Below are 42,776 nucleotides of genomic sequence, written 5' to 3'. Positions count from 1 at the left end.
AACCATAGCTCGCTATGGCGTACGACAGAGCGCCTTGATATGCGCAAAAATCTGCGCATTCAGTCAGGAAATAGATTTTCTTTTCAAACTAATCATTTATAGCATTGATTTAGTTTTGTTAAATTTAGATTTTTCGACACTCGTTATCCCGAGTTCAGGTTAAGTAATCACAGCTCACTTGCCGAACACCTTGGCATTCGCAACGCGGCCTTGTTTTAATTGAATTTATATTTAAGGGATATCACTGATATCCCTTTTTTATGCCCGAAATTTAGCTCAATCCATTCACCGAAAAGTCATCGCCTACAATCCAGATCCAATCCCAATCACACCAAGTCCGCAGCAACCGTGGAAAAACCGATTAAGTCCGGCCTAATTGTATCAACATTCGATTAAACCGATTAGGATAATAGTTTTTATCCGTTATCTTAATTTTATGCGAGTCGGTAATATGCTTCACATCGACAGGACGCAAGCAAATGTCCTCGTTATGAACTTAAGCAATCATCAACTCAATGGAAGCATAAAATGACTCAATCAATTATCAACAGCACAATCAAACCATTCAAAGCCACTGCCTATCACAATGGTGAGTTCGTTCCAGTAACGGAACAAGACCTGTTAGGTAAATGGTCAGTTGTGTTCTTCTACCCAGCAGATTTTACCTTTGTTTGCCCAACTGAATTAGGCGACATGGCTGATCACTACGAAAAACTGCAAGGCATGGGCGTTGAAGTTTACTCAGTATCAACTGACACCCACTTCACTCACAAAGCGTGGCATGACACGTCAGACACCATCAAGAAGATCAACTTCCCAATGCTGGCTGACCCAACAGGCACAATCAGCCGTAACTTCGGCGTGATGATTGAAGAAGACGGTTTAGCACTGCGTGGTACTTTCGTGATTAACCCAGAAGGCCAAATCAAGGTCAGCGAAGTTCACGATTTAGGCATCGGCCGTAGCGCTCAAGAGCTAGTTCGTAAAATTCAAGCAGCTCAATATGTTGCTACTCACGATGGCGAAGTTTGTCCAGCTAAATGGCAACCAGGTGACGACACATTAGCACCGTCTTTAGACCTAGTTGGCAAAATCTAATTTAGCCTAAAGCGTCAACCCTGCCAGTCTAGCGTCCCAAGCTGATTGGCGTTACAGCCAACACAGTTGTAGCGCCACGCAGCAAAGGATTAAGCCCGCCCCTGCAAGGGCCTAGACTGGCCCCCTTATATCTCCCTTTTACGCGATTTTGGAGTCATCACATGTTAGATGCGAATTTAAAAAATCAACTGCAAACCTATCTGCAAAACCTCAAGAGACCAGTTGAACTTGTCGTGTCTGCAGATGAGAGCAAAAAGTCTCAAGAATTAAAAAGCTTAGCGCAAGACATTGTCAGCCTATCTTCTCTGGTGAGCCTGAAAGAAACTCAGGGCGAACGCACCCCGGCGATGACAGTGATAAACCCACAACTTAATACGCAAATCAGCTTTGCGGGCCTGCCTATGGGTCACGAATTTACCTCACTTGTGTTGGCCTTACTGCATACGGGTGGACACCCAATCAAACTCAGCGATGACATTATCGAGCAGATCCGCAATCTGCCGGGCAAATATGCCTTTGAAACCTATGTCTCACTGACCTGCCAAAACTGCCCAGACGTAGTACAGGCACTGAATATGATGGCGGCGATTAACCCGAATATCACCAACGTGATGATCGACGGCGCCCTGTTCCAAGACGAAGTGGCGAGCCGTAACATTATGGCCGTGCCTTCTGTCTACTTAAATGGCGAAGTGTTTGCAGCCGGTCGTATCAGCATTGGCGAGATCCTCAATAAATTGGACACCAATGCCGCAAGCCGCAAGGCCGATGAAATTAATGAAAAAGCCCCATTCGAAGTCTTAGTGGTAGGCGGCGGCCCAGCGGGCGCAGCGGCCGCTATTTACGCAGCACGTAAAGGCCTTCGCACAGGTATTGTTGCCGACAAATTTGGCGGACAGGTTGCTGAAACCGTTGGTATCGAGAACTTTATTTCAGTCAAAGCGACCGAAGGTCCCAAGCTAGTGGCAAACCTTGAGGCCCATGTACGAGACTACGAAGTCGACATCATGGACAACCAAAAGGCAGTGTCATTATCAACAGATGGCTTGTTCGAGCTTGAACTGGCAAGCGGCGCTAAATTACGTAGCCGTACCGTATTGTTAGCCACAGGTGCCCGCTGGCGTGAAATGAACGTCCCCGGCGAGAAAGAATACCGTGGTAAAGGTGTCGCTTACTGCCCGCATTGCGATGGCCCGTTATTTAAAGGCAAACGTGTGGCGGTGATTGGCGGCGGTAACTCAGGTATCGAAGCGGCTATCGATCTTGCCAACATAGTAGAACATGTCACTGTGCTGGAATTTGATAAAACCCTGCGCGCCGACGATGTACTGCAACGTAAAGCGGCGTCTATGGGTAACATTAAAATCATTACCCAGGCCATGACCACTGAAGTGACTGGCGATGGTACTCGGGTTAATGGCCTGAACTACACAGACAGAGCAACAGGCGAGAGCCACCATGTCGCACTGGCAGGCATCTTTGTGCAAATTGGGCTAGTGCCGAATGCGGAATGGTTGAAGGGCACTATCGATTTAACCCCAAGGGGCGAGATCGTAGTCGATGAGCGCGGCCAAACCTCAGTCCCAGGTATTTTTGCCGCAGGTGATGTCACTAACTCACCGTTCAAGCAAATTATCATTGCCATGGGCAGCGGCGCGACCGCATCACTGGGTGCATTTGATTACTTGATTCGTCACAGCGATGAAGAAATCGCCGAGACGAAAACCACAGATACGAAAGCGGCCTAATCGTTAAAAATTAACCGCATAAGCTAAGAAGCCAGCGCACGCTGGCTTCTTGTTTTTAATAGGATTTATTTCGAGCCTGGTGAGTTTATCGAACGCTTTAGACTATGGTACAAACAGGCAAATCCCATGGTTGAAAGCAACAAGATTAAGCAAAGTAGCCGTACCCAAGGCACTTGCCCCTCAAGTAACCAATTCAAAAAAGCGGAGGAAACAGAAAAACTGGCAAGATAGGCATATTATAATTGTGTCATGCTAAGTACCGCTATCGACTTTTTTCGTTAATAAAATACGCCACCAGCGCATTGGCATGCCCATGACCGAGTTGGTGCTCACGCTTAAGCCAAGCCACCATTTCCATATGTTTTTTACCTTCAAGACCTTGCAAAAGCGTTAGCCAGTGGGCGATCGGCTGACCATAGGTTTTCTCGATAGAAGGGAAATAAGATGCGGGGCCTTTCACTTTTACGCTATCGGCTACTGTCGTTGGCTGAGTTTTTCCTGTCATAACAGATGTCCTTATCTTGATATTTTTAGAGTTTACTTCAATAAAATCTAGCCTAAAGGTAGGGATTCTCTAACCGAATTTGCATTAAGGTTTCAGGCGTATCGACCGCGTTGAAACCAAACTGGGCGTAGAGTCCATGGGCGTCGCGGGTGGCGAGCATTATCCGCCTAAGTCCTTGCAGTTCAGGATGTTCCATAATTGCTGCCATCATCAACTTACTTAAGCCTAAACCACGGTGCGACTCGAGTACAAACACATCGGCAAGGTAAGCAAAGGTGGCTTTATCTGTGATTAAGCGGCCAAAGGCTACTTGTTTAGCTTCATCATCAAGTACAGCAAAACACAGGCTATTGGTTAACGCTTTGCGCAGCAATGCCTTTGGCATGCCCTGCGCCCAATAACTGTTACTAATAAAACCATGAATAACCTCAAAATCCATTTCCGATTGCTCTGTGCTGACTCTGTATTCCATTTTTCGTCCCAATATTGTTATAAGCACGACTTATTAATTTAACTTAGGCTTTTTTCGCACTCATAAATAGCATAAAAGCCATCGCCAATAACACCAATTTAGCTAGCGAATACAAAGCCCCCGCGAAAGTAACGGTTGCAACTGAACTCCTTGTCGATACAGGTTTACATGGCTTCGATTTGCTCAACCATCAATTGCAACGAGAAATTGCCGCGATACTCATTCACATCGAGCTTATAGACGATACGGGCATGGTTAATCGTTGCATCGGGCCAAGTGTGCAAATCCACATTAAAAGCAATCGCATCGAGCATCACAGTGCCGCACTGGGTTTCGAGTACAAGCTTAAGATGGCGCTCGCCGACGAGGCGTTGCTGCACTATCGTAAAATAGCCATCAAACAATGGCTCTTCAAAGGCTTGCCCCCAAGGTCCCGCATTGCGCAGTAACTGGGCCATCTCAAGATTCAGTTCCGTGGGAGTGAGTTCACCATCTGACCAAAGTTCGCCGGTTAATAATTCAGGTTTAAGCAGTTCACGCACCGCATCATCATAGGCTTTGGCAAATGTCGCAAAACTGCCCGCTTTGAGTGACAAGCCCGCCGCCATCGCATGACCACCAAACTTGATAATCAATCCTGGGTGGCGCGTGTTGACCAGCTCCAGCAAGTCGCGCATATGCAAGCCTTTGATTGAACGCGCCGAGCCTTTAATTTGACCATTGCCGGCATCGGCAAAGGCGATCACGGGTCTGTGGTATTTGTCTTTAATGCGCGAGGCCAAAATACCAATGACGCCTTGGTGCCAATCTTCTTGAAATAGCGCGATACCCCAAGGTAACTCGTCTTCGTTGAGCTTTAAGTGCTCAAGGCTTTTTAAGGCTTCCTGCTGCATGCCGACTTCCAGCTCACGACGCTCTTGGTTTAACCCATCGAGCTCGGCCGCCATACGCCGCGCGTACATCATGTCTTCACAGAGTAAGGTTTCGACCCCAAGCGCCATTTCATCGAGCCGGCCTGCGGCATTAAGCCTTGGGCCCACGGCAAAACCAAAATCAGATGCAACAATACGCGCCGGATTTCGCTTCGCCACTTCAAGCAGTGCGGTAATCCCCACACGGCAGCGGCCCGCTCGCACGCGCTGTAAACCCGCTTCGACTAAAATGCGGTTATTGGCATCCAGCGATACCACATCGGCAACGGTGCCAAGGGCAACGATATCGAGCAGCGTGCCGAGATTAGGCTCAGCAATACCGCGCGTTTGATACCAGTTTCGCGTTCGCAGTTCAGCCCTTAATGCTGTCATCAAATAAAAGGCGACACCAACACCGGCAATCGATTTACTCGCGAATGGGCAATCGGGTTGGTTCGGATTCACTATCGCATCGGCAGCGGGCAACTCGTGTCCGGGTAAATGATGGTCAGTAATCACCACTTGCATACCAAAGGCTTTGGCCGCAGCAACGCCATCAATCGATGAAATACCGTTATCGACAGTGATCAGCATTTCAGCCTGTTTAGACGCCGCAACCGCAACAATTTCAGGGCTTAAGCCGTAACCGTAATCGAAGCGATTGGGGATCAAATAGTCCACTTTAACTGCGCCCATCATCCGTAGCGCCAACATACAGACGCTAGTTGAGGTCGCACCATCGGCATCAAAATCACCGACGATCAGAATCGACTTATTCGCCAGCATGGCATCGGCAATTAGCGCCGCAGCTTCGGGTAAGCCTTTCATGGTTTCAGGTCTTAATAGACCCTTAAGGACAAGTTCGCATTCGTGGGTGAGCGCACCGCGGCGAGCGTAAAGCTGCTTCAATAGCGGCGAAAGATGAGCAGGTAAATGGCTATCATCAACGGTTGGGCGACGGACAATCTTATGGATCAAGGGACTCAAACTCTCATGAAATCGTGGCGATAAGATAACAAAAAGGTGAGCCTTAAGCTCACCTTTCGTGGGATAAATTTTACTATTTTGACTGTTACTGACGCGCTTCTAAGGTGCGTAATAAGTCCGCAGGGGGTTGATAACCTGGGATCATATTGCCATCTTCTAACACGATTGCAGGCGTACCATTCACACCAAAGGTGGTGCCTAAAGCATATTGCTCGGCAATTTTAGCATCGCATGTTGCTGCGGCAACTTTGCTGCCCGCTTTAGCGTCTGTCATGGCTTTTAATGGATCTTTAGCACACCAGATAGCTTGCATTTCGTCGGCGTTGGCTGAAGGCACGCCCGCACGTGGGAAGGCTAAGTAACGCACGGTAATGCCAAGCTTGTTATAATCGGCCATTTGGCTGTGCAATTTACGGCAATAACCACAGCTGACGTCGGTAAATACAGTGACCACGTGTTTTTCATTTTTGGCTTTGTAAACCAACATATGGTCTTCAAGCGGCTTCATCATTTCTAAACGTGGGCCAGCTAATGCCGCTTCCGTTAAGTTTTTCATGCCTTTATCTAGGTCATACAAACTGCCGTGGAACAGTTTTGAACCATCACGACTAATATAGAGCACGCCGCGGTTGGTCATGGCTTGATATAAACCCTCAATCGGCGAATCCTGCATAGAAATGACTTCAACATCCAACATCTCAGTCAGTTTTTGCTTAATAGCAGCGGTATCTGGCGAGGTCGCTGTTGCGGCGTGAGCAAGAGGAGCGACAACAAGGGCAAAAATTAAAGATAATGCTCGGGTTAACTTCATGGGACATCCTATAAATTGGGTCTCGACGAGGAGATTTTGGGGTCGTTCAAACGCGATATACTTAATAGACCCCGTATGGTGGCAAAAAGTTACAGACAAGCCGCGCGGAAAGCAAATTTATGCTGTAACTAAATCCTTTTTCAGCCTCTTGGATGATGCTCTTGATGCAATTCCTGCAACCTTGCCCGCGCCACATGGGTATAAATCTGCGTGGTCGACAGGTCGCTATGGCCTAACAGCAATTGCACCACCCGCAGATCGGCACCGTGATTGAGCAAATGGGTAGCAAAAGCATGGCGCAATGTGTGCGGTGATAATGCGGTTTCAATCCCAGCACGCAGGGCATACAGCTTAATCCGATGCCAAAAGGTTTGCCGCGTCATCATCTGCCCGCGTTTTGACGGAAACACCACATCGGATTGTTTATTGCCAAGCAACTCTTGGCGCGCAAACTTCATGTAGCTCTCGACCTCGGTAATCGCTAATTCACCCAGTGGCACGAGACGCTCTTTGCCGCCCTTACCCACAATGCGTACTAAGCCTTGGCGCAGGCTCATCTGCTCCATCGTTAGGCCAACGAGCTCACTCACCCTCAAACCTGTCGCATACAACAGCTCTAGCATGGCTTTGTCGCGACATTCGACGGCATCTTCCACATTGGGCTCAGACAACAAGCGATCGACCTGTGATTCACTCAATGAATCGGGTAAATGGCGGGTTAATTTAGGCGACTCAACTAGGGCCATAGGATCGGCTAAAATCTGCTTGGTCTGCACTAAATAGGTATAGAAACGCCGTAAACTGCTGAGCAGCCGAGCGCTACTGGTGCGCGCAAAATCCTGCTCAACTCTAAAGGCTAAATACGCTCTGACATCCGCCTGAGAAACCGCGAGCAGCGTTACCCCTTGCTGAGCTTGATAACGATCAAAATGGCGTAAATCGGTGCGATAGGCCGATAAGGTGTTGTCACTCAGTCCCTTGCTCGACCAAAGATCATCAAGAAAAACATCAATGAGCGGATCGGGCTGGTATGTCTTAGACACAAAAACTCCATAAAAAAACGGCGTCATCAAATGATACGCCGTTGATATTAACTTAACTACATTTAAGCCTACATCAGCTTAACTGAGTCCCGCGTAAAAACGCGAGTACAAGGCTTAAGCAGCAGCCGTTTGATCACTGCCACGACCGAACACTAAACACAGTACTATGGTTGCAATCGTTGGCAGTAACCAAGCCATGCCTTCTTCATAGAGTGGCAGCTTAGATAACACGGGCGACATCACATCCACGACATGGATAAAGCCCTGCGCTAAGCCATTCACCGCTTGACCATCTGCACCAGTCAAACTGCTCGCCGCCACTTTAAGGCCATCGAAGATGCCGAAAAACAGTGCCACGCTCAATACTGCACGGTGTGCAAACTGCGGATTAGCAAAATAAGCGGTCAAGAAAGTGATGACCACTAAGGCGATTGCCACAGGATAAATTGTCATCAACACAGGAATACTGATGGCGATAAGCTGCGTAAGGCCCACGTTAGCAATCACAGCACAAATCACGCTTAAGAAGATCACTAGGAAACGGTAAGACAGTTTAGGCATCAGCTCATTGAAGAACTCAGAACATGCACTTACAAGGCCTACCGCTGTGGTTAAACAAGCTAAAGTCACAACCGATGACAGTAAGACAGAGCCTAAATCACCAAATTCACGGGTCACATAGTTCGTTAAAATCTCGCCGCCATTTTTAGCACCGATAGCGATATCGCCTGCGGTCGCACCTAAAAAGAACAGCGACACATACACAAAGGCTAAACCAGCGGCAGCAATAAAGGCGGCGCGGATCAGATATTTAGTTTGAGCACTGGGTTGATCAATCCCCTTTTTGCGCAGGATATCGATAATCAGCATACCAAACATCAAGGACGCTAACGTATCCATAGTGTTGTAGCCTTCCAAAATACCTTTGGTCAGCGGATGGTTTTGATAATCGCCTACGGCTTGGCCCACTTCGGATGCGGGTAAAAACATCACAGATGCAGCCAATCCAACTAACAAGATCAATAAAATAGGCGTTAATACTTTACCTACGCTATCGAGCAGCTTGCCAGGGAAAAGCGCCAATAACATAGTGACAGTGAAGAAACACATGGTGTATAGCAGTTGCGACAGGTTCAGTTCTAAACTGCCCAGTAAAAATGTGGCCGTGGTGTCATCGATAAAGGGCTTAGCGCCAATCTCGTAAGCCACTAAACCAGTACGCGGCGCAGCAAACGCAGGGCCGATAATGATATAAATCGCGATAGCCAATGTCGTTGCTGCAAATACTGGCAGCATAGCCATAACCTTACCTTGAGCCTTAGCGACAGCAATCAGTCCAACTAAAGGTAAACCTACGGCGGTAATCAAAAAACCCAACATGGCGAGGGGCATATTACCGCCCGCTAACATTCCCGCGAACGGTGGAAAAATTAGGTTACCTGCCCCTAAAAAGAATGCGAAGGTCATAAAACCTAAGCCCAATGTATCTGCGATACTCATCTGATTGTCTTGCACTGGAAGCCCCATCTTGTCTTATTGTTTTTTTACAAACTTAAGTGATTATGTGTCGATTAGCCATAGCTAAAACAAAGCCCATCCGGAGTGCAAATCTTTGTTTACACAATTCCGTGGTAAATATGTTCGATATCTGTCGAGTTTATAATCTATGACGAACTTTTGCGCAGCCGTGCTGACTACTAATTCACCACTAAACTCGTTTACCTATCCGTTAATCATAAAAGTGATTAAAAATGGGGGCGAAACTAATACCAGACTTAAAGCACCAATACAAGACAACAAGACCGTTAGGATAAAAAAAGCGAAATAATGCTAATTAACTGCTAAGAAAAGGTTTCTAAGGCAATAAAATAAAGCGTTAATTAAGTAAAATCTGTATTGCGCCGTAAAAAATAAAATCTTATGCCGACACAAATTCATACATCTAGCGCAACATCTTCTGTTTAAAAGCATTGGCTAAAAACAAGGGCTAGAATTAGAATACTGCCCGCCCAATATTGGGCCTAACCACCTTAGAACGGCAAAAATTAACTCTCCATGGCATTCACTTTTAAACAATTTCATATCGATGATATGAATTGCGGCATGGCCGTAGGCACAGACAGTGTCGTCCTAGGCGCGTGGGCTCAACTGACCGCAGCAAAAACAGTTTTAGATATTGGTGCTGGCAGCGGCTTACTCAGTTTAATGGCAGCGCAGCGCAGCCAAGCACACATTACCAGTGTCGAGTTAGACACCAGTGCAGCCGAGGCTTGCCAGCATAACTTCCACAATAGTCCGTGGGCGAATCGACTCACCTTAGTCAACAGCAGCATCCAAGACTTTTGCCAACATATTGAGTATCAAGAGTATTTTGATCACATCATTTGTAATCCGCCCTATTTTGAGCAAGGCACACAAGCGATACAATCTCAGCGCGCTATGGCCCGTCACACAGATAGCTTAAGTTTTACCGCGCTACTCGATGCCATAGATTTATGCCTCGCGCCCCAAGGCCAAGCCACGTTGATTTTGCCGATGCAAAGCCTGCCGCGCTTTGCTGCATGTGTTGCAGAGTCATCGACACTGGCCATCGCCAAACAAGTACCCGCCAAAAGTGTGAGTACGAAGGAGGCTAATCGGGTCTTAATTGTGGTCAGCAAAGATCGGCAAACTCCCACTGAACACGGGGAGCTGACGATTCGAAATAGTGAAGGCAAGTACACAGAGCAGATGATCGAACTCGCTCGAGATTTTTATCTCAAGCTATAGCGGGTAGTTAAGTTAAATCGCAATTCAACTCAAGTTTTAAAGAACATCCAGTTTTAAATAGCATTATGTTTAAGATAACATCACGCTAAAGCCCTGTGCCACAAGGCTTTAGCGGTCGGTCCACTTCTCTTTGATTTCAATTATTTTCGGTAAGTTTTCGGCAAATAATCTGACCAACACAGGGTCAAAATGCACGCCGCTTTGCCCGTGAATGTAGTCCATGGTTTTGTCGACTGACCACGCCTCTTTGTATGGTCGCTTACTGGTTAACGCATCAAATACATCGGCTAAGGCCACAATTCTGCCCTCTAAGGGGATTTGCTCGCCTTGCAGCCCATGGGGATAACCCGTGCCATTCCATTTCTCATGGTGCGTGAGTGCCACTGATTTAGCTAATCGCAATAACTCAGAATCCGCCTCGCCAATAATTTCAGCACCAATTTGAGGATGAGTTTTCATGATCTCAAACTCCTCATCGGTTAACTTTCCAGGCTTGAGCATTATACTGTCAGCGATACCTATTTTGCCGATATCGTGCATGGGCGCGGCATGCAACAAATCATCCGCCTGCGATTCCGTTAAGCCGTAGGCCAGCGCCAATATTCTCGAATAATGGCTCATTCTAAGCACATGGGTGCCGGTTTCATTATCTTTGTATTCCGCCGCCCTGCCTAAGCGCTGAATAACTTGCAGACGCGTTCGTTTTAATTCATCAGCTTGAACCAACGACAAATGCGTTTTAACCCTAGCTTTAACGATCGCAGCTGAAATAGGTTTGGCGATATAGTCCACACCTCCCGCAGCAAAGCCTGCAGCCTCGTCGTGTTCGTCATTGAGTGCCGTCACAAAAATCACCGGAATAGACTGGGTTTCAGTCATAGTCTTCAGTGTTTGGCATACCTCAAAACCCGTCATATTCGGCATCATAATATCGAGCAATATCAGCGATGGTTTTTCGATTTGTGCTAAGCGCAACGCCTCCTCACCATTTTTGGCAAAGATTAACTGATAGTCTTGATGCAATATTTGCTTCAACACCCGTAAATTGACCGGTTCATCATCCACTAACAATAAGGTTTGTTTCGATTCAGTTGCAGTCTGCATTACGACTCCTCATGCGTGGAGATGGATATTTTTAGTGCCGTTAGTGCTTTGTGGGCGATATCAAAATCAAAGTCATCTAAGGCGTCAACAATACTGGTTATCGCGATTTTATTCGCTTCATCACTGAGTTTTTGTAGCGCGATAAGGTCAGCCTCATCAAAGGAGTGATGTGAGATAGCCGCAATAAGCGCATCGATATGGGGCAAGAAATGCTGTGCGTAATCAGCCTTTTTCGATGGGGTATTCGAGGCAGAATGTTCGGGTAATGTGGCGCCCGCAATATAGGCCTCTATCTCGCCTAATGAGGCACAAACGTCATCAAATATCTGCGGCATCGACTCAGGTTCAGCACTTTCCAATTGGCTAAACAGCTGCATCCATTTTGACAAGCCTAAGTTGCCACTGATGCCCTTTAAGCCGTGGCTTAACTGCTTTATCTGCTGGAGATCATGTTGATTGATTGCATCTTGTAATTGCTGGTTTTTTTCAGGCCACTGGGCAATAAACTTGGTCAACTCTTTGATGTATATTGACAGGCTTCCCCACAGCTTCATGCCGCGTAGCTCATCAATCACGAGATAACGATTTGACTGGGGCAATTCCACCACCGTCGTCAGCGACTCGAGTTTAAGTACTCTGGCAATTTCACGACTCAAGTACGCAAAATCGATAGGTTTATTCGCAAAGCCATCCATCCCCGCTTGTACGGCGGCATTTTGGTCTTGTTCTAACACACTGGCCGTTAAGGCAATAATCGGCATGTGCGCCAGTTGCTCTTCGGCTTCCTGTTGACGACGTATTCTAGCGGCGGTTAATCCGTCCATAATAGGCATTTGCAGATCCATTAGGGTGACATCAATCGGGCCTTTTCGCATTCGAACCAAGGCTTGCTGACCATCCCGAGCCGTGATCACTTTATGTCCCAAGCGGGTAAACAATACTGTCAGTAAATCAATATTCTGCTGGATATCGTCAACCACTAATATGGTCAACGGAGGTAAAGCCGTGATGTCAGATTGTTGTTTAGATAAGGTTTCGCTGCTGGCTTTTAAGGGAATAGTAAAACGGAATGTACTGCCCTCACCTAACACACTTTGGACTTCAATGTGCCCGCCCATCAACTCAACCAACTGTTTACTAATGGTCGTGCCTAAACCTGTTCCGCCGTATTTGCGGCTCATGGACGCATCGGCCTGCGAGAAGGCATCGAACACATGCTGAAGTTGATCAGGGGACATACCAATCCCAGTATCCGTAATTTCAAAGGTCACTTGTTGGTCGTGTTCAGGATAAACACGGACAGTGACTGTACCTTCGGATGTGAATTTAACCGCATTGCCCACTAAGTTAATCAGCACTTGTCTGATCCTTTCTGGTGAGCCGATATAGTTACTTGCCATCGACGGCGCGATATCCACGGCTAAAAACAGATTCTGGTTTTTAGCTTGTAACCACAGCGTCGAAATAACAGTGTCGATTTCATCGGTTAATGAAAAGACGCGACTTTCCAGCTCAAGCTTCCCCTTGTCTAACTTGGCGCTATCCAACACATCATTGAGTAAATGTAATAGGGATTTGGCGGAGCGATTAATGGTCGTTAGCTGTTTTTGCTGCTCCATCGCTAGTTGGGATTCCAATAAAATATCACTGAAGCCTATGATGGCATTCATTGGCGTGCGAATTTCATGGCTCATGTTGGCTAAAAATGCCGAACGGGCAGCAGCGGCTTGCTCCGCATTATTTTTTGCCATGACTAAGTCCTGCTCCATGATTTTTCGTTCGGTAATGTCCATCACAAACCCATCAATCCAAAGCTCGCCATTGGACTCATCGTTTATGTAGTTGCCATGTTCGAATAACCAACGCACTTCACCATCTCGACGAATGATGCGATATTCCATTGAAAATGTCGGCGGCTGTGCACTGTTATAAATAGCCTCAAGATCATCTGGATGATAAAGATCAGAGAAAAACCGTTGGGGATGCGGCAGTTCAAAATCGGCAGCCAGATAACCTGTGATGTTAAATACCGCATCACTGATATAAACCATTGGCCAGCCTTGAGTATTTTTACAACGATAAGCAATGCCGGGAATATTGCTGATCAAAGATCTAAACTTGGCTTCATTATTTTTCAGCTCAAGTTCCATTTTATTGCGCTTACTGAGATCAGTGATAAAACCGACAAAATAATGCTCTTTGCCCTGCATCATATGGCCAATGCTCAATCTAACCGGCACTTGGGAGCCATCTTTATGCTGCGCTTCTACCTCTCTGCCAATGCCAATAATTTGTGCTTTGCGTGTTTCAACATATTTGGCTAAATAGCCATCGTGCTCGGAACGAATGGCATCTGGCACAATTTTCTTAACGTTAACGCCAATCAGTTCATCAGCTTGCCAACCTAAGATCACCGCCACAGCCTTGTTCACACTGACAATAATGCCTTTGCCATCAATGGTAATAATCCCATCAATCGCCGTATTCATCATGGCGCGCATTCTGTCTTCATTGGATTTTGCTAGCAGGGTGAGATCTTTATATTTGAAGATCAGGTTCACAATTAACACTAGGCTGATAATGATGACAGTAATGACGGACACGCCAATGGCGAGATAGAAAGAGATTTCTGAGGTTTGCTGAGTTAACTCCAGCCCTTCAGGCTTAACAAAACGCGCAGCCGCCATCCCCGTATAATGCATACCTGAAATCGCCAGTCCCATTACGATACTGGCCAAAAAGTTACTCGTTATCACATTGATGTTCAGCGGGATTAATTTATTAACGCCGGTTCTCACCCACAACGCAATAATAGCAAGCAACACAGCCACAACGATAGAAAGCGCAAATATTAACGGGTCGTAACGCAGTAGCGGCGCCATTTCCATCGCGGCCATACCAACGTAATGCATAGTGCCAATACCAGCGCCAACGAGGGTTCCACTGATCAACACCTGAGTGAAACGAAAGCTAGGTTTAGCTAACAGATTTAATGCCACCCATGAAGCGGCAATACTGGGTAACAAGGAAAGGGCTGTCAGCGCAAAGTTGTAACTAACGGGCGAACATAAATCAAAAGCCAGCATGCCGATAAAATGCATCGACCAAACCCCGCCCCCCAGCACAACGCTCCCAGTGAGCAACATGATCTGTTTACGGAAATGGGACTGGCTAGTGACCGCTTGCGTCGCGACCTGAAAGGTCATAAATGCTGAAAAAATCGCAATAAAAATAGACAGAGTAACCAGCGAGGGATTGTAGTAGACGTTCAGTAACAGACTGTCTTGGGACGAAATAAAAAAATGTGATAACCCATCGAATGTCATATCGTTTTCAGCCCATGCATCAGAAACATAAAATCTAATCAAAACCTGTTTACTTATGTCCCCAAGCAGGGCTAGCGCTCAGGATCCCACTTTAAATAACGCCAGCAAGTGGATGAATGTTTATGCCAAAGGTCCTAAAAAACATCACTCAATCCATCGAAATAAACCTTAACAACAGCCTATCTTCATAATATTCGCAGTATCTTATAGAAGTTTAAAAAAATGTCTGCCCCTTTATAATAGCGAAGTACGGTATAACTGCAAAACAGCGGCACGAATGAGCTGCGATAAACGCTCACAACCGCTAAATATGTGTAAAAACACCTGAGATCTCTATATTTTTAACTAAACAGGCTGTAGAGCGACATAAGTTTATCCTCGCTCAGATTAAGTTATTTAAGTTAACCGCTATAACCTTTATAATGCTTCGCTATTATCCGTCGAGACGCTGCGCATGCAATTTGAAGATTTCCAGCTTGACCCTAGCTTATTAGAGTCGCTTAATGCCATGGGGCATCATTCACCCACCACTATTCAGCAAGAAACTATCCCTTATGCCCTAGAGCAAAGAGATATTCTCGCGCGCGCCCCGACAGGAACAGGTAAAACAGCGAGCTTTTTACTGCCATCGCTGCAACATTTAATCGACTTCCCCCGCCGTTTCGCTGGGCAAGCACGTATCCTGATCCTCACGCCTACCCGTGAGTTAGCCAGCCAAATCCACCGTTATGCGTGTCACTTAGCCACAGGCCAAGGTTTAGACATAGCGATCGTGACTGGTGGTGTGCCTTACGGACCACAAGAAGAAGCCTTAGCGGGCAACGTCGATATTCTGGTCGCGACCCCTGGCCGCCTGATGGAATATTTAGACAAAGGCAATTTCAACGCCCAAGAAGTCGATATCTTAATTATCGACGAAGCCGACCGCATGCTAGACATGGGCTTCTCTTCTGTGGTGCAAGCGATTGCTATCGAAGCCCAAGGCCGCAAACAGAACATGTTGTTCTCTGCCACCTTAGAAGGCGGCGGTGTGCAACGTTTTGCCCGTGAAGTGTTAAACGACCCGATTGAAATCGATGTTGAAGCACCTCGCAGCGAAAAAGCCAAGATCCACCAATGGATCCACTTAGCCGATGATAAAGAGCATAAATTTGCCCTGTTATGTCATCTGCTGCGCCAAGAAGATGTGAAACGGACTATCGTGTTCGTAAAAACCCGCGACATCGTTTCTAGCTTAGAAGGCCAGTTACTTAAAGTCGGTATTGCCTGCGCCTTCATGCGTGGCGATATGGAACAGAAAAAACGTTTCCAAGCTTTGAGCCGCTTTACCAAAGGTGAAGTGAACGTCTTGCTGGCAACCGATGTGGCTGCACGCGGTATCGATATCGACGATATCACCCATGTGATCAACTTCGACATGCCACGCTCTGCCGATACCTACATTCACCGTATCGGTCGTACTGGCCGCGCTGGCGCAAAAGGTACTGCGATTTCGTTGGCCGAAGCCCACGACATGCGTATCGTCGGTAAAATTGAGCGTTATATCGAGCAACCGTTGAAACGCCGCGTGATCGAAGAGCTGCGTCCAAAGAACAAAGAAGCGCGGACACCGGGTAAGAAAAAAGCCAAAGTGAAAGCGAAAGAAGCAGCGAAGAAAACCAGCAAGAAAGAAGCGGCAAAGAAAGCGAGTAAAATCGCCCGCAAGAAGAAGTAACGCCAGCTTGAAATAATCCAACTAAAGCCGCTATATGCGGCTTTTTTATTACCTAAATTTAACTCAATGCAATAAATCAACTGGCGAGTAAAAGCTAACCTTAAAATATAGAGCATGAAATACGGCCCATTTAGATCTACAAGCTCACAAACGTATTCATTCTTATTTCAATATATTCCAATCACCTAAGTGAACCTTTCATCATTTACCTGCTCTAATTTTCGCCAAAGCATCGGTACCTAGTGAGCACATGTGTCAAAACATCACTTTTAGACACATTTAATTTACAAAAATAAATTTATTGGCGCGGCCGACTCTGCTACTTTAACCCCATTACGCGATTAGCATGGATGTAACAATAATATGATGAAGACTCTACTGAGGAGAACATCTCCTTTATTAATTTTGCTGCTATTTGGCTTAGGCGCAAAAATATTAATGCAAACCAAGGAAGCGCCAGAACAAAAACCTGAAGAGATGCCGATTCCTATCGTTGATGTGACGCAAGTGACTCAGCAAACGGTATCGCTAAACTTACCTTCCTACGGTGTGGTTAATCCAAAATATAAAACCCAACTGGTAACCGAAGTTCAGGGCAGAATGCTGACCATTTCCCCTAATTTTGTTGCGGGCGGCATAGTTAAGAAAGGCGAACAACTCGCGCAGATCGAGCCCTCAGATTACGAGGCTGATTTAATGCAAGCCGAAGCGACACTGGCCCAAGCCACCGCTGCACTGAACGAAGAAATTGCCCGCGGTGAAGTCGCAAAAATCGAATTCAAAGGCTACGACAAAGGCTTACCCCCAGAGTTAGGTCTGCGTATTCCACAGCTTAAAAAAGAGCAAGCCAACGTTAAATATGCGCAGGCAGCACTGGCGCGTGCCCAACGTAACCTTGAGCGCACGGTTATCCGCGCGCCGTTCGATGGCATAATCAAAGCGCGTAATGTCGATTTAGGTCAGTATGTTAGCTTAGGTACAAATCTAGGAGAACTCTACGACACTAGTGTTGCTGAAATCCGCTTACCGATTTCCAATGACGATCTAGCCTATCTAGAGTCGGTCGATAATCCCGATACTCAAGTGACGCTGAGCGCCTCTTTGGCGGGTAAAGAAAATACTTGGGAAGGCAATATTATCCGCAGCGAAGGCGTGATCGATGCTGAAAATCGCATGGTGTATTTAGTCGCTGAAATCAAAGACCCTTACCTGCGCGCCAATAAAGTTGCTGGCAGCTTACCGCTTAAATATGGCAGCTTCGTCAATGCAGTCATCAAAGGTCGCACCGTCGATGGCATAGTAAAACTACCCCGCCATGTGGTTCGTAACGATCACGTTGCCTTAGTTAACGACAAAAATATTGTTGAAATGCGCCATGTGAATATCGTTCGTAGCGATCTCGACAATGTGTATATCAAGGACAGTCTAAAAACGGGCGAGCGCGTCGCCACCACTCACTTCAACAGCATGGCAAACGGTCAACTGGTTAAAGTCTTAGGTGAAGCGGCATTGCCGACTGAGACGCCAAAAGAAGACACGCCTGAGTCGAGTCTTGCGGCCACTGGGGTGAAATAATGGACACTCAAAAAGGGATCTTAGCCTGGTTCGCCCGCAACAGTGTGGCCGCGAACCTGTTAATGTGGGCATTACTCGTCGGCGGCTTGTTTAGCACTGTCTTGATCAATAAAGAGGTTTTTCCTTCTTTTGAACTCAATTTACTGAATATTTCCGTCGCCTATCCAGGCGCGGCGCCACAGGAAATCGAAGAAGGCATCAACATCAAGATTGAAGAAGCCATCCAAGATATCAACGGTATCAAGAAGGTCACGTCAGTGGCGAGCGAAGGGGTAGGCTCGATTACGGTTGAAGTTGAAGACGGTTACGAAGTGCAAACCGTGCTCGATGAAGCCAAACTGAGATTAGATGCGATTTCGACCTTCCCAGTGAACATCGAAAAACCCAATATCTATCAGATTAAACCTGAAAATAACGTCATTTGGGTGTCTGTCTATGGCGATATGACACTGCACGATATGAAGGAGTTGGCTAAGTCGGTGCGTGACGATTTAACCCAACTGCCAGCCGTGACCCGTGCCAAGGTGACTGGGGTGCGCGATTATGAAATCGCCATCGAAGTATCAGAAGATAAACTACGCGAATACGGCCTAACATTTACACAGGTCGCGTTAGCGGTGCAAAACTCTTCCTTTGACTTACCCGGCGGTTCGATTCGCGCCCAAGATGGCGACATCCTGCTCCGCACCAAAGGCCAAGCCTACACGGGTGATGACTTTGCGAATATCGTCGTCACCACTCGCCCCGACGGTAGCCGGGTGATGTTGCCGCAAGTGGCGACTATCAAAGATGACTTTGAAGAAAGGTTGGAATACACCCGCTTTAACGGTAAACCAGCCGCGATTATCGAAGTCACCAGTGTTGATGATCAAAATGCCTTAGACATTGCCGCTCAAGTAAAACAATACGTCGAGGATCGCCGCGCGACGCTTCCTGCCAACGCGCAACTCGATACTTGGGGTGATATGACTCACTACCTCAAGGGCCGCTTAAACATGATGATGTCGAACATGTTTTACGGTGCCTTGTTGGTGTTTATCATCCTAGCTATGTTCCTCGATCTTAAGTTGGCGTTTTGGGTCATGATGGGTCTGCCGGTGTGTTTCCTCGGCACTATGCTGATCATGCCGCTCGAACCTTTCTCGATGACGATCAACATGTTGACCCTGTTCGCCTTTATCTTAGTGCTCGGGATAGTGGTGGACGATGCGATTGTCATCGGCGAAAGCGCCTACACAGAAGTCGAACGCCACGGTCACTCGGTAGAAAACGTGATCCGCGGCGCGCAAAAAGTGGCAATGCCCGCGACCTTCGGGGTATTAACCACGATTGCGGCCTTTATTCCCATGTTGATGGTTTCTGGCCCTATGGGGATTATCTGGAAATCCATCGGCATGGTGGTCATCCTCTGTTTGGCCTTCTCGCTGGTCGAATCTAAGTTCATCCTGCCGGCGCATTTAGCGCACATGAAATTTAAAAAGCCCGGTGCGCCAAGGGGATTCTTTGGTCGCCTCAAAGCCAACTTTAACGACAGAGTGCAGCACTTTATTCACCACAGTTATCGCAACTTCCTCGAGCGCTGTATCAAGCATAGATACAACGTGGTCGCGGCCTTTATCGGTGTGTTGATCCTCTCCATTGCCTTAGTTGCCAGTGGCAAAGTGCGTTGGGTATTCTTTCCAGATATTCCATCGGACTTCATTCAAGTTCAGCTTGAGATGGACGAAGGCAGCTCGGAAGAGAACACTTTGAAAGTGGTGCAGAGCATAGAAGAAGCCCTGTACAAGATGAACGACAAAATGGAGAAAGATAACGGCTATCAAGTGGTGAAGCACAGCTTTATTAATATGAGCTCCCGTACCTCTGCCTTTATTTTTGCCGAACTGACGAAAGGCGAAGACCGCGAAGTCGATGGCGTGACGATTGCTGCCGCGTGGCGTGAACAATTGCCCGAGCTTTTATCGGTCAAAAAACTCAGCTTTAACGCGAGCACTAACGATGCCGGTGGCGATATTTCCTTCAGGTTGACCTCAAGCGATCTCGATGAACTATCCGCTGCCTCTAAAGAGTTGAAGCAAAAACTCGCCAGCTACGAAGGCGTGTACGATATTGCCGACAACTTCTCCTCGGGCAGCCATGAAATTCGCCTGAAGATACGTCCAGAGGCTGAAGCCCTTGGCCTGACCCTTTCCGATTTAGCCCGCCAAGTGCGTTACGGTTTCTATGGTTATGAAGCCCAACGTATTTTGCGTAATAAAGAAGAAATCAAGGTAATGGTGCGCTATCCATTAGAGCAGCGCCGCACTGTGGGTTATCTGGAAAACATGCTGATCCGCACGCCAACGGGCACCTCGGTTCCCTTCTCGACCGTGGCACAAATTGAGAAAGGCGAATCCTATGCCTCAATTACCCGTGTTGACGGTAAGCGGGCGATCACCATCACGGCAAATGCCAACAAAAACATAGTCGAACCTTCAAAAGTGGTACAGGAAATCCAAAAAGATTACCTGCCACAATTACAGGCCAAGTATCCTAAAATCCAAACCGCGTTAGATGGCGGCAGTTTGGATGAACAGAATGCTATGGTCGGTTTGATGCAAGGTTTCTTCTTTGCGCTGTTTACCATTTATGCACTGATGGCAATCCCGCTAAAATCCTACAGTCAGCCGTTGATCATCATGTCGGTGATCCCCTTCGGGATTATCGGCGCACTGTTCGGTCACTTGATTCAGGGACTCGCGATGAGCGTGTTAAGTCTCTGCGGCATAGTGGCACTCGCGGGTGTGGTGGTAAACGACTCTTTGATTTTGGTCGACTTTGTTAACCGTGCGCGGGAACAAGGCCAATCGGTTAGACAGGCGGCAGTGGATTCGGGCTGTTATCGCTTTAGGGCGATCATCTTAACGTCACTCACGACCTTTGTCGGCTTAGTGCCTATTATTCTCGAGCGCAGTTTGCAGGCGCAAATTGTGATCCCTATGGCGACGTCCCTCGCCTTCGGTATCCTGTTCTCGACCGTAGTGACGCTGATCTTAGTGCCGCTGCTGTACATCATACTCGACGATGTTAGCCGCTCTAGCAGCCGCTTCTTCAACTGGTGGTGGCAGCCTAAAAAAAACAATGATGAGGACGTTAAGCATCCGGATTTTGAGCAAGCTGTCACGACTGACTATAAGAAAGACTATTTATAGGCCGTTAACGACTGACAGTTAGCGATAGGCAGTTAGCGATAGACAGTTAATCAATGTCTTGGACCTTAAAAAGAGAGCTTAGGCTCTCTTTTTTATTGCCAGTGCTCACTCAATTCCACATCAGCATCAAAGTCACTATGCCGTGAGTGGGTTTGAGCTTTCAAGTTGCGATCTAGCTGACAGTTATGCCATCGGGCTTTCGCTACACTGTGCTCAAGTCGTCAGTTATCGTTAGAATGAACCTATCATTATGTCTGAGCATCTGCATAAGCAACACCTTGATAACCCGCACGTTGTCACCACTGAAACCCTAGCGAACGGTCACATCACAGATGAAGTTTGCACTAATGAAACCTGTGCAACCGAAACGCTAGTCTATGATATTCGCCGCAGTCGTTACCTCAATATCACTGGTCGCTGCACTCTGCGCTGCGCTTTCTGCCCGAAACATAATGGCAGTAAACAAATCCACGAATACCAACTTGCCCTGTGCCACCAACCTAAGCCCGAGGAAATTATCCCCCTGCTTGGCGATGTTAAAGACTTTGAAGAATACGTGTTTTGCGGTTATGGCGAGCCCACTTTAAATCTTCCAACGCTACTCACTGTGGCAAAAGAGATCAAACGCAGAGGCGGACGAGTACGGATTAATACCGATGGTTTAGGCAATCTGGTCCATAGACGCAATATTCTGCCAGAGCTTGCCGACTGCGTTGATAGCTTATCGATTTCACTCAATGCGGATAATGAAGCCGCCTATATTGAACATTGCCGCCCAAAACTCGCCGGTTCCTACGCCGCCGTGCATGCCTTTATCGCCTTGGCGCCACACTATATTGAAACGGTACAAGTCTCCGCCATCGAAGGATTAGCGGGCGTCGATATTGATATTTGCCGTGAACAAGTGGAGTCCTACGGCTGTGAATTTAAGCATCGTGTATTAGGCGCTCTAGGCTAAACACCATTCCAATACTGCCAAAATCGACTGAAGCACTGAGCAGCAATAACTCGTCATTGAGCGAATGAGTAGAGATGTAAACCTGTCTTAACTTTACTAAGGAAATCTTGCTTAGTAACTTGGCACTGTCGTAACAATTCTTTCGTGTTAACATAGCGAAATTAACAGATCACCCACTCATAATCGGTTCATGCTGAAGAATAACCCAAGCACGTATCCCCTAGCGCCGCTGCTCTCTTTAACTCAAGGGATCCATTGGTCGCATCAACGCTTATTAGCCGTTGCAAGCCAGCTCTCTATGCTGGTGATTGGCATGATCATTTTAACCAACTTAATCATTACTTTAGGTGAGCGACGTCTACAGGAAGAATGGGCGACGCAGAGATACAGTGAACTGCAAACCATAGGCACACTGATCACAGATAAAGTGTCTTTCCAGCAATTTCGCACCCAAATTTTTGCCAATGGTGAGCTGCTAAAGCAGTACTTGAGCAATCCAACCGCCAAGCAACAACTCAAATTACAGGAAGCTTGGCTAGATCTGGTGAAGCATATTCCTGAACTGCTCGGCATTGCACTGTACGATCCCCAAGGCAATTATAAGTTCTCTACCCCTTCGAATTTCAGTAAAGATGCCTTACCGCCGACCTTGCTTGGCGCGAGTCGTAATATGGGCGGTAAAGAGGTTTACACTTCGCCACTGGAGTTTGTTCCGATTGAAGGCATGCTAGAACCCTATATGTATCAAATGGCGTGGCTCGAAAAGCCCGATCAAAGTTCTATGGGTTATCTAGTGACGTACAACTCTATGGTGCAAATGCTCGAAGCCATAAAGCCGGCTTTTTCGAGCAATAAGTCGCCTATGTTAGTGCTCGACACGCAGGGATTACTCTATGCTGGCGCGAGCGATCTCGCCCCGTTAAGCAATATGCCAGAAACCTTAGGGGCAAGTTTAAGACAAAGTTATCCTGCTCTGTGGCGTGATATGTCCATGAGTAATTTTGGTCAATTCCACGGTGAAGAAGCCACCTTTGTTTACCTTAAGATCGAGCTTACCGCCCAGCCAGAAACCCGCAGAGAATACTTTTTACTCTCCTATGTGCGTAACTCCGACATAGCCGCACGTTTTTCCCAGTGGCAAAACATTGTCATAGTGGCATCGCTAATCTTAACCGTACTCGCCGCTTGGGTTGTGCTACTCAGCCACATGTATCGCTTACAACAGCGTTCACGCCAATACAGTATCGATGTCGCCAATGGCTTATTTAACAGTGATATCGGCTTTATGATGGTCAACGAAAACGCCAGAGTGATCAGCGCCAACACCAAGGCAGCAGAAGCGACCTTAGTGCCACTGGATGAACTCACAGATCGCAGCCTACAACGCACCTTATGCCTCGATGACAGAACCTATGCCGAGCTGATGGAGCAAGTGCATAAAACCGGTCAATGGTCTGGTGAAATCAGCCTAGAAAGTATCAATGGCCCAACGCTGCGGGTGCATATCCGCCAAGCGCCAAGGGCGAGCCGAGGGTCACCGCATCTATTGATCACCCTTGAAGACATCAGTGAATTAGTCAGCAGTAAAGAACAAGCATTTCTCAGTGAGCTTTTATGCGATAGCACAGTCGCAACAGCGCTGACAGATGCCAATGGTAAATTGATTAAAATCAACCCCGTATTTGATGCGCTGATGCAACTCAATGGCGATTTAAATCAAGATTTAGCCTCGCTGCTCGCCAACGATTTAGGTAATCAATGGCAAAGAATTAGTGCTCAAATCGCCATGCAAGGTCAGTGGCAGGGGCAAATTCTGTGCTCACCTAAACAGGCGCACTCCAATTGTTTACAAGCCACCTTAAAGGGCCATGTGGCCGCCGATGGTGAGATTGATTATATCGTCTGTACCTTAGAACAAGCCGCCGAACGCGGCCGAGGCACAGAGAAACGCAGCCTTGTGCCCCATCGCAGCACGATTCTGCTGAGCTTAGTTGATTTAGAGCGTTACTTTAACTCGCTGCCGCCGCCAAGCCGCCTGAGTTCAAGCCTACTGTTAATGGATATCAACCCTGAAGGTTTGCTGAGCCACATGAGTGACATCGACCAACTGGCAAACCGCCAGCAGGAAGTCGAAGTTCAATTACTGCTTGAAATTCCTGCTAATTATCAGATTTTGCATTGGCAACTCGGGAAACTGATTGTGATGTTACCTGACACAGATGCCACCCATGCGCACAACTTTGCCCTCAATATGATGGAAAAGCTCAATGGCAATGGCTTAGGCGAAGGGATCAGTATCGGTATTGCGGGTTATCAAGAAGGCCAGACACTTGAGCAGTATCTGAATAATGCCGAAGTCGCCCTAAAACGGGCGAAACAGAATAACGATCAAAATATCGGTCAGGCCTTTACTCGTCATCAATCGTAGATTCGGGCATGTTGACCGAATCGGGCAATTGGCTCTGGGTAATCTCAATAATCGTCGAGCGGTTCATGGTGATTTTGTAGCGAATATACTGCGGGGCTTCGCGGCCATCGCGTAGCACTAAAATCAAGTTGACTTGATAACGCCGCTCAACCGATTCGTGACTGATTTTACCTTCAACTTCCTTATAAATCTTTGCCTTACCCCGCTCTAAGTAGCGGGCAAAGGGCACTAAGCTAAAGTTCACTTGCTCTTGAATGGTGGAGTATCCCGCTTGGAACTCGCTCTGATTCACCTTAGTGGCAATTTTATAGTGCAGGATTTCAGCATCGACCTTATTTTGGCTATGCCTGTGCTTTAGAATTTCACTGACTTTATCGGGCAGATCTTGCTGGCGCATAAACTCAAGCCATACCAACTGCTTCGCGATAACTGCCTGACTAGTGGTATCGCGCAAAATCCGGCTCCAACGTGGCCTGCCCCGCTGAATAAAACGCCACATGGCATTACGCACGTCATCCTTAAAGATTTCCCTGAAGCCGTAAATCACCGCCAAGGTCAGCACTAAGGCAATGGTAAAGCCGCTGAAGGCGCCCTGCGCTTGAATAATCAACGCCGACACCACCAACATCACTAACGCCGTCGCCAGTCCCGTCGTGAACTTTTTAAGGCCAATCCCTAAGGGTTTTAACTCTTCTTTGAGTACCACACCTTGTTGGATTAAACGTCGTAACAACAACATCTTGTTTGAGATGCGGTTAGGGTCTTGCTTAGTTTGCGCCGAGTTGTAGTTATGCTCATCCCGATAGGCGCACTCATTGCGACACAGTGTTAGCACCCGTTCTTGGATATCGTTGAAATCACTGGTTCGTGTGGCGTGGGCGAGCACTTTTAGTAACTGCTGCTCGCAGAACCAAGACAGGTAGTTATCGGCATTTTCGAAGTAGGATTTCCATTTAGGATCGCCCGGTTCGTTACGGCGAAACTTTTTCAGCAACTGGCCAACTTGTTCGCGTAATTCGTCGAGGGCAAAATAGAAATGGGTTACATCTGTGATTTGATTGAGTTCTTTAACGTCGTTTTCGACTGCAACGGCAAACTGATAGGCGAACAGATTCAAGTACAATCTGAATTCTTCAACGGTGCGGCGATTTAAACTGGCAAAGCGGCCCTGTACCAAAGGTAAGTGCAAGCCTTCTGAATAGTAAGAACGACGGCCGACAATCGCGCTGTAGTAGTACTCTTCTTCATTGAGCGTGTGCGAGCCTATGCCCATTTCCTTTGGTAAAAAGAAATAGAGATCAAGCTGACGATTATCGCCCTTTTCCATCTGATGGCTGAACTTAATCGACAGGGATTCTTCTTGCTTTACACGTATCTTAGACACAACACCCTTTTCATGAGCCCTCACAGAGACTCATCGCAGTAGACATAAATCAATGAGCACTAATCTTAACTGAAATAAACTCAAATTCACTGATTAAATTCGACTATTTACGATTCGGCATCCACAAATCGTATTGCTGGGTTGGAATAACACCACGGCATAATCCTTAGTGTCATCCATATCCAACACTTCAATACTGAAATTATTCACCCCAGAATCGCGAAACGGTAAACTGCTGATGTTAGATAGATATTTCATGTGTTCTGGCCAATTTTTTTGCTTTTCCATTTCCGATTCAGTTTTCGTCTCCACTGCAACCCTATAGGTCATGCTATTGGCCTCAATGCTGTCGACCTTGCCACGCATCGAAATATGGCCCGCACTGGTGCCATCAAAATTAAAGTAACGGTAGTTGATTTGCGCTTTGTCGGCGGCAATCAATACGTCCACAAGCAGGTAAAATTTATTGTCACTGCTGGCAATACCAACACTGCCGCTGATACTGGGATTCGCACTCGAGTGGCGATCAAACAGTTCTGAACTGCAACTCAACATCATGGTCCGGCTCGTTGCCGACTGTTTATAAATCACCCCGCAAGCCGCAATCAAGGCCGACAAAATAACAATATTGATGGTCCACTTGAGCCATTTAGCCACAGATATCCACCTCGCGCAGCCAGGCAGAGTCGATGAATGCTTTGGGGCGAGAAAAATCGCTGATGCTAATATTGCGGAGCACTGACTGGTCGAGTTTTTCACCGCGAAACGTCATATTAAGCACCTGTTTGTCATGGGATAAAGACGCATAAACATCCGCCCAATCGCTCTTGCCACAGGCAATGAGGCCCGCACTTAAGCGCTCGCCCATTTCGAACAGTAAGGTGTTACTCGCACTGGAGTCGGCATATAAGTTCAAGCGCACTTGCTGACCCGAGGCTAACGACAGTATCGACGTCATCAAAGCTTGGGTCGGCTTGCTGTGATCTGTGTGTTTCAGATAAAACACCGAAAACGCCAACATCACCCCGAATAACACTAAGGCACTCCACAAAGGCACAGTGTGTAGTCTGAGGTAATTGACGCCTCGATATTCGCTGCCGTTTGATGGCCGCAACAAATAACCTTGGCCTTTAACGGTTTCGATCAAGCCCTCGTGCTGAGGGCCAAGAAAGGAGCGGAGCGTGGATATGGCGCGGGACACAGAGGCATCGGTTAATGGCGGACCTTGTCCATCCCCCGTTTTTAGCATGTGCTTTGAAACTAACTGACCTTGGTGTTCAAGCAATAACGTGATCACTTGTAACTCGGCCCGAGAAAGATGCCAAGATTCATCGCGAGACAACTCAATCAGCATGCCTCGTTCTCGATCAAACCTGCAGTCTCCCAATTGCATACACATTAACTCAACTCCATAAAAACACGGAGTTAAGTCTATGCAAGCCAACCAATGATTAATGTGATCTTGCTAACCCAAGCCAGCAAATAGTTAATTTTCGTGAGACAAACCGCAAGCCTGTCTCGATAAACGATAATCAAGCTAACGCAGTGTTAGAACATCGCGGCGTTTAACCACATGTGCACTAAAATGCTCGCCACATAACCTAAAGCTATCACAGGCGTCCACCGCAGATGTGCCCCAAAGGTGTAAATGCCGCGCGCTTGCCCCATCAGGGCAACTCCTGCCGCACTGCCAATCGAGAGCAAACTTCCACCTACCCCAGCGGTCAGCGTTACCAGTAACCACTGTCCCAATGCCATATCGGGATTCATGGTCAATACCGCAAACATCACAGGAATATTATCAATCACAGACGAAAGTAAACCCACGGCAACGTTGGCATAGGTGACATCCCAATGTGAGTACATGGCCTCAGACACTAAGCTCAAATATCCCATAAAACCTAGGCCGCCGACGCATAACACTACGCCATAAAAGAACAGCAAAGTATCCCACTCGGCGCGGGAAATGCGGCTGAACACATCAAATGGCACCACACTGCCAAGTTGCTGCAGGCGTAATTTGTCTTGTCTTAATTCCGCCTTTTCACGTTCGCGAGCAACGGAACGATTGAAGGTTTTACGCAGGTAAAAACCAAAGAATTGCAGAAAGCCTAATCCCGTCATCATGCCCAGTACAGGCGGCATACCTAAGAAGGAATGGGCACACACTGCCGTAGCAATAGTGAGTAAAAACAGCCCCACAATGCGTTTAGCACCGGGCTTAGTGTACACATGCTCTTTTTCAGGCTCAGGCACAAAATGCGGGATGAACACACTCATAATGGCGGCGGGTAAGGCAAAGTTAACGAGGGCGGGAATGAACAGATTAAAGAAATCGCCAAAGTGCACTAGGCCCTTTTGCCATACCATTAAGGTCGTGATGTCACCAAAGGGGCTAAACGCGCCACCCGCGTTGGCGGCAACGACAATGTTGATACAGGCAAGGGTAATAAACTTGCGTTGCCCTGCCCCAACCTTCATCACCACAGCGCACATCAGTAAAGCTGTGGTTAAGTTATCGGCCACAGGCGAGATGAAAAACGCCATAAAGCCCGTTAACCAAAACACAGTTCGCAGGCTAAAACCACGACCCACCAGCCAGCCGCGGATCGCATCGAACAGATTACGTTCTTCCATGGCATTGATATAGGTCATCGCCACCAGCAAGAAGAGCAGTAGCTCGGCGTATTCGAGCAAGTTTTGCTTGAATGCCGCTTCCGACACTTCGGACATGCCGTTTTGCATATAGACAAAACCTATCATGCCCCAGATGATCCCTGCCGCAACGAGCACAGGTTTCGACTTGCGTAAATGTAATGTCTCCTCGGCCATCACAAGTACATAAGCCAGCACAAACACACAGACAGCAACATAACCCACGCTCGCGGCGGTTAAATTAAGCCGATCTGCCCCTTCTGTCATAGCCCATGCTGCAGGTGAGAATCCGCTCAATATTGCAACGCAGAATAGACTCCACAACGCCATTCCACTGCCTTTAAACAACCGCTGTAATTTCATTAAAGTTCATCTCTACGTAGGAAATTAGTCGAAAATTACCATAGCTTCGGCATAGCAAATGTTGATAAAACGCAACTTTCTATGCATTACCCTATAACCAAAGGCATTTAAAACATTAATTTTTGTATAACTACAGATGTTACTAATAAAGAAAAGCTTAACGTATATTCAACTTAGTCCAAAAACAGCCAATAAAAAAGCACCTCGAAGGTGCTTTTTTGTTTTAAATCAGTGTCACAGCATTAGAAAGCATATAACAAGGTCATATTGGTTTCGGTATCTGTGCTTTTCTTATCATCCAGCGGCTCGCTGTTGTAACGCACAATAATGGCAAACTTCATCGCCAATGCGCCGATAATATTTGCCGTTAATGAGGTTTCAGAACGGGCATCTAACTTGTCACCGTAATCGGCAACGAAACGCTGCTGGAATTTAGAGGTTTCAGTGATTTCAGTTTCAAAGTTAATAACGCCGTGGGCAACAACGCTGTCGTTGGTGTCATAACCTTCGATAAGCGCTTGCTCAGTATCGAGACGTTGATAGATATAACCCGGACCCACTTCAACATCTAAAAAGGTCTTGCTGGTGTCATACAGTCTATGACCATAACCCGCTGCGCCAGATAGGGTGTAGTCATAACCGGTAAACGGGTCGACTTCATAACTGGCATTAGCAAACAGGTAGCTACGGTCTGTCATCATGTAGTTACCCTGTGCGCCCGCTAAATAGCGTTTCGCGGTGACAGAACCGGTATCTTCTTTGTATAAACCTTCTAGTAAGTACTGATTTTCCCAATCGCCAAGCTCATGCTTAAGATTTAAACGTCCCTTAAATGATGAGGTTTCAGTGTTACCTGTGGTTAAGGTGGCACCTAACTCAGCTTCACCAGCGAATGTCTTGTCGCCTTTTACAAAATCGGCCCCTGCAGTCGCCATAAAAGGTGCAGTCATTAATATCGCTGCGGTCAGTACTTTTTTCATGTTTATCCGTTCCTGTTCCGTTAAATCCAATCCCTATAAATATCTGTTCGTCCCAGCCAAGCTGGATAAGCACATATTAATATGGGTTAGTTTTTTCCCCTGAAAATCTGCGCAATATTAGCATTGACGATTAAAAAATGAAAATTGCATCTATTTTAAGCATAAAAAAACCCGCATTAGCGGGTTTTTGTCCTAGCGATAACGCTTACATGTTGATCTTAGGATCTAAGGCGCCAGACTGATACGCTTTATACATTGCTTGTAAAGACAATGGTTTAATCTTAGATGCTTGACCTGCACAACCGAAAGCTTCGTAGCGAACAGTACAGATGTCTGCCATAGCTTCCATTGACGCTTTCAAGAATTTACGTGGGTCAAATTCACTTGGGTGTTCCGCTAAGAACTTACGTACCGCACCTGTTGATGCTAAACGTAAGTCAGTATCGATATTCACCTTACGCACACCGTGTTTGATACCTTCAACGATTTCTTCTAATGGCACGCCGTAGGTTTCAGGGATCTGACCACCGTATTGGTTGATGATCTGTAGCCATTCTTGTGGCACTGAAGATGAACCGTGCATCACTAAGTGAGTATTAGGAATACGCGCATGGATTTCTTTGATGCGGTCGATACGCAGTACATCGCCCGTAGGTTTACGGCTGAACTTGTAAGCACCGTGACTAGTACCGATAGCGATGGCTAAGGCATCAACATGGGTATCAGCAACGAAACGCGCCGCTTCATCAGGGGTAGTCAGCATTTGATCCATGCTTAATGTACCCACAGCACCAATACCGTCTTCTTCGCCTGCTTGGCCAGTTTCTAAACTGCCTAAACAGCCGATTTCGCCTTCAACTGACACGCCACACGCATGGGCAAATGCCACTGTGCGACGAGTGACATCGACGTTGTAGTCATACGATGCAGGGGTTTTGCCGTCAGCCATCAAAGAGCCATCCATCATCACTGATGACATGCCTAATTGGATTGAACGCTGACAGATATCAGGATCGGTACCGTGGTCTTGGTGAATACACACAGGAATATCTGGGTACTGCTCAAGGGCTGCAGCCATCAAATATTTTAAGAACTGTGGGCGAGCATATTTACGCGCACCAGCAGAAGCTTGCACAATAACAGGGCTGTCTGTTGCTTCAGCGGCCTGCATGATGGCACGCATCTGCTCTAAGTTATTAACGTTGAACGCAGGCACACCGTATCCATGTTCTGCCGCGTGGTCGAGTAGTTGTCGTAGGGAAATTAACGCCATTTTTTAACTCCAATAATAGGGTGACTGTCACATTCTGCAACGCTTGGTCACCGAGGTCACTATCGTTTGGATGGATTTTTATACCCGTATTCAGATAGATACCTTAAACAAGCACCTAAAATAAGTACCTGAAAAAATATCTAAAATAAACACGGGCGGTTTTTTTATAATTCTTTTATTTATTATCAAGCTTTGATGATATCAGAGCTTATCGCGGCGTCTTATGCGCCGCGTATTTTAAAACTTAATAATTAAGCGCCGCGCTTTTCTAACATAGCCACAGCAGGTAACTCTTTACCTTCGAGGAACTCGAGGAAAGCGCCGCCGCCAGTCGAAATGTAAGACACTTTATCGGCAATACCGTACTTATCAACCGCAGCCAAAGTGTCACCACCGCCTGCGATAGAGAAGGCTTTTGAATCGGCAATCGCTTGGGCGATACGCTTAGTACCTTCACCAAATTGGTCGAATTCAAACACGCCCACAGGGCCGTTCCACACGATAGTGCCAGCAGATTCTATGATTTTAGCCAGAGCTTCAGCGCTATCTGGACCAATATCAAAAATCATTTCGCCATCAGCAACTTCGCTAACTGATTTTAAGGTTGCCGCTGCCGTTGGGCTAAACTCGCCTGCCACGACCACATCAGTCGGCACAGGAATATCGGCGCCACGGCTCTTAGCATTGGCCACTAAACGTTTAGCTTCGTCGATCAAATCCGCTTCATACAGTGATTTACCGACATTGTAGCCCGCCGCCGCGATGAAAGTATTGGCAATACCGCCGCCAACCACTAGCTGGTCAACGATACCTGAAAGGCTTTCTAGCACAGTCAGCTTAGTTGATACTTTAGAGCCACCGACAATCGCCACCATAGGACGCGCAGGATTATCTAACGCTTTGCCTAAGGCATCTAATTCTTGCGCCAGTAATGGACCGGCACAGGCGATGGGGGCAAACATGCCAACGCCGTGAGTCGATGCTTGGGCGCGATGTGCAGTACCAAAAGCGTCCATAACATAGACATCACACAGCGCAGCCATTTTTTTCGATAAGGCTTCGTTGTTCTTACCTTCACCCACGTTGAAACGCACGTTTTCGAACACAACCACTTCACCGACGGCAACGTCGACGCCGTCTAAATAATCCGTCGCTAAACGCACAGGACACGACAAGGATTTAGCCAAGTAGTCAACCACAGGTTGCATAGAATATTCGGGATTGTATTCACCTTCGGTCGGACGACCTAAGTGCGACATCACCATCACAGCGGCGCCTTTAGTAAGGGCCAACTCGATAGTTGGGAGAGAGGCGCGCAGACGTGCATCACTGGTGACGACGCCGTTGCTAACAGGCACATTGAGATCTTCACGAATAAGCACGCGCTTACCTTGTAGATCCAAATCTGACATATTGATAATTGCCATAGTAACGCTTCCTTTTATAATCAAAAAACAAACTGGTTTCACACATGGCCGGTATCAGTTTACTGCCGCTAGGCGCTCGACATCCCGTCGAATTGGCATATAACTGAGTGACCCACCGGTGAATAATCTACTTTTTATCAGCCTCGCTTGGCTGCGATCATCGCCAAACTCGTATCTAACATACGGTTGGCAAAACCCCACTCGTTATCGCACCACAACAACAGCTTCACCAACTGACCGGCGCTGACACGGGTCTGGGTACCGTCAACAATACTGGAGCGCGGATCATGGTTGAAATCACATGAAACCAAGGGCTCATCAGTATAACCCAAAATGCCGTTAAACCGCCCATTGGCTGCCGACTCCAGCACATGATTCACAGTGGCAATATCGACGGTTTTCTCAAGCGTCACAGACAAATCGATTGCGGTCACGTTGATGGTGGGCACGCGCACCGAAATCGCTTCAAACTTATCTTTCATGTGCGGCAAAATCCGCTCAATACCGCGGGCAAGCTTAGTGTCTACAGGGATAATCGATTGGCCAGCGGCGCGGGTACGACGTAAATCATCATGATAAGCATCAATCACTTGCTGATCGTTCATCGCCGAATGGATAGTGGTAATGGCGCCGCTTTTAACGCCGAAGTGGCGGTCGAGCACGTCGATCACAGGTACGATACAGTTAGTCGTACAAGAAGCGTTAGAAACGACTGTGTGTTCGGCGCGGAGTAAATCGTGGTTCACACCATAGACAATCGTGCCATCGACATCGGCTGAGGATGGATGGCTTATCAGCACTTGTTTAGCACCAGCATGAATATGGGCTTCGCAGCTTTGACGATCGAGTAATACACCTGTGGCCTCATAGACAATGTCTATGTCCATCTCGTGCCAAGGGAGTTTTGTGGGATCGGGCTCGTGGAGAATTTTTATCGCATCGTCGCCAATCAGCATGTGATCATCGACGAGTTTCACTTTGTGCGCAAACCGACCGTGGGTGGTGTCGTACTGGGTCAGATGAATAATGGCTTCAGGTTTAGCTAATTCATTAATCGCGACAATCTGCATTTGCTGCCGTTTTCCAGACTCGTACAAAGCACGAAGAATAGAGCGGCCGATACGGCCATAACCATTGATAGCGACTCGGATCATTGAGGTCTCAATTTCCTCTAAATACAAAAACGGCCTGCAAAAGATTGCAGGCCGCATTATACAGATTAACACTTAAAAAGTTTAACCTTTTGTATTGAATCTAATCCCTTGAGCGATTAGCCCAATGATTTTGCAGCATTCAGCACATTTTCAACGGTGAAACCGAAGTGATTCAATAGCACGTTACCCGGCGCTGACTCACCAAAAGTGGTCATGCCAACAACAGTGCCTTCAAAACCGACGTACTTGTACCAGAAATCGGTATGCGCCGCTTCGATAGCCACACGTTTAGTCACAGCACGTGGTAATACCGATTCTTTATACGCTGCATCTTGCTTATCGAACTCAGTTGTCGATGGCATAGAGACCACGCGAACTTGTTTACCTTGTTCGATTAATGCTGCCGCAGAATCCATCGCCAATTGTACTTCGCTACCGGTTGCGATCAGGATCAGTTCTGGTGTACCCGCACAGTCTTGCAGTACATAAGCACCTTTAGCCACGTTGGCTAATTGCTCAGCGGTACGCGCTTGGGCTTTGAGGTTTTGACGGCTGAAAATCAGTGACGTTGGCGCATTGCGACGTTGAATCGCAGCTTTCCAAGAAACCGCTGTTTCTGCCGCATCACATGGGCGCCATACGGCCATATTTGGCGTCATACGCAGGTTAGCTAATTGCTCAACTGGCTGATGCGTTGGACCATCTTCACCTTGACCGATAGAGTCATGGGTATAAACGAAGATGTTTTGAATGCCCATCAGCGCCGACATGCGGACTGCGTTACGGGCGTATTCCATGAACATCATGAAAGTTGCGCCGTAATTGATGAAACCACCATGCAGCGAAGCACCGTTCATAATGCCGCTCATGCCAAATTCACGCACGCCGTAGTAAATATAGTTACCGGCTGGATCGTCTTGAATACCTTTAGAACCTGACCACAATGTCAAGTTAGAACCCGCTAAGTCAGCAGAGCCGCCTAACAGTTCAGGTAACATAGCACCGAAAGCACCGATGGCATTTTGTGAGGCTTTACGGCTCGCAATACCTTCGGCTTTGTCCTGTGATGCTTGCACGAATGCCTGCGCTTTTTCTTCAAAATCAGCAGGTAATTCACCTTTCAGTACACGGCGCTCATATTCAGCAGCCAGTTCTGGGTGAGCTGCGCTATAAGCCGCAAACTTCTCGTTCCATGCCGCTTCACGGGCAGCACCGGCTTCTTTGGCATCCCAACCGGCATAAACGTCAGCAGGGATTTCAAATGGTGCATGTGGCCAGCCAAGGAATTCACGGGCTGCGGCGATTTCCGCATCGCCTAATGGCGCGCCGTGGCAATCGTGGCTGCCAGATTTGTTGGGTGAACCAAAACCAATAATGGTTTTGCAGCAAATCATGGTTGGTTTATCGGTAACCGCTTTCGCCGCTTCGATAGCAGCACGGATTGCCGCGCTATCGTGACCGTCAACACCGGCAATCACATGCCAGCCGTAAGCTTCAAAACGTTTTGGCGTATCATCGGTGAACCAGCCTTCAACATGGCCATCGATAGAAATACCGTTGTCATCCCAAAATGCGACCAGTTTGCCTAGACCTAAAGTACCGGCTAATGAACAGGCTTCGTGGGAAATACCTTCCATCAAACAGCCGTCGCCGACGAAGCAGTAAGTGTAGTGATCAACGATATCGTGACCATCACGGTTAAACTGCGCCGCTAAGGTTTTTTCAGCAATCGCCATACCGACAGCATTGCTGATGCCCGCGCCGAGTGGACCCGTTGTGGTTTCAACACCTGGGGTGTAACCGTATTCTGGGTGACCCGGGGTTTTTGAATGCAATTGACGGAACTGTTTCAGTTCTTCGATGGGTAATTCATAACCTGTCAGGTGAAGTAAAGAGTAGATCAGCATTGAACCGTGACCGTTAGAAAGGACGAAACGGTCTCTATCTACCCATTTAGGATTGGTCGGGTTGTGCTTAAGGAAATCATTCCACAGCACTTCAGCAATATCTGCCATACCCATTGGGGCGCCGGGATGGCCTGAATTTGCTTTTTGAACTGCATCCATACTTAACGCACGGATTGCGTTTGCGAGTACTTTACGGGAAGACATGCTCTCTCCTGCTTGTTTGTGGGGTCTAGCGGGCAATTTGGATGCATATTTTCCCCTACATGCCAGTGTGACGCAAACTAAAATTATCATTCACTCAGCAAAAGATGGCCGAATCGTAAACTCGTAGAAACAAGCTAGTCACTTTACTGGCGTTTACTTGAGTGGGCCTCGCAAGGATCACTTGTAATAGAGAAATAAATTTCTCAAAAACATAGTAAACTTAATACTATGAAATATAAGTAAAATAACCATTTCAAGACTGAGCATAGTCGTTTTCAGGTCACAATCTGAGAGGATTTTTTCTCACTGGGGGTGATCGGCAATCGGATTTAAACTAAAATAGCCGTCTAGATGTAGATGCTTCTACACGTTTGAATGCTAACGACGAGATTTTCCTACTATGGCAAAGCACTTGTTTACTTCTGAGTCGGTCTCAGAAGGTCATCCCGATAAGATTGCAGATCAGATTTCTGATGCTGTGCTAGATGCAATTCTGGCTCAAGATCCAAAAGCACGCGTGGCGTGTGAAACTTATGTCAAAACTGGCATGGTATTAGTCGGTGGCGAAGTCACGACTTCTGCTTGGGTTGATATCGAAGAAATCACCCGTAAAACGGTGCGTGAAATTGGTTATACCCACTCAGATATGGGTTTTGATGCAGACTCGTGCGCGGTATTAAACGCCATTGGTAAGCAATCACCTGATATCAATCAAGGTGTAGACCGTGCTGACCCAGCTGAGCAAGGTGCAGGCGACCAAGGGTTAATGTTTGGCTATGCCAACAATGAAACCGACGTCCTAATGCCAGCGCCTATCACTTATGCCCACGCATTAGTGAAGCGTCAGTCTGAAGTGCGTAAAAACGGCACCCTGCCTTGGTTACGCCCAGATGCGAAAAGCCAAGTCACGTTTGCCTATGATGATGGCAAAATTGTCGGTATTGATGCTGTCGTATTGTCGACTCAGCACAGAGATGACGTTTCACAAGCCGACTTAATTGAAGGCGTGATGGAAACCATCATCAAGCCAGTATTACCGGCTCAATGGCTAAACAAAGACACTAAGTTCTTTATCAACCCAACTGGCCGTTTTGTTATCGGTGGACCAGTAGGCGATTGCGGCTTAACCGGTCGTAAGATCATCGTTGATACCTACGGCGGCATGGCCCGTCATGGTGGTGGCGCATTCTCTGGTAAAGATCCATCAAAAGTTGACCGTAGCGCGGCATACGCTGCCCGTTATGTGGCAAAAAACATAGTGGCAGCAGGTCTTGCTGATCGCTGTGAAATCCAAGTGTCTTACGCTATTGGTGTGGCAGAGCCGACTTCTATCAGCATCGAAACCTTCGGTACGGGTAAAGTGTCTGAAGATTTGCTGATCAAGTTAGTACGTCAACACTTCGAACTGCGTCCATACGGTTTAACGGCCATGCTCGATTTAGCACGTCCAATTTATCAAGCGACTGCCGCTTATGGCCACTTTGGTCGTAACGAATTCCCTTGGGAAGCAACTGACAAAGCTGAAGCACTGCGCGCTGACGCGGGTCTATAATCGGTTTCGATTAAAACCCATTAAGATTGCAAAATATAAAAACCGCTATCCAGCGGTTTTTTTATGCCTGCAATTTGGGTTTCCCAAAGCAAGATAATTGTATCGCCAGTGGTGCAGCATTAATTGTCATTGTTTCCCCTGTGACTTCCGCCCGTTCATTTAAAAAAGTATCCCTATAGGCTCGACGGCGACATCTGCTGTATAGGACATACTAATGTCGCGATCACATGGATGTGAATAAGCGACCATGTCGCCAACGGTCACTGTTGCAACAATACCAATCTCAGCCACCCCTTTAGCAGTGCGTTCAGCTAAAACGCTATTGTTCCAAAGTGTGTTTCGTATTTTGAATGCTTTAATCAAAATCAAAGTCGTGGGGCTTCACCCCACACCCGACCAAGGAGGACTGCTCGTCCTATCCTCCTTGGATGCTCCAAGACGCCCCCAACGGAGTTGAAAGCCCCTTGGGCTCATTGACAAATTTGCTATCGCTTCCGAAGGATGCGTCCCTGCACCTGCGAAAGCTAGTCGGTCATCCATGACCGAACTCACGCAATTTGTCTATTCGCCCTGCGGCAACTCCGAGGGGAGGTGTATTCCTTGGAGTTTTGAGTCGTTAGATCGCGATTCATCAGCAAAGAACAGACAACTACAGCACGAAGCCCTGCAGTCTAGTGAAAAAATAAAAACAATTGATGCTGTTATTTTGGCGTATGTGAATGTTGATAAGTCGTTACACAAAATAGAGCGCATAGTTCACAACATGAAGAACAACATCAATTATAAAATAGAAGGTAAAAACAACCCTGATTTACCGGCCATATTTCGGGAATCGTGTGATGCATACACTGAGCTTTTTTCATGCATAGACTATCTTCAGTTCAATTTAATACGACTAACACCATACGATCTTGTAATTAATGAAAGCTTCGAATTCATCGACAAAGCACATGGGAAATTTAGCAATCAATCACCGTGGTTAACATATCAGGAAGCATCGGCAGTCTATTTGCTTGACAAAGACTCTGAGCATGAGGAACTTTTTTCAGCGATTGATGCCGTAGCATCGAACTGTGGAGAATTGAGTCTCGATGCCTTTAAGGTCGTATCAAAAATGTATACTCCCTAATTGGGCGTTAATCCATAGAAATTTTAATCCAAAACTCACAAAAATGAGCTAGAAATCTAGCTCATTTTTGTCCCAAAGTATGTTGCGTATGTCTTGTAAATCTACAGATTACGCGAATGCTCGAAAGGTGCGCCATGGTGATTAGCGAGACGACCGTCCGCCCCATGGACGGGGCGGTCGAGCATCCACGGATGGACTAGCTGCGTGTCGGTGAGCGAATGCCATGGCAAGCCTGTGTGAGTGGATACCCGTAAACGCTAAACTTCTAACAACTGAAATTACTGCTCCCAAAACACTACTTTCCAACACATTTCTATCCAAAAGTATGTTGTGTAATCTTTTCAATCCACAGGTTCCGTTAATACCAAAAAAGTGAGCCATGGTGATAGCGAGACGACCGTCCGCCCCATGGACGGGGCGGTCGAGCATCCAAGGACTGACGAGCGAATGCCATGGCAAGCCTGTGTGAGTGGATATCAGCAAACGCTAAACTGCTAACAACTAAAGTGACAGGTCCCCCGACACTACTTTCCAACACATTTCTGTCCAACATTGAGTTTACTGATAGTTGCTATATGATTTGAAAGCAAAAAAATATTTTTAAGGAAAAAATTTAAGTGAAATTTGAAGTTATTCATGAAGAAAATAACGCGATTGTGGATGCGCTGGTAGACGGCGTTAGGCAATTTAATGCTGGGCTATTAGGGCCTGAGAAATCAGTGCCTTTGACTGTCATAGCACGTGATGAAAATGGCAAGTTGATTGGGGGTGTGGGTGGACGGACTATCTATAAAAACTTCTTAATCAATGTTGTCTGGGTTGATGACCAAACCAGAGGCACAGGGCTTGGGCATAAACTGATGGCGCTTGCCGAAGCTGAGGCGAAGCAACGGGGATGCCTGGTAGCTCAAGTGGATACCTTATCGATTCAAGCCCCTGTATTTTATGAAAAACAAGGGTTTGAGATCATAGGCACAGTCACCACTACCCCTCAGCGCATCTTTCTGATGAAGAAATATTAATCAGCCTGAATTAACGCACTCAGCAATGGTCGAAATGGGCGTTTTGCATGCACAGTAGACCAATCTGCTCTTGGGATAAAATGGCGCACTCCAGCGCCTTTTTTGTATTCGCGCGGCTGACTTGCGCATCGCTCAGTTGCGTTATCGTCGCCGAATAGGCATTGGTTCGGCCACAATCGAGCCAAATATTCCCCACTTGTACCCAATAATGCTGCGCTTGCCCTGAATCGGAAACAAACTCGACTTCAAATCCCCTCGCCTCACATTCATGGTGGGAGCATTCAGATAAGACCACTCTCAAGTTGTCCCAAGCCGATAAATTGACTTCTGCATAGGCCGTTAATAGTGACTCAACAAATTGTACTTTCATGTATTTATCTCCGTTATTTAACCTGAACTCAGGTTATTTACACAGTAGAGATTGAATCCTTAATTTCTATCGTCGAACAACTAAGCTTGGGTCTTTGCCGCCATTAAATAGTAATCCCGCGCTGAGACAGTGAAAAAATCCACTACCTGCATGTGCGCTTTTCCCGAGTGGGCGGCAAAGGAACGTTCATTATCTTCGGCAATAAAGGTCAACATATAGCTAAAATGCGGAGCAACTTGGCGACGAATTTCACTGACTAACGCCTCGAAAACCCCTTGTCCACGGTAGGTATGCTGCACCCAAATCGGCCCGTATTGGCAAGAGTTAGTCTTAGTTAATTTTGGTCCATCCCAATCGAGTTGCGGCAAACGATTCAACAAAGCGCGATAAATGGGCCAATGTTCGAAAAATCCCCAGCGGCCGGCAATCACATAACCGACGATCTGCTGCTCAACCTGCGCCACTACGACCCAATGATGCTGCACTAATTCGCTCAATTCACTGTGGGAAAAAGCTTGCCCTTGCAGTCCCATATTGGCGGAGGCTAATTCGTCATTGAGATGTTTTTTCTCTAGCATCGCTAATAAATCAACATCTTGGGGTAAGGCTAATCTAATCTTCACAGTGTTCTCACGGCATCATCTTGGCTTTAGGCCCAATTTAAGGCCGTCAGTATACTCGGTTGGATTAATAGACACAGCTAGAACAAGGTATTATTTAGTGCCTTGATTTGCTAAATCCCCTTTTATTTCCCAAACTTAATGAATATTTAGCCCTAGTTAGGCGTTTGTATGTTGCCCGAAACCATTAATCCCAACTTGAGTTTACTTGATAGCGACAATCAACAAGTGAATCTTACTCGCTGGATGCACCAATGTGAGCTAATCAACAGCTATTACAACGCTAACACGGTTTTTATATTCCAAAAGACCAGCGCAGGATTTGAGATCATTGTCAGCGCAATCACTGAAACACCACAATTTACCGCAGGTACTTTGTACCCCGCAGAACTCGAACTTTTTCAACAGATACAAAACAGCCAACCCGACGGTTTATATCAAAACCTTGGCAGCTTTATGTTGGATGATTTACCACGGGATTTTGATGGCATTCAGCACATTCTCTCGCGCCCAATCGCTTGGCCCGATGGCAGCCAATTTGGCGCCCTGTGCGTACTCAACCCACATATGGCAGAGCCGCTAGCCAATGCCGCTATGCTCGAACCGTTTCAGATATTGCTGCAACAGGAATTATCTCTGCAGTGCCAGAACCATCGCATTGAATCCCTTTCGATGCGCGACCAAGAAACCGGCATGCTCAATCATTATGGTTTTTTGATGATGGCGCCAAGACAGCTCAATTTAGGCCGCCGCTTTGGTGCCCATGCAGGCATCATCTTCTTTGAATTACTGAGCCCAGATAACACGCCCATCCCCCTCGAAGATAATCACCACAGGCTGTTAGGCAAGTTGATCCAAGATACGATACGGACCGCCGACGTAGCCGCCCACTACAACACCACTCAATTTGTGGTACTGGCCTTTGTCGATGGTGAGCGGGATATTCAGCATATTATGAAGCGGGTAGAAAAACAGTTAGAACAACAAAACCACCAGCTTAAACTCGATGCGAGTTACAGTTTCTTCACTCCAGAATCCAGCGCCAAACTCGCGCCCATGATGGAACTTGCGCGGGGTAAACTCGATTCAATGCAACCACCAAAGCCTGAGGTTGAAGACACGCCAGTTAAGCCCGCCATAGACTCAAGCTTATACGATAACCCCGCCGCAGATTCGGCGGCGCTTTAAGTTAATGAAGCAGTGATTTAACGAAACGATAGGTTAACCGAGCTTTGATTTAACAAAGTGGCGAGTTAACGAGTTTTTGGTTTAATTACGCAGCAAGAAATCACTTAGATTGCTCATCCTGACGCTTCGCCCACTGGATAAACAGCACCACGGGATAGGGTGACATTAGAACCAACCCTAAGCCAATCAGGCTTGAGATCAGTAACATGCCGCTTATCTCTAGACTCCATTGCGTCAACATATAGAACCCAAGTCCACAAACTAGCATCAATACACCTAACCAATGTAAAAACTTCAACAAATTCATAGTACTTTTAAATGAGTCCGTCATATAAACCTCTTTAGATCTTGAGTAAAACTTGTCACACTATGGCCATAACCATGGAAAAAGGAACCGTAACGATGTTAAAACAAACATTCATCTTAGGTGCGCTACTGTTGGGACTCACCGCCTGCCAAAGTACCGATGTCGCCCAAAATGAGACCATTCCATTAGAGGGCAGCTGGCACATTGAGATGGTTCAAGGCCAACCGACTATCGATTACAGCCCAGCGCAAATCACCTTTGAGGCCGAAGGCAAATTACACGGCAACAACAGCTGTAATAACTTTTTCGGTCAATATACTCAGCAAGGCCAAGAGCTTAAGCTATCTCCTGCCGGTAGCACAATGAAAGCCTGTGTTGATGCGCTAATGCAACAAGAGCACAAAGTGATGCAAGCAATGCCATTAGTGGCTAAAGCTAAGCTAGTGCAAGGTCGCCTGACGCTACTCAACAGCGACGACAAGCCAGTGCTAATCTTGAGCCAACTGAAGTAAGTCCAGTGAAGTAAGCGAACTGAAGTAAGCACAGTGAAATAAGCTTCCGCAAAGAAAATTTGTCCGCATAAAAAAACCGCCATTGGCGG

General features: G+C 47.0%; 33 protein-coding genes. 13 read left to right on the top strand and 20 right to left on the bottom strand.

Annotated elements, in window-relative coordinates:
- The first annotated feature begins 528 nt into the window (after positions 1 to 528).
- Together ahpC and ahpF are read left to right on the top strand one after the other, a co-directional pair.
- Positions 529 to 1,098 (top strand): alkyl hydroperoxide reductase subunit C, encoded by a 570-nt coding sequence (gene ahpC, locus BM607_RS10155; RefSeq protein ID WP_063884140.1) that lies wholly within the window; start codon positions 529 to 531, stop codon positions 1,096 to 1,098.
- A 161-nt stretch (positions 1,099 to 1,259) separates the two neighbouring features.
- Entirely contained in the window at positions 1,260 to 2,846 is a 1,587-nt protein-coding gene (gene ahpF, locus BM607_RS10150) for an alkyl hydroperoxide reductase subunit F (protein ID WP_071938502.1), read from the top strand.
- A gap of 262 nt (positions 2,847 to 3,108) precedes the next feature.
- On the opposite strand, the gene BM607_RS10140 is transcribed toward ahpF, so the two are convergent.
- The 6 genes from BM607_RS10140 to brnQ form a co-directional block, all read right to left on the bottom strand.
- Positions 3,109 to 3,351, bottom strand: a complete 243-nt coding sequence (locus BM607_RS10140) for a DUF4287 domain-containing protein (RefSeq protein ID WP_071938503.1) — start codon at positions 3,349 to 3,351, stop codon at positions 3,109 to 3,111.
- Between the two features lie 52 nt (positions 3,352 to 3,403).
- Positions 3,404 to 3,823 (bottom strand): GNAT family N-acetyltransferase, encoded by a 420-nt coding sequence (locus BM607_RS10135; RefSeq protein WP_071938504.1) that lies wholly within the window; start codon positions 3,821 to 3,823, stop codon positions 3,404 to 3,406.
- A gap of 164 nt (positions 3,824 to 3,987) precedes the next feature.
- A complete protein-coding gene (gene recJ / locus BM607_RS10130; protein WP_071938505.1) occupies positions 3,988 to 5,712 on the bottom strand; it encodes a single-stranded-DNA-specific exonuclease RecJ in 1,725 nt (574 codons plus the stop codon).
- 94 nt (positions 5,713 to 5,806) lie between these two features.
- Entirely contained in the window at positions 5,807 to 6,532 is a 726-nt protein-coding gene (gene dsbC / locus BM607_RS10125) for a bifunctional protein-disulfide isomerase/oxidoreductase DsbC (protein ID WP_006080352.1), read from the bottom strand.
- A 140-nt stretch (positions 6,533 to 6,672) separates the two neighbouring features.
- Positions 6,673 to 7,575 carry a site-specific tyrosine recombinase XerD gene (xerD, locus tag BM607_RS10120; protein WP_071938506.1) on the bottom strand — a complete coding sequence of 301 codons (903 nt, stop codon included), beginning with the start codon at positions 7,573 to 7,575 and terminating at the stop codon, positions 6,673 to 6,675.
- A gap of 114 nt (positions 7,576 to 7,689) precedes the next feature.
- Positions 7,690 to 9,102, bottom strand: coding sequence for a branched-chain amino acid transport system II carrier protein (gene brnQ, locus BM607_RS10115; protein ID WP_071938507.1), 1,413 nt, complete (start codon positions 9,100 to 9,102; stop codon positions 7,690 to 7,692).
- A gap of 528 nt (positions 9,103 to 9,630) precedes the next feature.
- Here brnQ and BM607_RS10110 point away from each other — a divergent pair.
- Entirely contained in the window at positions 9,631 to 10,344 is a 714-nt protein-coding gene (locus BM607_RS10110) for a methyltransferase (RefSeq protein WP_071938508.1), read from the top strand.
- Between the two features lie 108 nt (positions 10,345 to 10,452).
- Here the strand turns inward: BM607_RS10110 and BM607_RS10105 are convergent, their stop codons facing one another.
- A complete protein-coding gene (locus tag BM607_RS10105; RefSeq protein ID WP_071938509.1) occupies positions 10,453 to 11,448 on the bottom strand; it encodes a two-component system response regulator in 996 nt (331 codons plus the stop codon).
- Positions 11,448 to 14,774, bottom strand: coding sequence for an MHYT domain-containing protein (locus BM607_RS10100; protein WP_071938510.1), 3,327 nt, complete (start codon positions 14,772 to 14,774; stop codon positions 11,448 to 11,450). Before BM607_RS10100 ends, BM607_RS10105 begins: the two co-directional genes overlap by 1 nt.
- Before the next feature lie 454 nt (positions 14,775 to 15,228).
- Between BM607_RS10100 and srmB the strand changes: the two genes are divergently transcribed.
- The 5 genes from srmB to BM607_RS10075 all read left to right on the top strand — a co-directional run bounded on the left by srmB (position 15,229) and on the right by BM607_RS10075 (position 24,640).
- Complete coding sequence (gene srmB, locus BM607_RS10095) at positions 15,229 to 16,488, top strand: ATP-dependent RNA helicase SrmB (RefSeq protein WP_006080348.1); 1,260 nt, start codon at positions 15,229 to 15,231, stop codon at positions 16,486 to 16,488.
- Positions 16,489 to 16,851: 363 nt separating this feature from the next.
- Positions 16,852 to 18,063, top strand: a complete 1,212-nt coding sequence (locus tag BM607_RS10090; RefSeq protein WP_071938511.1) for an efflux RND transporter periplasmic adaptor subunit — start codon at positions 16,852 to 16,854, stop codon at positions 18,061 to 18,063.
- A complete protein-coding gene (locus BM607_RS10085) occupies positions 18,063 to 21,254 on the top strand; it encodes an efflux RND transporter permease subunit (protein WP_071938512.1) in 3,192 nt (1,063 codons plus the stop codon). The genes BM607_RS10090 and BM607_RS10085 overlap by 1 nt, the downstream gene beginning before the upstream one ends.
- Before the next feature lie 250 nt (positions 21,255 to 21,504).
- Complete coding sequence (locus BM607_RS10080) at positions 21,505 to 22,212, top strand: TatD family nuclease-associated radical SAM protein (RefSeq protein WP_071938513.1); 708 nt, start codon at positions 21,505 to 21,507, stop codon at positions 22,210 to 22,212.
- Positions 22,213 to 22,402: 190 nt separating this feature from the next.
- Positions 22,403 to 24,640: a PAS domain-containing protein gene (locus tag BM607_RS10075; RefSeq protein WP_006080344.1), complete on the top strand. Its 2,238-nt coding sequence runs from the start codon at positions 22,403 to 22,405 to the stop codon at positions 24,638 to 24,640.
- Here the strand turns inward: BM607_RS10075 and BM607_RS10070 are convergent.
- The 9 genes from BM607_RS10070 to tkt form a co-directional block, all read right to left on the bottom strand.
- Positions 24,621 to 26,024, bottom strand: coding sequence for a hypothetical protein (locus BM607_RS10070; RefSeq protein ID WP_012090100.1), 1,404 nt, complete (start codon positions 26,022 to 26,024; stop codon positions 24,621 to 24,623). The two genes, BM607_RS10075 and BM607_RS10070, sit on opposite strands and share 20 nt — an antisense overlap.
- 93 nt (positions 26,025 to 26,117) lie before the next feature.
- On the bottom strand, positions 26,118 to 26,681 hold the full coding sequence (locus tag BM607_RS10065) for a hypothetical protein (RefSeq protein WP_071938514.1): 564 nt from the start codon (positions 26,679 to 26,681) through the stop codon (positions 26,118 to 26,120).
- Positions 26,674 to 27,423: a helix-turn-helix domain-containing protein gene (locus BM607_RS10060; RefSeq protein ID WP_071938515.1), complete on the bottom strand. Its 750-nt coding sequence runs from the start codon at positions 27,421 to 27,423 to the stop codon at positions 26,674 to 26,676. The genes BM607_RS10065 and BM607_RS10060 overlap by 8 nt, the downstream gene beginning before the upstream one ends.
- Positions 27,424 to 27,572: 149 nt before the next feature.
- Positions 27,573 to 29,042, bottom strand: a complete 1,470-nt coding sequence (gene nhaD, locus BM607_RS10055; protein WP_006080339.1) for a sodium:proton antiporter NhaD — start codon at positions 29,040 to 29,042, stop codon at positions 27,573 to 27,575.
- A 242-nt stretch (positions 29,043 to 29,284) separates the two neighbouring features.
- Entirely contained in the window at positions 29,285 to 30,022 is a 738-nt protein-coding gene (locus BM607_RS10050; RefSeq protein WP_006080338.1) for a DUF481 domain-containing protein, read from the bottom strand.
- Between the two features lie 205 nt (positions 30,023 to 30,227).
- A complete protein-coding gene (fba, locus tag BM607_RS10045; protein ID WP_006084020.1) occupies positions 30,228 to 31,295 on the bottom strand; it encodes a class II fructose-bisphosphate aldolase in 1,068 nt (355 codons plus the stop codon).
- A 251-nt stretch (positions 31,296 to 31,546) separates the two neighbouring features.
- Positions 31,547 to 32,722 carry a phosphoglycerate kinase gene (locus BM607_RS10040; protein ID WP_071938516.1) on the bottom strand — a complete coding sequence of 392 codons (1,176 nt, stop codon included), beginning with the start codon at positions 32,720 to 32,722 and terminating at the stop codon, positions 31,547 to 31,549.
- A 137-nt stretch (positions 32,723 to 32,859) separates the two neighbouring features.
- Complete coding sequence (epd, locus tag BM607_RS10035; RefSeq protein WP_012588472.1) at positions 32,860 to 33,876, bottom strand: erythrose-4-phosphate dehydrogenase; 1,017 nt, start codon at positions 33,874 to 33,876, stop codon at positions 32,860 to 32,862.
- A gap of 116 nt (positions 33,877 to 33,992) precedes the next feature.
- Positions 33,993 to 35,987 carry a transketolase gene (gene tkt / locus BM607_RS10030; protein WP_071938517.1) on the bottom strand — a complete coding sequence of 665 codons (1,995 nt, stop codon included), beginning with the start codon at positions 35,985 to 35,987 and terminating at the stop codon, positions 33,993 to 33,995.
- Positions 35,988 to 36,387: 400 nt separating this feature from the next.
- Here tkt and metK point away from each other — a divergent pair, with 400 nt between their 5' ends.
- The 3 genes from metK (at position 36,388) to BM607_RS10010 (ending at position 39,690) form a co-directional block, all read left to right on the top strand.
- Entirely contained in the window at positions 36,388 to 37,539 is a 1,152-nt protein-coding gene (gene metK / locus BM607_RS10025) for a methionine adenosyltransferase (RefSeq protein WP_006080333.1), read from the top strand.
- A 538-nt stretch (positions 37,540 to 38,077) separates the two neighbouring features.
- Positions 38,078 to 38,668, top strand: coding sequence for a hypothetical protein (locus BM607_RS10015; RefSeq protein WP_249269580.1), 591 nt, complete (start codon positions 38,078 to 38,080; stop codon positions 38,666 to 38,668).
- Between the two features lie 617 nt (positions 38,669 to 39,285).
- Complete coding sequence (locus BM607_RS10010; RefSeq protein ID WP_011845882.1) at positions 39,286 to 39,690, top strand: GNAT family N-acetyltransferase; 405 nt, start codon at positions 39,286 to 39,288, stop codon at positions 39,688 to 39,690.
- 19 nt (positions 39,691 to 39,709) lie between these two features.
- Here BM607_RS10010 and BM607_RS10005 read toward each other — a convergent pair whose 3' ends face one another.
- Both BM607_RS10005 and BM607_RS10000 read right to left on the bottom strand, forming a co-directional pair.
- A complete protein-coding gene (locus tag BM607_RS10005) occupies positions 39,710 to 40,060 on the bottom strand; it encodes a hypothetical protein (protein WP_071938519.1) in 351 nt (116 codons plus the stop codon).
- Positions 40,061 to 40,140: 80 nt separating this feature from the next.
- Positions 40,141 to 40,683, bottom strand: a complete 543-nt coding sequence (locus tag BM607_RS10000) for a GNAT family N-acetyltransferase (protein WP_071938520.1) — start codon at positions 40,681 to 40,683, stop codon at positions 40,141 to 40,143.
- A 168-nt stretch (positions 40,684 to 40,851) separates the two neighbouring features.
- Here BM607_RS10000 and BM607_RS09995 point away from each other — a divergent pair, with 168 nt between their 5' ends.
- Positions 40,852 to 41,868 carry a GGDEF domain-containing protein gene (locus BM607_RS09995; protein ID WP_071938521.1) on the top strand — a complete coding sequence of 339 codons (1,017 nt, stop codon included), beginning with the start codon at positions 40,852 to 40,854 and terminating at the stop codon, positions 41,866 to 41,868.
- Between the two features lie 100 nt (positions 41,869 to 41,968).
- Here BM607_RS09995 and BM607_RS09990 read toward each other — a convergent pair whose 3' ends face one another.
- Entirely contained in the window at positions 41,969 to 42,199 is a 231-nt protein-coding gene (locus BM607_RS09990; RefSeq protein ID WP_006080327.1) for a hypothetical protein, read from the bottom strand.
- Between the two features lie 71 nt (positions 42,200 to 42,270).
- On the opposite strand from BM607_RS09990, the gene BM607_RS09985 reads away from it, so the two are divergent.
- Positions 42,271 to 42,687 (top strand): META domain-containing protein, encoded by a 417-nt coding sequence (locus BM607_RS09985; protein ID WP_006080326.1) that lies wholly within the window; start codon positions 42,271 to 42,273, stop codon positions 42,685 to 42,687.
- Positions 42,688 to 42,776: the final 89 nt, after the last annotated feature.

Origin of the sequence: Shewanella sp. SACH, from assembly GCF_001887095.2 — a bacterium.
In the GTDB taxonomy this organism is placed as follows: Bacteria; Pseudomonadota; Gammaproteobacteria; order Enterobacterales; family Shewanellaceae; genus Shewanella; species Shewanella baltica.
The sequence above is the reverse complement of the archived record's forward strand: the minus strand, read 5'-3'. Positions and strand labels throughout refer to the sequence as shown.

Excerpts from the sequence above, each read along its gene's own strand:
- ahpC (WP_063884140.1), top strand. The coding sequence starts at position 529 with ATGACTCAATCAATTATCAACAGCACAATCAAACCATTCAAAGCCACT.
- ahpF (WP_071938502.1), top strand. The coding sequence starts at position 1,260 with ATGTTAGATGCGAATTTAAAAAATCAACTGCAAACCTATCTGCAAAAC.
- BM607_RS10140 (WP_071938503.1), bottom strand. The coding sequence starts at position 3,351 with ATGACAGGAAAAACTCAGCCAACGACAGTAGCCGATAGCGTAAAAGTG.
- BM607_RS10135 (WP_071938504.1), bottom strand. The coding sequence starts at position 3,823 with ATGGAATACAGAGTCAGCACAGAGCAATCGGAAATGGATTTTGAGGTT.
- dsbC (WP_006080352.1), bottom strand. The coding sequence starts at position 6,532 with ATGAAGTTAACCCGAGCATTATCTTTAATTTTTGCCCTTGTTGTCGCT.
- brnQ (WP_071938507.1), bottom strand. The coding sequence starts at position 9,102 with ATGGGGCTTCCAGTGCAAGACAATCAGATGAGTATCGCAGATACATTG.
- BM607_RS10110 (WP_071938508.1), top strand. The coding sequence starts at position 9,631 with ATGGCATTCACTTTTAAACAATTTCATATCGATGATATGAATTGCGGC.
- BM607_RS10105 (WP_071938509.1), bottom strand. The coding sequence starts at position 11,448 with ATGCAGACTGCAACTGAATCGAAACAAACCTTATTGTTAGTGGATGAT.
- BM607_RS10100 (WP_071938510.1), bottom strand. The coding sequence starts at position 14,774 with ATGACATTCGATGGGTTATCACATTTTTTTATTTCGTCCCAAGACAGT.
- srmB (WP_006080348.1), top strand. The coding sequence starts at position 15,229 with ATGCAATTTGAAGATTTCCAGCTTGACCCTAGCTTATTAGAGTCGCTT.
- BM607_RS10090 (WP_071938511.1), top strand. The coding sequence starts at position 16,852 with ATGATGAAGACTCTACTGAGGAGAACATCTCCTTTATTAATTTTGCTG.
- BM607_RS10085 (WP_071938512.1), top strand. The coding sequence starts at position 18,063 with ATGGACACTCAAAAAGGGATCTTAGCCTGGTTCGCCCGCAACAGTGTG.
- BM607_RS10080 (WP_071938513.1), top strand. The coding sequence starts at position 21,505 with ATGTCTGAGCATCTGCATAAGCAACACCTTGATAACCCGCACGTTGTC.
- BM607_RS10075 (WP_006080344.1), top strand. The coding sequence starts at position 22,403 with ATGCTGAAGAATAACCCAAGCACGTATCCCCTAGCGCCGCTGCTCTCT.
- BM607_RS10060 (WP_071938515.1), bottom strand. The coding sequence starts at position 27,423 with ATGTGTATGCAATTGGGAGACTGCAGGTTTGATCGAGAACGAGGCATG.
- nhaD (WP_006080339.1), bottom strand. The coding sequence starts at position 29,042 with ATGAAATTACAGCGGTTGTTTAAAGGCAGTGGAATGGCGTTGTGGAGT.
- BM607_RS10050 (WP_006080338.1), bottom strand. The coding sequence starts at position 30,022 with ATGAAAAAAGTACTGACCGCAGCGATATTAATGACTGCACCTTTTATG.
- fba (WP_006084020.1), bottom strand. The coding sequence starts at position 31,295 with ATGGCGTTAATTTCCCTACGACAACTACTCGACCACGCGGCAGAACAT.
- BM607_RS10040 (WP_071938516.1), bottom strand. The coding sequence starts at position 32,722 with ATGGCAATTATCAATATGTCAGATTTGGATCTACAAGGTAAGCGCGTG.
- epd (WP_012588472.1), bottom strand. The coding sequence starts at position 33,876 with ATGATCCGAGTCGCTATCAATGGTTATGGCCGTATCGGCCGCTCTATT.
- tkt (WP_071938517.1), bottom strand. The coding sequence starts at position 35,987 with ATGTCTTCCCGTAAAGTACTCGCAAACGCAATCCGTGCGTTAAGTATG.
- metK (WP_006080333.1), top strand. The coding sequence starts at position 36,388 with ATGGCAAAGCACTTGTTTACTTCTGAGTCGGTCTCAGAAGGTCATCCC.
- BM607_RS10015 (WP_249269580.1), top strand. The coding sequence starts at position 38,078 with ATGACCGAACTCACGCAATTTGTCTATTCGCCCTGCGGCAACTCCGAG.
- BM607_RS10005 (WP_071938519.1), bottom strand. The coding sequence starts at position 40,060 with ATGAAAGTACAATTTGTTGAGTCACTATTAACGGCCTATGCAGAAGTC.
- BM607_RS09995 (WP_071938521.1), top strand. The coding sequence starts at position 40,852 with ATGTTGCCCGAAACCATTAATCCCAACTTGAGTTTACTTGATAGCGAC.
- BM607_RS09990 (WP_006080327.1), bottom strand. The coding sequence starts at position 42,199 with ATGACGGACTCATTTAAAAGTACTATGAATTTGTTGAAGTTTTTACAT.
- BM607_RS09985 (WP_006080326.1), top strand. The coding sequence starts at position 42,271 with ATGTTAAAACAAACATTCATCTTAGGTGCGCTACTGTTGGGACTCACC.